Here is a 57,289-nt window from a genome sequence, read left to right on the forward strand (position 1 = left end):
CACCTGCGCGGCTATGTTTCATTCCGGCTGGGCCAGGCGGAGCACGCGGCGGGCAACAGGCCCGGGGCCGTGGCGGCGTTGCTGGCCGCACGGGATGGCGCGGACAAGCTGGGCGCCGGGCTTGTTGTGGCGCTGGTGCGGGACTTCGCGGGCAGGACCGGGCTGAGCCTCACTGGCCCCAGCCTCCGCCCCAACACCATGGAGCTGACGGCACGCGAGTCGCAGGTTCTGGGCCTGGTCGCCGATGGCCTGAGCAACAAGGAGATTGGCACGCAACTGTTCATCAGCGCCAAGACCGTCAGCGTCCACGTCTCGGCCATCATGCGCAAGCTCGACGCCGGAAGCCGCACCGAGGCCGCCAAGCACGCCAGGGCCACCAGCGGGCTGTAGCCGCCTCAGCCCGGCGCGTTTGGACAACAAAAAGCGGGCCCCAACAAAAGTTGGGGCCCGCTTCCCTTGTGCCTAGTCCAGGTAGTCGCGCAGGACCTGTGAGCGCGAGGGGTGGCGCAGCTTGGACATGGTCTTGGATTCGATCTGGCGGATGCGCTCACGCGTAACGCCGTAGACCTTGCCAATTTCGTCTAAAGTCTTCGGCTGGCCGTCGGTCAGGCCGAAGCGCATGGCAACCACGCCTGCTTCACGCTCGGACAGCGTGTCCAGGACGGAGTGGAGCTGCTCCTGCAGCAGGGTGAAGGAGACGGCGTCGGCGGGGACAACTGCCTCGGAGTCCTCGATCAGGTCACCGAATTCGGAGTCGCCGTCCTCACCCAGGGGGGTGTGGAGCGAGATGGGCTCGCGGCCGTACTTCTGGACCTCAACGACCTTTTCCGGGGTCATGTCCAATTCCTTGGCCAGTTCTTCCGGTGTTGGTTCGCGGCCCAGGTCCTGGAGCATCTGGCGCTGGACGCGGGCCAGCTTGTTGATGACTTCCACCATGTGCACGGGGATGCGGATGGTGCGGGCCTGGTCTGCCATGGCGCGGGTGATGGCCTGGCGGATCCACCACGTTGCGTAGGTGGAGAACTTGAAGCCCTTGGTGTAGTCGAACTTCTCGACGGCGCGGATCAGGCCCAGGTTGCCTTCCTGGATGAGGTCCAGGAACAGCATGCCGCGGCCGGTGTAGCGCTTGGCCAGTGAGACCACAAGGCGCAGGTTGGCCTCGAGCAGGTGGTTCTTGGCGATCTTGCCGTCGTGGACAATGCGCTCGAGGTCGCGCTTGAGCTGCGGTTCCATGGAGGCAGCCGAGGTTTCAAGCTTCTCGTGGGCGAACAGGCCGGCCTCGATGCGGAGCGCCAGGTCGACTTCCTGCTCGGCGTTGAGCAGGGCGACCTTGCCGATCTGCTTCAGGTAGTCCTTGACGGGGTCGGCGGTGGCACCGGCGGACATGACCTGCTGGACGGGGGCGTCGTCGTCGTCGGAGTCCGAGTAGACAAATCCGGTGCCGGTGGCCACGGGGACCTCGGCGGCGGGCTCCTCGTGGTCTTCTTCCACGACGGCGTTCTCACCGGTGGGCTCGTCCTCGGCGGGGGCAGCCTTGCCGCGCTTGGCGGCGGGCTTCTTGGCAACGGGTGCAACCTCGCCGGCTGCTGCGGCAGCCTTCTTCGCGGCTATTGTCGCGGCACGCTTCTGTGCGGTCGTCAGAGGCACGGTGGCATCCAATGCGGGATCCTCAATCTCCTTGGACGTGGAGACTTTGCTCTTGGCAGTAGCAGACACAGAAAACCTTTCTTACGGCGGTCTGTGGAGTTACCTTCGGGCAACACCACTATGACCCTGTCAAGTCCATGTTGCTTGGCGCATCACATCCGCTTGGAGGGTCACAGGGTACAACTCCCTGCGCGGCGGCGTTGTTCCCGCCACCCTGGAAACTTTTGCTTCCAGCCGCTCTTGCCCAAACATTGTCAATGCATCAACACGGACCCAACCGGGTCTCGGCTTTAAGTGTCTCACGATTTGCCGCAGCACATTGCCTTTCTGGCCGCAAGGGTGCGTCCGTGTGCAGTATGTCTCATTGTGCCCCGCCGGGGCCCCTATGCCGCCTGGCCGGGAGCCTTCCCCCGGCCTTCCCCTCCTTCTGCGTTGCCGTGTCCATGCCACGCGGTGCGGGGATCCTTGGCGCATTCGGCAATGTAGCCCACGGCCAGCAATTGGTCCAGCAGGCCGGCGAGCTTGTACCCGGGCTGGCTGGCCTGGCAGGCCTGGAAGTAGTGCCCGGCCCAGGTGCCCCGGCCCTTGCACCACTGGATCCAGCCTAGGATGCACAGCACCGGCGCCCTGTCCCGCCCCTCCGTGGAGCGGGCCAAGAATTGCAGCAGCGGTTCGGCGCGGTCCAGCCTGCCCCAGTCCGGTCCGGCAGTGGCCGTGCGCCTTTTCCTGCCGGAGAGGTCGCCAACCAGGATGTTGGTGAAGTCATGCACGGCCGCCAACACAGTCTTCTCCCCCGCCCCTTCCAGGGTGACGGGGCAACAGGCCGCCTGGTTGCCGCCGTACCAGTTGGCCGGCACCAGCACATCCAGCGGGTCAGGCTGCAGCAGCCCCAGTCCGGCGGCACCCATGAGCGCGTGCTGGGGCGTGGTGGCCAGCGCCACCATGACGGCGTCGCGCACGTTCACGTCCCCGAGGCTGGCCAGCAGGTATGCGGCCATCGACTTGTCGGGCGTCTTGGGCCACCCGGACAGGCTGTGCTCCCAGGCCGAGAGCGTGGCGGACATTTGGTTCAGGCCCGAACCAAATGCGGCGAGTTCATCCCGCAGCCCGTCGCCGGCCGCCCGCACGGCCCCGGCGAATTCGAGGTCCACGGGGGTGGTCAGCTCCCTGATTTGTTGCCGGGGCGGCTCGCGAACCATGCTTCCGCGGTAGATGAATTCGGCGTTGACAAAGCTTTCCCTGATGCTGGCTATGTCCTTGCCGGGCCAGGGGCAGCATTCGGCCGCCGTGCATTGGATGCTGCGCCAGTGGCCGGGCCCCACATACCAGGCGTCACGAACCGGCAGCCCGTGCAGGGCCAGTGCCTCGCCCAGCTCCCGAAACAGCCCGGCATGGGGCAGCGCTCCGGGATCCGTCCAGTCTTCCCTGCCGAAGATGGCCACGAGGCAGCCGTCGGAGCCAGGGTCGCTGGCCAGCTGGGAGGATGCCACCTCGGCCAGGCGGGCAGCTTCGCCGCCGTCCTCCGGCAGGTCCAGGCGCATGGTGGCCCGCAGCATTTTGCCCGCCATCCCAATGCAGACAACGCTGGCCTCGGGCCAGTACCCCATGGTGTGGGGTATGAATGCCAGCAGGTCCTCGCCGGCACTGACTCTGATCTTGTCTATTTGCTCCTTCATGCCTCAAGGCTGGCGCGGCCAAGGCGCCCGGGAAAGGGCAATTGCCGGCAATGGGCAAATCTGTGGATATCAGGGTCCCGCATCGGCATGAATGGCGGGGGAAATTTTCTGTCCACAGGCGGCGGGAGGCCGCGTGTCAGTCCTTGCGGGGCCTGCGGCGGTCCCGCTCCTCTGCCTTGAACTGCAGCCGCCGGCGGCGGTTGTCGGCCAGCACCGAACGCAGCGGCGGCACAATTTCGCCGCGTTCGGCCATGGTGCGCCGCACCTTCCGCCGGGTGGCAACGACGGCAACAATGCCGATCCCCAGGACTAGGAATTGGAAGGAGAAGGCAACGCGGAAGGCATCCAGGGAGTAGAGGCCGTCCTGCGAAAAGCCAATGTTGTTCAGCAGGTCCAGCAGGAGCCCCACGATGTACATGGTCACGAGCGCCGCCGCGAAACCGCCCACGTTGACGATTCCGGTGGCCGTGCCGATCCGGTGCGAGGGGTTGAACGTCCTGGCGAAGTCAAAGCCGATCATTGACGCGGGCCCGCCAATGGCCAGGACCAGGATGAGCACCACGAGCAGCCAGACGGGCGACGGTCCGGAGTGCAGGATCACGGCCAGCCACGCGGCGGCAATGGAAAGGGAAACTGCCAGCACCATGGTGGAGCGGCGCAGCGGATGGCGCCCCACCCAACTGCCCAGGAACGGGCCGCAGACAATGCCGACCACCACAAAAAGGCTCAGGAGAACGCTTGCGGTGCCCGTGTCCAGGCCCTGTCCGGACACCAGGAACGGATAGCCCCACGTGAGCACAAAAACGGTGCCGGAAAATTGGGTGGCAAAGTGGCTCCACATGCCCAGCCGGGTTCCGGGCTGCCGCCAGGCGGTGGTGAGGTTGGCCGCCGTCTCCTTCATGCCCGGGTGCCGCACCGGCGGCGTGGTCCCGGCCGGGGCGTTGCGGACCAGGGCGGCCGAGAGCACACAGGCCAGGACGCCCAATCCGGCCAGACCCACAAAGGCCTGGCTCCAGCCGGCGGTGTGCAGCACCCAGGCGAACGGTGCGAGGCTGATGAGCTGGCCGAACTGGCCCAGCTGGCCCGTGAGCTGGGTCAGCACGGGTACGCGGCGGGCGGGGAACCACAAGGGTATGAGGCGGATGACGGCGATAAAGGTCATGGCGTCACCGGCGCCCACAAATATCCGCCCGGTGACCCCGGCCGGCACGGACTCGGCAGCGGCCAGTTGCAGCTGGCCCACAGCCATGAGCGCGGCCCCCGTGGCGATCATGATCCGCGGGCCGAAGCGGTCCACCAGCACGCCCACGGGGATTTGCAGGGCCGCATAGACCACAAGCTGGATGACTGTGAAGGCGGACAGTGCCGAGGCGGTGGCGTCAAAGCGTTCGGTGGCAACCAGGCCGGCCACCCCGAAGGAGGTCCTGTGCGTGATGGCCGTCAGGTAGGCGAAAACACCGATTCCCCAGACAAGCCATGCGCGTTTGCTATCCACCCAACCAGCCTATGCCAGAGGCGCTGCGCCCAAGCCGCAATCCGACATGAACCCCGTCACGGAAGGATCTCGGGGTCCCCCGGGCCCCTGCTGGCCAGGTACGCCTCCACGGCGGCACCGAGCTCGTCGGCACCGGGCAGTTCGTCGTTCTCACCTGCCAGCAGGGAGCGGCGGGCGGTGCCGTCCGTGTGCTCGTCATATTGCTTTTCCAGGTTGGTCACCACGGTGGCCACCTCCGCGGAACCCTCAACCTGTTCGGTGATCTGGCGTTCCACGGCCCGGCCGGTTTCGCGGAGCCTTTCACTGGGCAGCATGAGTGAGGCTGCCGCGCCCAGGAACTCAAGGCCGGCGACGGCGGCAGGCGGGTACTCGGCGTCGGACAGGTAGTGCGGCACGTGGATGGCGTAGCCCACCACATTGCGGCCCGCGGCGTCGAGCTTGTATTCGAGCAGGTGCCCCACGGCGGAGGGAATCTCCAAGGTGGTCTTCCAGGCCGAGATGCCCTCGATGAGGTCGGGCCGGTTGCCGTGGACGGTGGCGCCAATGGGGCGCGTGTGCGGCACCGGCATGGGCACCGAATGCACCCAGGCAACCAGGTTCACGTCAAAGCGCTCCACGAGTCCCAGCACGGCAAGGCTGAAGCGCTCCCACTGCAGGTCAGGCTCGCTGCCGCGCAAGTACAGGAACGGGGTGCCGAGCGCATCGACCATGCGGTAGAGCACGAGCGAGGGGGCCTTGTAGTCGCTGAGGCGGTCCTCGGAGAAGGTGATGCGGGGCCGGCGGGAGCGGTAGTCAATGAGCTGGTCAATGTCGAAAATGGCCAGCGGCTCCCCCTCCAGCTCGTCAACGAGTTCGGCGGAAATCTGCGAGACCACGTGGCCGGCGTCGGAAAATCCGGTGAAGGACATCAGCAGGTTGCTGCCGGAAAGGTCTTCCGCGGCGATCAGCTCTTCATTGAGGACGTACAGGGACTCGGGGTCTTGGAACGGGGTGTACTCGGTGAATGTCATCGTTTTCCTCAGCAGCTTGTTTCTCTGCACAGCACAACACCGCAGGCACCTCGAACATTCCGGCGCCCGGCGATGGCGCGGCCGGCGTGTCCGATCCGCCTGCGGTGTTGAAAGTTGGTGTTGTTGCGGCGCCCGTCGGGCTAGCCCTTGACGTTGACCTGCACGAACGGGGGCTTGACCACCGTGACGCCAAGGCGGCGGCCCCGGATGTCCAGGGCCAGGTCCTGGCCCAGCTGCACGGCCGGATCCACGAGGGCAAGGGCGACGCCGTTGCCCAGGGTGGGCGAGAACGTCCCGGACGTGGTCCGGCCAACCTCGTTGCCCTCGGCATCCAGCACGGCGACGTCGGCACGCGGCACGCCGCGCCCCGTGGCCAGCAGGCCCACGGACTTGCGGGGTGCACCCGCGGCCTTCTGCGCCGTGAGCGCCTCCTTGCCCCAGAAGGCTTCCTTCTTCCAGCCCACGGCCCAGCCCACGCCCGCCTCGACGGGGGTGATGTCGGTGGACAGCTCGTGGCCGTGCAGGGCGTAGCCCATTTCGGTGCGCAGGGTGTCGCGGGCGCCCAGGCCGGCTGCGCGTCCACCGGTTTCCTCGACCGCAGCGGCGAGTGCCTCCCAGACGGTCGCTGAGTCCGCCCAGGTGGGCACAACCTCGTAGCCAAGCTCGCCCGTGTAGCCGGTGCGGCACACGGTCAGGGCAATCTCGGAACCGCCCAGGGAGACGGTGGCATCCACGAAGGACATGTAGTCGGCCGGCTGCGGCAGGCCAACTGCCTCCATGACGGCGTTGGCCAGCGGGCCCTGGACGGCAAAGACGGCAAAGTCGCGGTGCAGGTTTTCAATCTCGACGCCGGACCCTTCCGCCTCGCGTGCGGCCTCCAAGGCTGCAACGACGGCCGCGGTGTTGGCGGCGTTGGGGATGAGGAACAGCTCGGTTTCGGAGCGCAGGTAGGCAATGAGGTCATCTGTGACAGTGCCCGTCTCGGTCAGGGCCAGGGTGTACTGGGCGCTGCCGGGGGCGATCCGGCCGAGGTCGTTGGAGAGGCAGCGGTTGGCGAAGTCCAGGGCGCCTTCGCCGCGGATTGCCGCCTTGCCCAGGTGGGAAACGTCAAAAAGGCCAACCGCGGTGCGCACTGCCGTGTGCTCGGCAACCACGCCGCCGCCGTCGTACTGCAGCGGCATCAGCCAGCCGCCGAATTCTGCCATCTTCGCGCCGCGGCCAACGTGCCACTCGTGAAGCGGCCCTTGCAGGAGGTCTTCGGTGTTTTCACTCATGGCTCATACGGTACCGCAGCAGGGGCGGGCGGCAGGATGAAAGGGGATACGATCGAAACGCGGCAATACCCGTTCACCAACACCAAAAGTGAGGACAGTATTTCAGTGAGTGCAAAAGATAACGTCAGTTTCCACGTCGTCAGCGGCGAGCTGTCGAAAGTTTCCGCGGACGCCCTCGTGGTGGCCGTCAGCAAGGGCACGGACGGTCCGGCAATCCTGGACGCGCCGCTGGCCCCGGCAGCCCTCGCCTCGCTCAAGGCATCCCTTTCCGCCCTCGGCGTCACCGGTGCCGCCGACCAGGTGGTGCGCCTCCCCGGCCTGCCCGAAACCGGCGCCAAGACCCTGGTCCTGGCCGGTGTGGGTGCCGCAGCAAACGGCGCACCCAGCGATGAGGCACTGCGCCGTGCCGCAGGTGCCGCCGTGCGCCAGCTCGCAGGGCTCAAGCACGTGGTCTTTGCCTTCCCCACGACGGCGGTGGGCCAGGTTGCCGCCATCGCCGAAGGTGCCGCGCTGGGCGCCTACCAGTACGCCAGCCTGCACTCCTCCACCAAGGGCAAGCTGGAGTCCGTGTCCAAGGTCACAATCCACTCAACCCTGGCCAAGGACCCCGAGCTCGCGGCCGCGCTGGAACGCGCCTCCGTGGTGGCCAAGGCCGTCAACGCCACCCGCACGCTCGTCAACGAGCCGCCGAGCCGCCTGTACCCCTCCACCTTTGCCGACGCCGCGAAGGAACTGGCCAAGGGCCTGCCCGTGAAGGTCACCATCCTGGACGAGAAGCGCCTGCTCAAGGACGGCTACGGCGGCATCATGGGCGTGGGCCAGGGCTCCGCCCGCCCGCCGCGCATGGTCAAGCTGGAATACAAATCCGAGCGCGCAGTGGCCACCCTGGCCTTCGTGGGCAAGGGCATCACCTTTGACTCGGGCGGAATCTCCATCAAGCCCGGCGCCGGCATGGTGACCATGAAATGCGACATGGCAGGTGCCGCTGCCGTCCTGAACGCCGTGCTGGCCGTGGCCGCACTGGGCCTGCCCGTGAACGTGACCGGCTGGCTGTGCATCGCCGAGAACATGCCCTCGGGCACCGCGATCCGCCCCTCCGACGTGCTGACCATCTTCGGCGGCAAGACCGTCGAGGTGCTCAACACCGACGCCGAGGGCCGCCTGGTCATGGCCGACGGCCTGGTTGCCGCCTCGCAGGAATTCCCCGACGTGATCATCGACGTCGCCACCCTGACCGGCGCACAGATGGTGGCACTGGGCAACCGCACCGCGGGCGTCATGGGCGACGAAGGCGTCAGCGCAGCCCTGAAGGCCGCCGCCGACCGTGCCGGGGAGCTTGTCTGGCCCATGCCGCTGCCGGAGGAACTGCGCGCCTCGCTGGACTCCCCCGTGGCAGACATGGCCAACATTGGCGAACGCATGGGCGGGATGATGACCGCAGCCGTGTTCCTGCAGGAATTCATTGGCAAGGGCAAGGACGGCAACGTGATCCCGTGGGCGCACCTGGACATTGCCGGACCGGCATTCAACGAGGGTTCCCCCTACGGCTACACCCCCAAGCAGGGCACCGGCATGTCGGTGCGCACGCTCGTGGCCTACGTGGAAGACGTTGTGGCCCGCAGCGCATAGCCGCCAGCCCTGCATCACACCGTCTGCAACGCCACAGTGAGTATGACCACATTCACCTTTACTGTGACAGCCCCACGGGTGTTGCATGGAACAACTGACGTAAGGTAAATGCTGAAAGTATTTGTCTTTGACTAAGGAGTTGCGGGCCGCCGCCACACGGCCCGGCCCGCAACTCTCAACAATTGATGAGATGGCGCGCCGTATGGTGTGCGCCACCCGAACGCGAGGGAGCGTCTAAGTGGCCGAACAGGCAGCTGGGCAAGAATTCGATATTTTGGTTCTCGGCGGTGGCAGCGGCGGATACGCAACTGCCCTGCGCGCAGTCCAATTGGGCATGACCGTTGGTCTGGTGGAGAAGGGCAAGCTGGGCGGCACGTGCCTGCACAACGGCTGCATCCCCACCAAGGCGCTGCTGCACGCAGCAGAGGTCGCTGACCTCTCCCGCGAGGGCGCCTCGATCGGTGTGAACAGCCAGCTCAACAGCATCGACCTGGTGGGTGTGAACAAGTACAAGGACGGCATCATCGCCGGCAAGTACAAGGGCCTGCAGGGCCTCATCAAGGGCAAGGGCGTCACCGTCATCGAGGGTGAAGGCCGCCTGACCGCCGCCAACACCATCACCGTGAACGGCGTGAACTACACGGGCAAGAACATTGTCCTGGCCACGGGCTCCTACTCCCGCAGCCTGCCCGGACTGGAAATCGGCGGCAAGGTCATCACCTCCGACGAAGCCCTCTCCATGGAGACCCTGCCCAAGAGCGCCATCGTGCTCGGCGGCGGCGTCATCGGCGTCGAATTTGCTTCCGTCTGGAAGTCCTTCGGCGTTGACGTGACCATCATCGAAGGCATGGCCTCACTGGTCCCCAACGAAGATGCCTCGATCATCAAGGTCCTGGAGCGGACCTTCCGCAAGCGCGGCATCAAGTTCAACACCGGCACCTTCTTCCAGGGCGTGGAGCAGAACGCCGACGGCGTCAAGGCCACCCTGGTTGACGGCAAGACCTTCGAAGCCGACATCATGCTCGTGGCAGTGGGCCGTGGCCCGTCCACCGCAGGCATGGGCTTCGAGGAAGCCGGCGTCACCATTGACCGCGGCTTCGTCATCACCAACGATCGCCTGCACACCGGCGTCGGCAACGTCTACGCAGTGGGCGACATCGTCCCCGGCGTGCAGCTGGCCCACCGCGGCTTCCAGCAGGGCATCTTCGTCGCCGAGGAAATCGCCGGCATGAACCCGGTCATCGTTGAGGACATCAACATCCCCAAGGTCACCTTCTGCGACCCGGAGATTGCCTCCGTTGGCTTGAACGAGAAGCAGGCCAAGGAAAAGTTCGGCGACGACAACGTTGAATCCACCGAGTACAACCTGGCCGGCAACGGCAAGAGCGCCATCCTGGGCACCGGCGGCATCATCAAGTTCGTCCGCGAAAAGGACGGCCCCGTGGTTGGCGTGCACATGATCGGCAGCCACATTGGTGAGCAGATCGGTGAAGCCCAGCTCATTGTGAACTGGGAAGCCTACCCCGAGGACATTGCCGGCCTCATCCACGCACACCCCACGCAGAACGAAGCACTCGGCGAGGCCGCCATGGCCCTGGCCGGACGCCCGCTCCACGGCTAGCGGCCAAAAACAGTGCACCCGGCGTCCGCGCCGGTTGCACTAAGCTACACAACAACCTCAAATTTCAAGAATTTCCCGGGTTTTGCAGTTTATCGAGCGATCCCGGACAAATGCAGCACACAAGAAGGAGAACGGGGACGAAATGTCTGAATCCGTGAACTTGCCCGCCTTGGGTGAAAGCGTCACCGAAGGTACCGTCACGCGATGGCTGAAGCAGGTCGGGGAGCGCGTTGAAGTAGACGAGCCCCTGCTGGAAGTTTCCACCGACAAGGTTGACACCGAAATCCCGTCACCCTTCGCCGGCATCCTCGAGGAAATCCTCGTGCCCGAAGACGAAACCGCTGAAGTTGGCGCCACCTTGGCCCGCATCGGCACGGGCGCAGCCGCACCGGTGGCTGAAGCACCGGCAGCACCGGTTGAGGCACCTGCCGCACCGGCAGCCGAGCCTGTTGCAGCCCCGGCCGCCGCAGCCGCCCCCGCCGGCGACGCACACGAGCTGGTTCTGCCGGCCCTGGGCGAGTCTGTCACCGAAGGCACCGTCACCCGCTGGCTCAAGGCCGTTGGCGACACCATTGAAATCGACGAGCCGCTGCTCGAGGTCTCCACCGACAAGGTCGACACCGAGATCCCCTCCCCCGTGGCCGGCGTGCTGCTGGAGATCCGGGTTCCCGAGGACGAGACCGCCGAGGTTGGCGGAGTGCTGGCACTCATCGGTGCAGCAGGCGCAGCGGCCCCGGCCGCTCCCGCACCGGTTGCCGCTCCGGCTCCCGTTGCAGCCCCGGCCCCGGTTGCCGCTCCGGCCCCCGTAGCCGCACCCGCCCCGGTTGCAGCCCCGGCTGCACCTGTTGCTGCTCCCGCAGCGCCCGCAGCTGCACCCGCAGCCGGCGCCGAGTCCAACTACGTGACCCCGTTGGTGCGCAAGCTTGCCAACCAGCACGGCGTTGACATCACCACCGTCACCGGCACCGGTGTTGGCGGACGCATCCGCAAGCAGGATGTTGTCGCAGCAGCAGAGGCCGCCAAGGCCGCTGCCGCCCCGGCTCCCGCCGCAGCCCCGGCCGCGAAGGCCGCCCCCGCCGTCGTGCCGTCCTCATTGCGCGGCACCACCGTCAAGGCTCCCCGCATCCGCCAGGTCATCGCCCGCCGCATGCGCGAGTCGCTGGACGCCTCCACGCAGCTCACGCAGGTGCACGAGATCGACATGACGCGCATCGTCAAGCTGCGCAACTCGGCCAAGAACCAGTTCGCTGCCACCAACGGCACCAAGCTGACGTTCCTGCCGTTCATTGCCAAGGCTGTGACCGAGGCGCTCAAGCAGCACCCGGCCGTCAACGGTGAATACAACGAGGAAACTCAGCAGATCACCTACCACAACGCCGAGCACCTGGCGATTGCCGTGGACACCGACAAGGGCCTGCTGGTTCCTGTCATCTCCAACGCGGGCGACTTGAACCTGGCCGGCCTGGCCGGCAAGATCGCCGATGTTGCCTCACGCACCCGCAGCGGCAAGATCGGTCCGGACGAGCTCTCCGGCGGCACATTCTCCATCACGAACATCGGCTCCGTTGGCGCCCTGTTCGACACCCCCATCATCAACCAGCCCAACGTTGCCATCCTGGGCACCGGCGCGATCGTCAAGCGCGCAGTGGTTGTTGCCGACGCAGACGGCGATGACACCATCGCCATCCGCCACATGATGTACCTGTGCCTGACGTACGACCACCGCCTGGTGGACGGCGCGGACGCCGGCCGCTTCCTGCAGACCTTGAAGGCCCGCCTGGAAGATGGCGCGTTCGAGGCTGATTTGGGCCTGTAAGGCCCTGAAGCACGACGGCGGCCGGTGACTTGAGCAATCAAGTCACCGGCCGCCGTCGTTGTGTCAGCTGTTGTTGCACCCAGTTGTCATGTTTGCCACATAAGGCGGGCCTTGATAGACACTGTGTCAGCAAGTTGCATAAGCTGGAGGCATGGACTTCCTACACTCATTGCTCGTGTTCTTGCACATCCTCGGCGCAGCCGCGATCGTCGGCGGCTGGCTCGCCGCCTTCAAGACGCCCACCGTCACCAAATGGCAGTGGATTGGTGCGCTGACCCAGCTCATCACCGGTCTGCTGCTGGTTGGCCTGGCCCAGATGGGTGATGGCGACGGCCCCAACAACGCCAAGGTTGCCGTGAAGCTCCTCATCGCCCTCGTGGTGGTTGTGGCAGCGTTCATTGGCCGCCGCAAGGCCAAGAACAACGAAGACGTTTCCAAGGGCCTGGCCCACGCCGTGGGCGGCATGGCCTTCATCAACGTCGCCGTGGCCGTTTTCTGGCAGTAACAGCGCCGAAGCACACAACCGCACCTTTCCCGCTTATCGGGGGTATATATCCCCCGGTCAAGCGCCAAAGGTGCGGTTTTGGCGTTAAGGCTTAACTGTGGCCGGGCGCAATGCAGAATTCATTGCCGTCGGGGTCGGCAAGCACCACCCAGTTGAAGCTGCCAATGGCGTGCTCGGCAACGCGGGAGGCCCCGAGGCCCAGGGCACGTTCCACCTCGAGGGCGACGTCGTCGGCCGCAAAGTCCAGGTGCAGCCGCCGCGTCCCCTCGGTGGGGCTCCCAACCTCCTGGAGGGCGATCCGCGGCGCACCCGGCAGCGCCTTGAGCCAGGTGAAGCCCTCGGCACTGCTTTCCACTTCCGTGCCCAGGAACGCTGTCCAGAACTCTGCCAGCGGCGCAGGGGCCTGTGTGTTGATGACAATGGTTGCAAGCTTGATCATGAGGCCAGTGTAATGGTGCCGCACACAAGGGCCCCAGGGCATAAGGTGGAGAGGCAAGCCCGGATGAAGAGGTCCGGGCCCATGGATTTTGCACCAATCTCAAGGAGTCATCATGGCAACAGTACGCAACGCCCACACCGCCTGGGTCGGAGACCTTCCCACCGGAGCCGGCCAGGTCACCCTGGACAGCTCAGGCCTGGGCACCTTTGACGTCACCTGGAAGGCCCGCTCCGAAGCGGCCGAAGGAAAGACCAGCCCCGAAGAGCTCATCGCAGCAGCACACTCATCCTGCTTCGCCATGGCCTTCTCCAACGAGCTCTCCACAGCCGGCCACGCAGCCGAATACGTGAACACCAGCGCTGCTGTCACGTTCGTGCCCGGCACCGGCATCACCACCAGCCACCTGACGCTGGCCGCCAAGATCCCCGGCATCAGCCAGGAAGAGTTCGACACCATCGCCAACGGCGCCAAGGCCGGCTGCCCCGTCTCGGCCGCACTGGGCGGCGTCGAGATCACGCTCGAGGCAACCCTGGAGGCATAACTCCACGGCGTTTCAACAACTGGCGGCAGCTGCCTTCGCGGCTGCCGCCTTTTTTGTGCCCGGCCAACTCACCCCGCCGGCGCCCGGACTTCCCTGACCAGCCACCTCCCGTCCACGCGGAGAAGGACAATGGCCAGTTCCTGCAGCTGCCCCTGCGCTGTGCGGTGGACAAGGTTGCCGGCAGCGTCCTGCTCGGCAAAGGGGCCCGTGGCCACGGTGGCCAGCACGGTGGCCGTGTCCGCCGAATCTGCCTCCGGCGCTGTTCGCGCCTTGGAAATGCTGCTCTCAAATCCCGTCAGGGTGTGTCCGTTCTCCAGAAGTCTCCGCAGGATCGCACTGTCCGCGGCAGCGGCCGGCGACCCCTGTGCGTTGACGTGCGCCAGCAGCCCCGCGTCGGTGGTGGCCAGGGCGTAGCTGCGCGTCCAGGCCAATGCCGCCAACGCAGCGACCGGGTCCTCATCCGCAAGCCCCGACTGGATCGCGGGCGGCAGGGCCCGCGCCCACGCCATGTCCTCCCCGCCCGGGCTGGCGGCCGGGGAAGGCGCCCGCTGTTGCACACCCCCGGCGCGCAACAGGCCCCAGCCGCCCGTCAGCGAAGCAAGCAGCACGGCCGCGGACATTGCCGCGAGGGCGGCGATGGCCGCCGTGGCCGCCCAACGCCGTGCGCCTCGCGTTCGCGGTGCACGGCGCCCGCCGCCGTCCCACATCCCGGCGAGCCGCCTGGGCCTGCGCCCGCGAATCCGGGGCGGGAGCACCCGCCTGCAGAGGCCAACCACGGCCCGGACGGGACCGGCAAGCTTCAGCCGCCCTGCACTTCGGCGCTTCCCCGCCCCACGGCCGCGGATCCGCACATCCCTGCGGGTGGGCAGCTCGGGAAGCACGCTCGGGTGGACTGCGTTGCCGAGCACCACCGCCTCGGCCCGGGCACTGCGGAAGACGGCTTGGGCAAACGCCGCCGCCGTCGGCCGGTGGGCAGGGTTCTCGTCGAGTCCGGCCTCGAGTGCCGCCACGAGCTCTGGTGGGACCTCCGGCACGAGTGCCACGAGCGGTGTCCGTTCCCGCGTGGGCGGGGCCGGGCGGCCCGTGAGCGCAAACCAGCCCACAGATGCCAGGGCGTAGACGTCCGCGGCCCCGTCACGCCCGGTGTCGCCCGGGCAGTGGTATCCGGGGGTGCCGGCCGGCGGCCCGGCGGCCTGGCCCAGCAGGCGGCCAAATCCGAAGTCGGCCAGCAGGGGCTTCCCGGCGGCCGTGAGCAGGACATTTCCGGGCGAGACGTCCCCGTGCACGGCGCCCCGCCCGTGCAGGAACGCCAGGACCTGTCCCATGGGCGTCAGCACCGTGACGGCCTCCCCCACAGTCAGCGGCCCGCGGGCCTGGACAATCTGGTGCAGGGAGCCGCCCTCGGCGAAGTCCATCAGGAGCACCGGGGCGCCGCCAGCATCCCGGGCCAGGCGCTGGGCCTGGACCAGGTGCTCGTGCCGGAACTGCGCCAGGACCCGCCACTCATGTGTGATCCGGCTTTCATTGTGACGCGCTGCCCCGTCATCGCACAGCTCCGTTTCGCCGTCCCCGGCGACCGGCCCGAGGAATTTTGCGGCCAGCGGCGCGGAGCCGTCGCGCGGGGCCACGAGCCAGACATGGCCCTGAGATCCACGGCCCAGGCTCCGCACCGGGTCAAAGTCGGGGATGTCCGGAGCGGCCCCGTCCCGGCCCGCCAGGGGAAAAGTATCCATGTACCAGTAGTAGTCCGGTTTCGCCTTTTGTGCTTGAAGTTGTCCACAGGCTATGTGTCGGGCCGGTTTTTCTGATTTAGGCGAAGTTCCTTCGTCCTCTAAAGTGTCCGGTATGAGTGTTCAGTTCACCGAAGTAGGATTTTCCCCGAATTTCATCGACTACAACGGCGCATGGGACCAGCAGAAGGCAATCCACGACGCCGTGGTTGCCGGCAGCTCGCCCAATACAGCAATGTTGCTGGAACATGCGGCCGTCTACACCGCCGGCAAACGCACGGAAGACCACGAACGGCCTTTCGACGGAACTCCCGTGGTCAACGTTGACCGCGGGGGCAAGTTGACGTGGCACGGTCCCGGCCAGCTGGTCATGTACCCGATCGTCAAGCTCGCCGATGCCCACAGCATCCGGGCCTACGTCCACGCCCTGGAAGACATCATCATCGAGGTCCTGGCCCATTTTGGGGTCGACGGCGTACGTGTGGACCGGCGTGCCGGCATCTGGCTCACCGCGGATGAGAAGGGCGGGGACCGCAAGATCGCCGCCATTGGCATCCGCGTCCACGACGGCGTGACCATGCACGGCATTGCCATCAACGCCAACAACAGCCTGGCCCCCTACGCCCAGATCATCGCCTGCGGGATCCAGGACGCCGGCACCACAACCCTGGCGGCCGAGACTGGCCGCGACATCACCGCAGCCGAACTCGTCCCGGTGCTCAAGGAAGCCACGGCCAGGCTGCTGGCTCCCCTCATCACCGACCCGCAGGCCGTGCAGGCCGCAACCGCCGAATCCGCAGACGCGGCCCGGACTGAAGGAGCAATGCTGTGACGTTGGCACCAGAAGGTCGCAAGTTGCTGCGCATTGAGCAGCGGAACGCCGCGGTTCCGGTGGAGCGCAAGCCGGAGTGGATGAAGGCCAAGGTCGAGATGGGCCCGGAATTCATTGCGATGAAGAACCTGGTCAAGGGCCAGGGCCTGCACACCGTCTGCGAGGAAGCGGGCTGTCCGAACATTTTCGAGTGCTGGGAGGACCGTGAGGCGACCTTCCTCATTGGTGGTTCCGAATGCACGCGCCGCTGTGATTTCTGCCAGATCGACACCGGCAAGCCGTCCCCGATCGACATGTTCGAGCCCACCAAGGTGGCCCGCTCGGTGGTGAAGATGAACCTGCGCTACGCCACCGTGACCGGGGTGGCCCGCGATGACCTGGCCGATGAGGGCGTGTGGCTGTACGCCGAGACGGTGCGCAAGATCCACGAGCTGAACCCGAACACCGGGGTGGAGCTGCTCATCCCGGACTTCTCCGGCAAGCCCGAGCACATCACGGCGATCTGCGAGTCCAAGCCCGAGGTGTTCGCGCACAATGTGGAGACGGTGCCGCGGATCTTCAAGCGCATCCGCCCCGCCTTCCGCTACGACCGCTCCCTGGATGTCATCACCCAGGGCCGCAACCACGGCATGGTGACCAAGTCCAACCTGATCCTGGGCATGGGCGAAACCCGGGAAGAAATCAGCCAGGCCCTGCAGGATTTGCACGACGCCGGGACGGACCTGATCACGATCACCCAGTACCTGCGTCCCTCCGAACGCCACCTGCCCGTGGACCGCTGGGTCAAGCCGCAGGAATTCCTGGAACTGAACCAGGAAGCCGAGGAAATCGGCTTCCTGGGCGTCATGTCCGGCCCGCTGGTGCGCTCCTCCTACCGGGCCGGGCGCCTGTGGGCCACGGCCATGCGCAAGAAGGGCCTGGACATCCCCGAACACCTGGCCCACATCGCCGACGGCATCGAGGACTCCGGCCACACCCGCCAGGAAGCCGCCTCCCTCATCCCCGCACCGTAAGTTGCAGGCATTTGCCGTGCCGCCACGTGCGGCCCGGCAAATGCCATGCCGGGCGGCGAGTGCCGCGCGCGGCATTCCCGCCCAACACCCGCTAGAATTGACTCACTATGGCCAAAACCACTGACTCCGCAAACAGCAACGCTGACGAACCCAAGCGTTCCCTCTTTTCCCGTGCACCGAAGGCCGACAAGCCGAAAAAGGACAAGAAGCCCGGGCGCATGAAGCAAATGGTGGACATCTTCAAGATGACCCGCCGCCACGACCCCATGGTCACGTGGATCATGCTGGGCGCCTTCCTGGGCCTGATCCTGGTCTCCATGCTGGTGGTATTGCTGATCTCCCCCGGCAACTGGATCACGGGCCTTTTGGTCGGCATTCCCTTGGGCCTGCTGGGCGCACTGCTGCTGATGTCGCGCCGTGCCGAGCGTGCCGCCTACGCACAGATTGAAGGCAAGCCCGGCGCAGCCGGTGCCGCACTCAGCTCGCTGAAGAAGGGCTGGATCTTTGACGAGCAGCCCGCCTCGGTCAACCCGCGCACACAGGACGTCGTGTTCCGTGCCATCGGCCGACCCGGCATCGTGCTGGTCACCGAGGGTCCCTCCACCCGGGTCAAGGGCCTGGTGGACGCCGAGCGCCGCCGCCTGAACCGCATCCTGCCCAACGTCACCATCACCGTCATCGAGACCGGCCGCGGCGAAGGCCAGGTTCCGGTTGCCAAGGTCACCAAGGCCATGGGCAAGCTGAAGAACGAGCTGACCAAGATTGAGGTCAGTGCCGTCAACAAGCGCATCGCCTCGATGGGCAACAAGCTGCCCATCCCCAAGGGCATCGACCCCTACAAGGCGCGCCCGGACCGCAAGGCATCACGCGGACGCTAAAGCAATCTGATGCAAGAGGCCCGATGGGATTTTCCCATCGGGCCTCTTTTGTTTTTGCACCGCTTGCAGCATCAGCGGGGTTGTTGGCTAACGGCGGACCAGAATGGTTTTCATGGCCTTGTCGTGAAGTCCGCGGTGGTCGGCGTCGATGATGATTGCCGGAATCACCAGGCACACGAGCACGGCGCGGACCACACCCGCCAGCAGGCCTGGAGGGCCGCCGTCGAGCGTTGTCACCTTGATGCCCATGATCCTGTGGCCCACGCTGTAGCCGAGGGTGCCCACAAGCACCATTTGCTCGGCCGCGAAAATCGCCAGGATGGCGTTGGGGTGGGAATTGAAAAACGCGGCGGCGATCAGGTACGACAGCCCCCAGTCAATGCAGATGGCCAGGATGCGCCGGCCGGCGCGGGCCATGGAACGGGGTCCGGATTCCGGAAGGCCCAACCGTTCGCCGGGGAATTTGGATATATTGGACGTGTCCGGGCCGCTGAGCCAGGAACCTAAGTCTTTGCGATCTACCACCCCTCCAGCCTACCGTTGCCGCACAGAACCGGGCACCGGGGCCATGGCCGGAGGGTTTGTAACGTGCCGGAAACATTTCCGACACCGTTGAGTAATGGCGTCGCCCTAGGCTTGTCTCAGTTGCACAGGCACACAGGCCGCACCCAGCCGGCCAAAATCCCCAGCGCCAAGGAGCGTAGATGTTCAAGAACGCCGAAGAAGTACTTCAGTTCATCAAGGACGAAGATGTAAAATTCGTCGATATTCGGTTCACCGACCTGCCCGGCGTCCAGCAGCACTTCAATGTGCCCGCCAAGACTGTAGACCTTGACTTCTTCGTCAACGGCCAGCTCTTCGATGGTTCCTCCATCCGCGGCTTCCAGGGCATCGCCGAATCAGACATGCAGCTGATCCCGGACCCCAAGACCGCTTTTGTTGACACGTTCCGCAAGGAAAAGACCCTCGCGCTGAACTTCTCGATCGTGAACCCGCGCACGGGCGATCCCTACCACCGCGACCCGCGCGGCGTGGCCGAAAAGGCCGAGGCGTACCTGGCCTCCACCGGCATTGCCGACACCGCATTCTTCGGTGCCGAGGCCGAGTTCTTCGTCTTCGACAACGTCCAGTACGAGTCCACGCCGCAGGGCTCCTTCTACAAGATCGACTCCGAAGAGGCCAACTGGAACACGGGCCGCGAAGAAGTTGGCGGAAACCTGGGCTACAAGACCCCCGTCAAGGGCGGTTACTTCCCGGTTGCCCCGATTGACCACCAGGCAGACCTGCGCGATGCCATGTGCATCGAGCTTGATGCCGCCGGCCTTGAGGTCGAGCGCTCACACCACGAAGTTGGCGCAGCCGGCCAGGCTGAAATCAACTACAAGTTCAACACCCTTGTCCACTCGGCCGATGACCTGCAAAAGTTCAAGTACGTCATCAAGAACACCGCCTGGGCCGCAGGCAAGTCCGTGACCTTCATGCCGAAGCCCGTCTTCGGCGACAACGGCTCGGGCATGCACTGCCACCAGTCGCTGTGGAGCAACGGCGAGCCGCTGTTCTACGACGAGAAGGGCTACGCCGGCCTGTCCGACATGGCACGCTGGTACATCGGCGGCCTGCTCAAGCACTCCTCCGCTGTTTTGGCCTTCACCAACCCGACGGTGAACTCCTACCGCCGCCTGGTCAAGGGCTTCGAAGCCCCCGTGAACATGGTTTACTCGCAGGGCAACCGCTCCGCCGGCATCCGCATCCCGATCACGGGTTCCAACCCGAAGGCCAAGCGCCTGGAGTTCCGTGCGCCGGACCCCTCCTCCAACCCGTACCTGGCCTTCTCAGCCCAGCTGATGGCCGGCCTTGACGGCATCAAGAACCGGATCGAACCCCCGGCTCCCATCGACAAGGACCTCTACGAGCTGCCCCCCGAGGAAGCCAAGGACATCCCCAAGGCTCCCGAGTCGCTCGAAGAGGCCCTGATTGCCCTGGAGAACGACAACGAGTTCCTGCAGGCCGGTGGCGTGTTCACCCAGGACCTGATTGACACCTGGATTGAATACAAGCGCGAATACGAGATCAAGCCGCTCTCACTGCGCCCGAACCCCTACGAGTTCGAGCTCTACTACGGCTGCTAAGCACCATAAAAAGCGGGGCCGGAACACAAGGTGTTCCGGCCCCGCTTTTTTCGTGCCCCCAATCCCCGTGGAACTCAGCGCTTGCCGAACTTCCTGTGCACCGCCTGCTTGCTCACTCCCAGGCACAGCGCGATGGCTTCCCAGGACAGTCCGGCCGCACGGGCCCTGGCCACCATTTCGGATTCGGTGCGGGCAAGTTCCCTGCGGGCCTCCGCCACGGCGTACAAGGCCTCGGCCGGCCCCATTCCCTCAGTGTTTCCAAGCAGCGTTTTCACGGCCACCACCTCCTGCCGTCAACTTTAGTTGACAGCAGGAGGTCAGTCAACGTTTGTTGACGCTTTCGGCGCTAGAACGTCTTGTGCATGATGCGCTGCGGCCCCGAGCGCCCGCCCAGGTAGCGCCCGCTGTCGGCGAATCCGGCCTTGAGGTAGGCCGCCTGCCCGGCCGCGTTCCGCTCATTCACGCCCAGCACGACGCCCGTGGCCGGCAGCCGCAGCTGGGCCGCCAGCCCGCTCGCAAGTTCGACGGCGGCCAGGGTCGCCGCGGTGCCGTAGCCGCGCCCCTGGGTGCGGTGGTCAACGAGGAAGCCGCGGAGCAGGATGGCGCTGTCGTCATCGTGCCAGCCAGTGTCGGTGGCAGCGCCCGTGTGCAAGGTGCCCATGCCCACCACTGCGGACTCCGGGCCGGGCGTGGTGATGACAAAGGGGTGGCGCTGCGCATCGGCCAGTCCGGCCTCTGCCATCTCCACAGGATCCCCCACAAAGGCGGCCTGCCCGGGCGCGAGCTGCAGCTCGGCGATGCCCGCCAACAGCCGGCCACGCTCCCCTTCAGCAACGGATTTCAGGGGCACAAGCGCTACTGTGGCGGCGGAGTTCAGCATCGAAAAATCATAACCCGACCGCAGGACCCGGCCGAGCTGGAACCCCGCTGCACTAGAAGATGGACCAGCCCGTGCGGGTGGTGAATTCATCCAAGGCGGCAATGCCGGCCACGGAGTTTCCGTTGGGCCCCAGTGCCGGGCCCCACACGGTGATGGCGCAGCGTCCTGGCACAATGGCCACGATGCCGCCGCCCACGCCGCTCTTGCCCGGCAGCCCCACCCGGTAGGCGAACTCCCCCGCGGCGTCATAGGTGCCGCAGGTGAGCATGACGGCATTGACGCGCTTGCTTTGGTTGGGTGCCAGGAACGGGGTGCCGCCGGCCGCGACGCCGTGCCTGGCCAGGAACAGCGAGGCCTTGGCCAGGTCTTCACAGCACATTTCCAGGGCGCACTGCTTGAAGTAGTTGTCCAGGACCTCATCCACGGGATTTTCGAGGTTGCCATAGCTGGCCAGCAGGTGGGCCATGGAGGCGTTGCGGTGGCCGTGGTCTGCCTCGGAGGCGGCCACCACCGCGTCCACGTCAACGGCGGGGTTGCCCGACTCCTGGCGCAGCAGCCCGCGCACGGAGGCCGCGGCGTCCCCTGTCAAGGTCAGCAGCCTGTCGGTCACCACCAGGGCGCCGGCATTGATGAACGGGTTGCGGGGAATGCCGTGGTCGGCCTCCAGCTGCACCATGGAATTGAAGGGCGTGCCGGAGGGTTCACGGAAAACGCGCTTCCAGATGGAGTCGTAGTCGTAAGACATGACAAGAGCCAGGGAGAAGACCTTGGAGATGCTCTGGATGGAGAATGGCACCTGCCAGTCCCCCGCACCGTACACGCCGCCGTCGGCCATGGCCACGCAGATGCCAAAATTGTCCGGCGACACCCCGCCCAGGCTGGGAATGTAGGAGGCCACCTGGCCCTGCCGGCACAGCGGCGCAACGTGCGCGGCAATGCCGTCCACAATCCCCTGCATGTCCTCCACGGGAGCTCCCCTCGGTTGTCGTCTCGCCCGGCGTGGTGCCGGCATTAAAAGAGTGCGGGGCGGCAGGCCCCTTGGCCCGCCGCCCCGCCAGCATTCAAGCTACAGGACCTTCGCGAGGAATTCCTGCAGGCGGGGCTGCTGGGCATTGCTGAAGATGGCCTCGGGCGTGCCCTCCTCGCAAATGTACCCGGCATCCATGAAGATGACCCGGTCGGCCACTTCGCGGGCAAAGCCCATCTCGTGCGTGACCACCACCATTGTCATGCCCTCGGCGGCCAGGTCGCGGATGACCTGCAGGACCTCGCCCACCATTTCGGGGTCGAGGGCGCTGGTGGCCTCATCGAAGAGCATGATGCCGGGGTTCATGGCCAGTGCGCGGGCAATGGCCACGCGCTGCTTCTGCCCACCGGACAGGGAGGCGGGGCGGGCATCGGCCTTGTCGGCCAGGCCAACGCGCGTGAGCAGTTCCATGCCCTTGGCACGGGCGGCGGCCTTGTCCAGCTTCTTCAGCTCCACCGGCGCCAGCATGATGTTCTGCAGGACGCTCATGTGCGGGAACAAGTTGAAGTGCTGGAAAACCATGCCAATGTTCTGGCGCACCGCGTTCAGGTCCACCTTGGGGTCGGTCAGGTCGTGCCCGTTGACTGTGACGGTGCCGCCGGTGATGTCCTCAAGCTTGTTCAGGCAGCGCAGGAACGTGGACTTTCCCGAACCGGAGGGGCCGATGACACAGACCACCTCGCCCTCGGCAATGTTGACGTCCAGGCCCTTGAGCACCTCGTTGTGGCCGTAGGACTTCTTCAGCCCTGCGACGGCAATCTTCACGTTTTCTGCGCTCATTTGTTGAACTTCCTGTCCAGGACGTTGGAAAGCTGGGTCAAGATGGTGATCACGATGAAGTACAGCGCGGCCACGATCAGCAGTGTTTCACCCGTGCGGAAGTTGGACGCGTAGATCTGCTGGCCCTGGTAAGTCAGTTCCGCGAAGCCAATGACGGCCAACAGGGACGTGTCCTTCAGGGTGATGACGAACTGGTTGATGAACGACGGCGTCATGATCTTGATTGCCTGCGGAACCACCACGCGGCGCATGGAGGTGACGTAGCCCAGCCCCAGGCTGCGGCTGGCCTCAAGCTGGCCCGGGTCAACGGACTGGATGCCGCCGCGCACAATCTCGGTCATGTAGGCACCGGCGTTAAGGCTCAGGGTGAGCACGCCCGCGGTCAGGACGTCGATGGGCTGCCCGGTCATCTGCGGCAGGCCAAAGTAGAAGAAGAACGCCTGGACCAGCAGCGGGGTGCCGCGGAAGATGGCCACATAGGTGGTGGCAATGCCGCGCAGGATCTTGCTCTCGGAAACCTTGAAGAAGCCGAACAGGATGCCCAAAACCAGGGCGATGGCCAGCGACAGCACGGTGGCCACAATGGTCAGCCACAGGCCCTTCATGAGGGCCGGGAAGCTGTCCTTGACGAGCTGGAAGAAGCCGCCCTGCTCGGTCACCTCGGACTTGGCCAGGTACTTGTCCAGGATCTTGTCGTACTCGCCGTTGGCCTTCAGGGTGGCCAGGCCGTCGTTGAAGGCTGCCAGGAGGTCCTGGTTCTGGCCCTTGTTGACGGCGAAGCCGTAGGAGCTGCCCTGTTCCTTTTCGGTGACAATCTTCAGCCCGTTGTTCTGGCTGACGCCATAGGCAAGGACGGGGTAGTCGTCGAACACGGCCACGGAGTTGCCGGCCTTGACGTCGTCGTACATCGTGGCGGAGTCCGCCAGGGCCTTGACGGTGAATCCGTACTGGTCCTTGATGGAGTTGGCGAACGTTTCGCCCTCGCTGCCGCGCTTGGCGGTGACGGTCTTGCCCTTCAGGTCCGCGTAGGACTTGATGTCGGAATCGTTCTTGCCCACGGCCATCTGCACGCCGGAGTCGAAGTACGGCTCGGAGAAGTCAAAGATCTTCTTGCGCTCGTCCGTGATGGACATGCCGGCGATGACGCCCGCAACCTGGTTGGACTGCAGGGCCTGCAGGGCGGCGTCGAAGCCGAGCGACTTGATGTCGACCTCGAAGCCCTCCTGCTTGGCAATGGCGCGCAGCAGGTCCATGTCGATGCCGACCAGTTCGCCGCTGCCGTCGCGGAACTCAAACGGGGCGAAGGTGGTGTCGGTGGCGACGGCAAACTTCTTGCCGGATGCGTCAGTGACCTGGATGCCGGCCTGCGTGGCTGCCTGTGCGGCGGCTGCCGGGGCGGACGGCATGCTCAGCGCCGAGGCGCCGCCAATCCCCAGGAACATGGTCGCAACAGTAAAGAAGGCGGCGAGGGCGGCAAATGTGCCACCCCTGCGCCGCCTCATGGGTGGAAGCTTGTGCATAAGATTTCCCTTGAACAACGGTTGTTGGCCCCTCCTGGGGCGAATGAAGTACCCCTCGACGTTACAGCCTTGCGCGGATTCCCGCGAGGCAGGAGCCGCTTTCACGCGGATTTTCACCTGTTTGTAACCAAATCCGGGCACGGGATCCGGCTGTGGCGTGGACTACGCTGGTGTGGTCCCGGTTACCCGCCGCCGTGCGGCCGTCCTGAGAGAAGCCATGACCAAGCCCAACGTGATCCTCATCTGCGTCGACGAGTGGCGCGGCGACTGCCTCGGCGCCGAAGGCCACCCCCACCTCCAAACACCGAACCTGGACGAGCTGGCCGGGCGGGGTGCCCGATTCCGGCACGCCTACTCCGCCACCCCCACCTGCGTCCCCGCCCGGGTCGCCTTGTTCACGGGCCAGTCGCAGGAGCGGCACGGCCGGGTGGGCTATGAGGAGGGCGTGCCGTTCGACGCCGTCCATCCCGTCACGCTGCAGGGCGAGTTCCGCAAGGCCGGCTACCAGACACAGGCCATCGGCAAGCTGCACGTGTATCCGGAGCGCTCCCGGGTGGGCTTTGACGAGGTGCTGCTCCATGACGGCTTCCTCCACCACGCCCGGCGCGGGCACCGCCGCGACTTCAAGTTCTTTGACGACTACGTGCCCTGGCTGCGCCGCCAACCCGGTGTCAGCGCCGATGAGGAGTACCTGGACAACGGCGTTGGCTGCAATTCAACCGTGGCCAGGCCCTGGGACAAGGCCGAGCGGCTGCACCCCACGGCGTGGGCCGGCAGCCAGGCCGTGGAGTGGCTGTACCGCCGCGACCCCACCCGGCCCTTCTTCCTGTACCTGTCCTTCCACCGCCCGCACGCGCCCTACGATCCGCCAGCGTGGGCCATGGACATGTACCTGGACCTGCCGGCGTTCCGGCGGCGGGTGGGCGACTGGGAGCACCACTTCGAGTCGGTGCGCCGGGACGGCTACCACCAGCTCTCCTTCGGCACGCTGCCTGAGGCAGTGACGCACCGGGCCAGGGCCGGCTACTACGGGCTCATGACGCAGATTGACCACCAGCTCATGCGCGTCTTTGAGGCGCTGGCCGAGTTTGGCCTGTCCGATGACACGATCATTGCGTTCACCTCAGACCACGGGGAGATGATGGGCGACCACGACTTCTACCGCAAGGCTGTGGGCTACGAGGGCTCGGCGCGCGTGCCGCTGATTGTGGCCCCAGCAGCGAGTGATGCAGCCGCTGCGCACGGGGCCGTGGTGGATGAGGTGGTGGAGCTGCGCGACATCATGCCCACCCTCCTCGACCTTGCCGGGGTTCCCGTGCCGGAGAGCTGCGACGGGAAGTCGCTGCTCCGTTTTGTGCGCGACTCCCCCGCCGATGCCCCCGAGCCTGGGCCGTGGCGGGAGTGGCTGCACGGTGAGCACGTCTACTTCGGCCAGTCGCTGCAGTGGGTCACCGACGGCCACGTCAAGTACCTGTGGGCCTCGGGCTGGGGCACGGAGGAACTCTTTGACCTGGACAGCGACCCCGGCGAACTGCGCAACCTGGCTCCGCTGCCCGAACATGCACCGTTGCTTGCCCTGTGGAAAGGCCGGCTCATTGAAGCGCTCACGGGCCGCGAGGAGGGCTTTGTGCACGACGGCGAACTGGTCACCGGCGCGCCGGTGGTCACCATGCTCGCGCACGCCCGGGCCCTGGCGAATCCCTAGCCACGGCCCAACGCGAAGGAGCCCGGCTCCCCACCCTTTTGGGGCGGGAGCCGGGCTCTTCTTGTGGCTGGAACCCGCTAGCGGTGGCTGGCGCGGTTGCGGCGGCGCACCTCGGACGTTGCCGTCAGTGCCAGTCCGCCGAACACCAGCAGCCCGGCCACGGCAAGGAGCGGCGCGCTGGAGCTTCCTGTCTCGGACAGCCCGGCTCCCGTTGAGGGTCCCTGGCTGGCAGGCGTTGTGCCGCCAGTTGACGACGAGGCGGTTGTTGTGCTGCCGGGCGCGGCTGCCTTCGTGGTTGCCGGCACGGTGGGAGCCCCTGTGCCGGGGGCATCCGTGGTGGGAACGGTCGTCACCGGCGGGATGGTGGGCGCCTGGGTGGACGGCACAGTGGTGGGGCTGGGCTCCGCCGTCGTTGGTTCAGCCGACGGAGCCACGGAAGGGTCCACGGTGGCCGGCGCTGACGTTGCGGGGGCCGTGGTGGCGGGCGCTGACGTTGCGGGGGCCGTCGTGGCAGGCGCCGTAGTGGCAGGTGCTGTCGTTGCAGGCGCCGTCGCTGCAGGGGCCGTGGTCGGCGGAACCTCGGCTGCCGGAACAAACGCCATGGCGAAGATGTGGATGCCGCTGTTGTTGGGCAGCGTCACCATGCTGACGGTCTTGGCCTGGTCAATGCCGATGGTGTTCGAGAACATCCGGTAGTCATACTCGGCATTTGCATAGCCGGCCGGCGTGTTGCGTCCCTTGGTGGTCACCTCGAGCTTGGCTCCATGTGCCGTCGCAGGATCAAAGCCCCAGTTGGGGAAGCCAAACGTGCCCTTGGAGCTGGACCCATCTGTGTAATGCACAGTGGCTTCGCCCACGGCGCCCTGCGCCACGCCGGAACCCAGGAAGGCGATCTTGCTGCCCTTTCCGCTGAACGTAAACGTCTGGCCCTTGGCCGAGACATTGTCGGGCTCGCCGGCTGCTGCCGCAGGCCAGGTGAATTCCGTGCCGGCGGCAGTGACCTTGGCGCCGGGGGTGATGCCCTTTTCGGCGAGGCGTTCGCGGGAGAAGCTGTTCTTTTCACCGTCGTAGTTGCCCTGGGGAATGGCTGCCACGGTGGTGGTGCCGACGTTGTCGAACAGCTCGGCCAGTGATGCCGGAACGGCGCCGGTGAACTGGTTCCGCTCGGTGAAGGAGGTCTTGACGCCGTCGCCGCCCGCGTAGGTGGCGGTGGCCGTGAAGTTGCGCGTCAAGGACCCCTCGGGGTTGTTGGGCACATGGATTTCCGCTTTGACAGTGGCGGTGGCTCCTGCTGCGAGGGCGGCGGGCAGCGTCTGGGTTTCAGGGTACAGCGTCCAGTTGATGGGGCCCGTGACCTTGACAGAGACATCGCTCATGGCCGTGGCCGAGGTGTTCTTCAGGGTGACCACAATGTCCGAGATGGCCGGACCCTCAAGGTCCACCGCCGCGATGCTCATGGTGAGTGCCGAATTGGAGCCCTCCGCGCCTGCCGGTGCGGTGATGACTGTCATGGCCCCGCCAAAGACGAGTGCGGTGGCCAGCATGGCAATGATTGCCTTCATTTTTTTCATTGTTGTTGCTTCTCCTTTCCAGGAAGGTTCTTAGGCCACCGGGGGCATGTCGAGTTCAACAGAATCAAGGCCAACGCGGGGCCGCACCCATCCGCCGCGGGTGAAGTCGGGGATGTCCACGGCGCGGCCGCCGTCGGCCAGGGACATCACGCTCAGCGGGACCGGCGCACACCACGCTGCCGAATCGTAGACGTCAATGTCCGGGATGATGCCGGTGCGCATCGACTGGATGGTGCGCCACTGCAGGATGTAGTCCATGCCGCCGTGGCCGCCGTTGGCTGCGGCGTCGTCGCCCACCTTCCGCCACAGCCAGTGGTCAAATTTCCCGCGCGAGGGCGCAAAATCGGCCCAGTTGTGGCCGCCGTGCTCCGGTTCCAGGTAGACACGCGCACCCGTGCTGCCGCCCCCGGCGTAGTCCTCGAAGAGGCCGCGGCTGCCGGCCAGGCTGTTGATCCGGCTGTAGGGGCGCGGGGTTGAAACGTCGTGCTCGGCGCGGATGATCCTGCCCTTTTCGGTGCCGATCATGCACGTGACAAGGTCGCCGTTGATGTACTCCTCGTTCCAGGAGCGGTGGCCCTTGGGGACCTTGCGGGCGCGGTAGTCAGCCAGGCCCTTGGGCGGGGTGGCCGTGGCCGAGAGGGTCTTCATGCGGTCGCCACGGTTGATGTCCATGGCGGCGGCAATGGGGGCCAGGCCGTGCATGGCGTAGAAGCTTGCGGTGCTCCGGGTGTGCCATTTGCGGCGCCAGTCGTCGGTGTAGTAGCCGTCAGCAAACAAGAGGTCGCGCAGGTCGTGGAGGTAGCCGCCATGGCCGTTGGTGACGTCGCCGAACACACCCTCGTGGGCCATCTTCAGCATGGCCAGCTCATTGCGGCCGTAGCTGCAGTTCTCGGCCAGCATGAGGTGCTTGCGGGTGCGCTCGGAGGTGTCCACCAGGTCCCACAGCTCGGCGAGCTCGGTGGCGACGGGCAGTTCCACCATGACGTGGGCCCCTGCTTCCATGGCTGCCTTGCCCTGGGCGTGGTGAAACTCCCAGGGCGTGGCAATGAAGACAAGGTCGAGGTCCATGGTGTTCAGCATTGTCTTGTACGCATCTGCCGTGCCGCCAAAGTCGGCCGGGCGGGGCCGGCCCCGGTTTTGCAGGTTTGCCGCCATGTTGGTGGCACGGTCCTTGCGGATGTCGCACACGGCCACGACAGTGGCCCCGGGGACGGCCGACCACCCAATGGTCATACTGTTTCCGCGGTTGCCCACGCCAATCACGCCCACGCGCACGGTCTCGTGGCGTTCAAAGGGAACGCCGATCATGGTTTCCTGGCCGGCGGGCCGGGCCTGGGCGTTCCTGGCAGCCAGGGAGCCGGGCGCCATGGCGGCCAGCAGGCCGGTGGCCAGGGCCCCTCCCAACACGGTTCGCCGGGAAGCTGTGGATAGGTGTGGCATGTGCAATCCTCCTGCAAGAATTTGAACCCCGGGGCACTGCGGCCGGAGCCGGGGGAAATTGGTGTAGTGATGCATAACAAAGTGACGTGCATCATGCTTGCAAGCTGATTGTGAACTAGTCAACTCATGACGAATATGGCATGGAATCCATCATGTTTAGTCATGGGAGCGGTAACATTCCCACACAGGCCACCGGGACGCCGCACACCCCGGCAGCGCGTGCAGAATGGCCCGGCGGACAGTCGCGCGCGGCGCGTCTTTGTGTCAACTATTGTTCGAACCCGTGATTGGATGTGCGATTATTCATCCGATGTTTTTTGAATATGACATGGGATGACACGCGCACTGTTGCAGGCCTTAGCCGTAAAACAGGCGTTCAAAAACCGCCCGGGCGCGCCGGGTGAGGCCCAGGTACTCCTCTTCAAAGGCCGCGGCGCTGCCTGGCTCGTGCCCGCAGGAGCGCGCAACGGCCTCCAGATCGCGCCTGGCCGACGGCAGGAGGTCGGAGGTCTTGCCCGTCCACAACACATTGGCGTTGCGAATCCGCCCGGCCAGCCGCCACGCCGCCTCGAGCTGTTCGGCGTCCTCGGCGGCCAGCAGGCCCAGGTCCAGGGCCGCGTGCAGCGCCTGGAGCGTCTGGGTGGTGCGCAGCTCCGGGTGGGCGTGGGCGTGCTGGAGCTGCAGCAACTGGACAAGCCATTCAACGTCGCTCAGCCCGCCCCGGCCGAGCTTTACGTGCCGGGCGGGGTCGGCACCGCGCGGGAGCCGCTCGGATTCCATGCGCGCCTTGATCCGCTTGATCTCGAGCACGTCCTCCGCGGAGATGGCGGCCGGGTAGCGGACGGGGTCGGCCATGGCAGTGAACGCCGCAGCCAGATCGTCGGAGCCCGCCATGGGCCGGGCCCGCAGCAGCGCCTGGGCCTCCCATGCCGAGGACCAGCGTGCGTAATACTCAGCGTAGGCATCAAGGGAGCGCACCAGCGGGCCGCTGCGCCCCTCGGGGCGCAGGTCCGCATCGATCGCCAGCACCCGCTCGGCCTGGATGGCGGGGCGGACGGGGGCCGTCAAGAGCGCCGTGAGCCTTTGCACCAGGGCCTTGGCCTGCTGGTTTGCGGCCTCCGCTTGGCCATCGCCAAGCCCGGCCAGGGGCCTGTGCACAAACAAGACGTCGGCATCGGAGCCGTAGCCGATCTCCCGCCCGCCCTGGCGGCCCATGGCCACCACGAGCACGTCCGTGAGTTTTTCCCCGGCCGGCTGGACCTCGCTTTCGGCAACATGCAGGGCACCAAGAACGGCCGCCCTGTCGGCATCGCTGAGGGCCGCCGAGACCTGGTCCGGCTCCAGCAGCCCGCAGCTGTCGGCGATGGCGATGCGCAGGATCTCGCGCTGCCGAAGGAGCCGGACCAGCCGGATGGCGTCCATGGGATCGGAATGGCGGGAGAGCTTGGCCTGGATTTCCGTCCACTGCGCCTCAAAACTCAGCGGCACGAGTTCCTTGGAGTTGCCCAGCCACGCCGTCGCCTCGGGTGAGACCTCCAGCAGGTCGCTGACCAGCCGGGAGCTGGAGAGCAGGTGGCACAGCCGCTCGGCGGCGGCCTGGTGGTCGCGCAGCATGCCCAGGTACCAGTGCGAGGTGCCCAGCGCGTCGCTGACGCGGCGGAAGGCGAGAAGTCCGGCGTCGGGGTCCACTCCGTCGGCCAGCCAGCCAAGGAGCACGGGAAGCAGCTGGCGCTGCAGGGCCGCACGCCGGCTCACCCCGGCCGTCAGGGCCTCGATGTGGCGGGTGGCGCCGGCCGCGTCCCGGTAGCCCAGGGCTGCGAGCCGGGCCCGCGCCGCATCCGTGCTGAGGGCTGCGTCCTCGGCGCTCAGGTGTGCGGCCGTGGCCAGGATGGGGCGGTAGAAGATGCGCTCATGCAGGGAGCGCACGGAGCGCTTCACCTTGGCCCAGTCGGCCTCCAGGGACTCGGCGCTGGGGCGTTTGCTGCCGTTGGGGCCCTGCAGCGCCCGGGCCAGGGCACGCAGCTGGGCCGGGGCCGTGGGCATTGCGTGGGTGCGCCGCATGTGGACCAGCTGGATGCGGTGCTCGAGCACGCGCAGGTACGTGTAGTGGTTGAACAGCAGGGCCGCATCCGTGCGGCCAATGAAGCCTGCCTTGGTGAGGGCCTCGATCGCGGCCGTCGTGGCGCGCGGGCGGATGCGCGGATCGCTCTTGCCGTGCACCAACTGGAGCAACTGCACGGTGAATTCCACGTCGCGCAGCCCGCCCTTGCCCAGCTTGATCTGGCGGTCGGCGTCCGCGTCGGGGATGTTGGCGGTGACACGCCGGCGCATGGCCTGGACAGATTCCACGAAGCCGTCCCGTTCGGAGGAGGCCCAGATGAGCGGCGACACGGCCGCCTCGAATTCCTGGCCAAGCTCCGGGTCGCCGGCCACAGTGCGGGCCTTGAGCAGCGCCTGGAATTCCCAGCTCTGCGCCCATCGCTGGTAGTAGGCCAGGTAGGAGTCAAGGGTGCGCACCAGTTGCCCGTCCTTGCCCTCGGGGCGCAGGTTCGCGTCAACCTCCCACAGGCCCGGCTCACGATCCGGGGCGTAGATGGCCCGTGACAGGGCGGAGGCCAGGGCGTTGCCGATGCGGACGGCGCCAGACTCATCGAGGCCGCCGGCTGCCGGGGCATCGGTGTCCAGGGCCACCACGTACATGACATCGACGTCGGAAATGTAGTTCAGTTCCCGTGCCCCGCACTTGCCCATGCCAATCACGGCCAGGCGGACGGCGGCGACGTTTTCGGCACCGGCCGTGGCCCCCACCTCGGCGCGGGCCACGGCCAGGGCGCCATCCAGTGCCGCCCCGGCCAGGTCGGCCAGTTCGGCGCCAACCAGCGGCATGGCGTCCTGGGGCGAGGGCGCGGCCAGGTCGCGCAGCGCCAACTCGCACAGGTGCCGGCGGTACTGGCTGCGCAGCGCCATGCGTGCCTCGGCGCCTGTCAGCTGGGCCACGGGGCGCCCCGACGAGGGGTCCGCTCCGACGGCGCGCAGCAGCGAATCCCGCAGTTCCCCGGCGGTGGCCCAGGCACCGGGTCCCGCGGCCGGGTCCACCACGTCAAGGTTGTGCGGGTGGCGCATGAGGAAGTCCGCCAGGGCCTCGGAGGCGCCCAGCAGGCGGAACAGCGGCGTGTTGGGCACGCGGTCCTCCGTGTCGGGGTCCACGTGGCCCAGCAGGCGCCGGCCCTGGGGGGCGGCGCTGAGCAGCCGGACCAGGGACTGCAGGGCCATGTCCGGGTTGTCGGCCACGGACAGGGCATCCAGCAGTTCAACTGTGTCGAGCCCGGCCAGCTCGGGGAAGCCCAGGAACCTCTCACACATTTCCAGGTCGGAGAATCCGCGGGAGATCAGGGTGCGGGTCAAGGAGCTCATGGCAGGGCTTAGAGCACTCCCAGGTAGCGGTTGATCTCGTAGGGGGTGACCTGGAGCCGGTATTCCTGCCATTCGTCGCGCTTGTTGCGCAGGAAGTTTTCAAACACCTGCTCGCCCAGGACCTGGGCCATGAACTCGGATTCCTCCATCTGGCGGACGGCGTCGTGCAGGCTCGAGGGCAGGGGGTCGTGACCCATGAGCCGGCGCTCTGCGCTGGTCAGCAGGCTGACGTCTTCCACGGCCGCCGGCGGCAGCTCGTAGCCTTCCTCAATGCCCTTCAGCCCGGCCCCGAGAAGCACCGCGTAGGCCAGGTAGGGGTTGGCGGCGGAGTCGATGCCGCGGTATTCCAGGCGGGCGGCCTGGCCCTTGCCGGGCTTGTATAGGGGAACGCGCATGAGGGCCGAGCGGTTGTTGTGCCCCCAGGAGACGTAGCTGGGCGCCTCTCCCCCGCCCCACAGGCGCTTGTAGGAGTTGACGAATTGGTTGGTGACGGCCGTGAATTCGGGGGCGTGCTTGAGAATGCCGGCCATGAACTGGCGGGCGGTCTTGGAGAGCTGGTATTCGGCGCCGGGCTCGTGGAACGCGTTGCTGTCGCCCTCAAACAGGGAGAAGTGGGTGTGCATGCCGGAGCCGGGGTGGTCCGAGAACGGCTTGGGCATGAACGTGGCGTAGGTGCCTTGTTGGATGGCAACCTCGCGGATCACGGTGCGGAACGTCATGATGTTGTCGGCCGTCTGCAGCGCATCGGCGTAGCGCAGGTCAATTTCGTTCTGCCCCGGGCCGCCCTCGTGGTGGCTGAACTCCACGGAGATGCCCACATCCTCGAGCATGGTGACGGCGGTGCGGCGGAAGTCCTGGGCCACGCCGCCGGGCACGTGGTCAAAGTAGCCGGCCTGGTCCACGGGGACGGGGACGCCGTCGGGCCCGGGCTTGTCGGACTTGAGCAGGTAGAACTCAATCTCGGGGTGCGTGTAGCAGGTGAAGCCCATGTCGGCTGCCTTGGCCAGGGTGCGCTTGAGGACGTTGCGGGGGTCCGCTGCGGAGGGTTCGCCGTCGGGCGTCAGGACGTCGCAGAACATGCGCGAGGTCTGCTCTGACTTGCCGTTGCCGCGCCAGGGCAGGATCTGGAAGGTGGACGGGTCGGGCTGGGCCAGCATGTCGGATTCAAAGACCCGTGCCAGGCCCTCAATGGCCGAGCCGTCGAATCCCAGGCCCTCCTCGAAGGCGCCCTCAACCTCGGCGGGGGCCAGCGCAACGGACTTCAGGCTGCCCACCACGTCAGTGAACCAGAGCCGCACAAACCGCACGTCCCGCTCTTCAATGGTGCGCAACACAAATTCCTGCTGACGGTTCATGGACGGCCCTCTTCCTTGTGACATCCCGCTGCTGGCAGCCGGCAGCGGCGGGTTTGCTGGCAGGAGTGTTCCCTGCAGTGATTACTCTACTAACAGCGGGGGCGCGGATGTGCCCCGTTCGCCACATTGCGCCCGCGGGGTCCGGAAAGATCTGTGAACAGTAATAAGCTGGAGCCATGGCACCCATGAGCACCCCAGAGTCCGCTGCGTCCGAACCCGCCGAGGTGGCGGCCCCCTACGGAACGGGAGCGGCCCCGGCCCGAACGGGCGGCGTCCCGGCCACGGCCGCCAAGGTCCGCACCCACCACCTGCAGGCCGCCAAGGCCGCCGGGCAGAAATTCGCCATGCTGACCGCCTACGACCAGTACACGGCGCAGATCTTTGACGAGGCCGGCATTGAGGTGCTCCTGGTGGGCGACTCCGCCTCCAACAACGTGCTGGGCAACGAGACGTCCCTGCCCATCACCCTCGATGAAATGATCATCTTCTCCCGCGCCGTGACGGCCGGCTCCAAGCGCGCCCTCGTCGTGGCTGACCTGCCCTTCGGCAGCTACGAGCAGTCCCCCGCGCAGGCCATCGCCTCCTCGGTGCGCCTCATGAAGGAGGGGCTCGTGCACGCGGTCAAGATGGAGGGCGGCGCCTACTACGCCCCCACCGTCCGCGCCCTGACCCAGGCCGGCATCCCCGTCATGGCACACATCGGCTTCACCCCGCAAAGCGAGCACATGCTCGGCGGCTACCGTGTCCAGGGCCGCGGCGAAATGGCCCAGGCCATGGTTGACGACGCCGTTGCCCTGACGGAGGCCGGCGCGTTCTGCGTGCTGATGGAGATGGTCCCGGCCGAAACAGCCGCTTTGGTGGACGCCGCCATTTCAGTACCCACCGTGGGCATCGGCGCCGGCAACACCACCACGGGCCAGGTCCTGGTGTGGCAGGACATGGCAGGGCTGCGGACCGGCAAGATGGCCAAGTTCGTCAAGCAGTACGCCCAGATGCGCACCATCCTGGCCGACGCCGCCACCGAGTTTGGCGCCGAAGTCCGCTCCGGCGTGTTCCCGGGCCCCGAGCATACGTTCTAGCCAAGGACCCCGGCCCCTGGGCCGGGGTCAGTCTTCGTTGTCCTCTTCGTCCAGGGCGTCGGCGGCCTCGTTGCGCTCGCGCACCCGCGCCAGCGCCTGTTCGGCTTCCTCCCGGGATTCATAGGGGCCGATGAGGGACTTCCAGCCGGACTGGGCATCCTTCTCCACCTCATGGGTTTCCACGTTGTACCAGTACTGCGCCATGTCGGCCTCCAGATGTGAGCGGGCGGATCTAACGGACTCCTGCCATCATAGGCCGCGGCCAAAAACTTATAGGATGGTGCCATGTCTTCCACAGCCACCACTGCCCCGATCGGCAAGCTCGTCCCCGGAACCATCAGCGGCGAGCTGCCGGTTCCGTTCTCCATCCCCCGCCCCGAATACGTGGGCAAGGCCGGCCCCGCGCCGTTCAAGGGTTCCGAGGTCAAGGACGCAGAGACGCTGGAAAAGATCCGCATCTCCGCCAAAATCGCCGCCCAGGCGATTGTCGAAGTGGGCAGGCACATTGTTCCCGGCGTCACCACCGACGCACTGGACCGGATCGGCCACGAGTTCCTGCTGGACCACAAGGCCTACCCCTCAACGCTGGGCTACCGCGGCTTCCCGAAGTCCCTGTGCTCCTCGATCAATGAGGTCATCTGCCACGGCATCCCGGACACCACAGTGGTTGAAGACGGCGACATCATCAACATCGACATCACGGCGTTCAAAAACGGTGTGCACGGCGACACGAACTGGACGTTCACCGTGGGCGACGTCGACGAGGAATCCCGCCTGCTGGTGGAGCGCACCCAGGAATCGCTGAACCGTGCCATCCGGGCCGTGGCCCCGGGCCGGGAAATCAACATCATCGGCCGGGCCATCGAGTCCTACGCCAAGCGTTTTGGCTACGGCGTGGTGCGCGACTTCACCGGCCATGGCGTGGGCGAAGCGTTCCACACCGGGCTGATTATTCCGCATTATGACGCCGCGCCGGCCTACAACACTGTGTTGGAGGAGGGGATGGTGTTTACCATTGAACCCATGCTCACGCTGGGCACGATTGACTGGGACATGTGGGCCGATGACTGGACGGTTGTCACCCGCGACCGCAAGCGCACGGCGCAGTTCGAACACACCATGGTGGTCACCGCCACGGGCGCCGAAGTCCTCACGCTTCCGTAACTTTCCCCGCGCGAAGGCCCGCCAGGGCAGCCGCGTGCCGCGACACCCCTGCACCTGACAGTTCCCTACCCCTGGAGTACGCATGTCCAAGAAGCACTCACCCAAGACGACCGTCATCGGCATCGACATTGGCGGCACCGGCATCAAGGGCGGCATCGTCGACCTCGAGAGCGGCCAGGTCGTGGGCGAACGCTTCCGGATCCCCACCCCCACCCCCTCCACGCCGCAAAACGTGGCCAAGGTGGTCAAGGAGATCGTGGACGAGCTCTCCGGCCGCGAGCATGCGCCGGCCAAGGACGCCCCCGTGGGCATCACCTTCCCGGCCATCATCGCCCACGGCGTCTCCCTCTCGGCTGCCAACGTGGACCAGTCCTGGATCAACGCCGACGTGGACCACATCTTCTCCAGGGAACTGGGCCGCGATGTCCAGGTCATGAACGACGCCGACGCCGCCGGCCTCGCCGAGGCCCGCTACGGCGCCGGCAAGGACGTCAAGGGCACCGTCCTGGTCATCACTTTGGGCACCGGCATCGGTTCGGCCTTCATCTTCAACGGCAAGCTCATCCCCAACGTGGAACTGGGCCACCTGGAACTCGACGGCCACGACGCCGAAACGAAGGCCTCCGCCAGCGCACGCGAACGCGACGACATCAGCTGGGACGAGTACGCCGTGCGCCTGCAGCGCTACTTCTCCCACGTGGAATTCCTGTTCTCCCCCGAACTGTTCATCATCGGCGGCGGCATCTCCAAGCGCAGCGAAGACTACCTGCCGCAGCTGGACCTGCGCACCAAGATCATCCCGGCCGAACTGGCCAACAACGCCGGCATCGTCGGCGGCGCCCTCCAGGCAGCCGTCCACTTCAAGATCACCAAGTAGCCCACCATGGACGGCCGGCACGACGTTGCCATTGTGACCGGGGCAAGCCGGGGCATAGGTGCCGCGACGGCCGTCCTGGCCGCCCGGGCAGGGCGTGCCGTGGTGGTCAACTACTCGCAGGACGCCGACGGCGCCGCCGCCGTTGTCCAGGAGATTGAGGGCCTGGGCGGCAGGGCACTGGCCGTGCAGGCCGATGTGTCCGACCCCAACGCCGTGCGGGCGCTTTTCGACGCCGCCGCCACGCTGGGGCCCGTGCGCGCCGTCGTCAACAATGCCGGCATCACGGGTGACTTGATCGGGCCGCTCGTGGACGTCCCGGCCGAAACTGTCAGGCGCGTGCTGGACGTCAACGTGGCCGGCGCCATCTACATGTGCCAGGAGGCACAGCGGCGCATGTCCACGGCAACGGGCGGGGACGGCGGCAGCATCGTCAACATCTCCTCAACCGCCGTCAAGGCCGGCTCCCCCGGCACCTGGGTGCACTATGCCGCATCCAAGGGCGCACTCGACGTGCTGACCATTGGCTTTGCCACCGAGGCGGCGGCACACGGCATCCGCGTCAACGCAGTATCCCCCGGCAGCACCAACACGGGTTTGCACGCCGCGGCAGGCATGCCGGACCGGGTGGAGCGCCTGAACCACCTGATCCCCATGGGACGCGGCGGCGAGCCGGAGGAGGTTGCCGCGGCGGTGCTGTGGCTCCTCGGCCCGGAGGCCTCCTATGTCACGGGCGCCATCCTGCCCGTTGCCGGCGGCCGCTAAGGGCAGCCAACAGCGGCAAACATCACGCCCGGCGCCCCCTGCATGGCCCTTTTGTCAGCTGCCTGCGGCCGCGCTTCGGCCGGCCGGCTGCTGCTGGGCCTCGCTGCGCAACTGCGCAATGGAAGCCTCAAAGTCCTCCAGCGATTCAAAGGCCTGGTACACGCTGGCAAAGCGCAGGTACGCCACGAGGTCCAGTCGGCGCAGCGGCGCAAGGATGGCCAGGCCGACGTCGTTCGCGTCAATTTCCGCAGCCCCGCTGGCGCGGATGGATTCCTCGACTTCCTGCGCCAGCATGGCGAGGTCGTCGTCGGTGACGGGGCGGCCCTGGCAGGCCTTGCGCACGCCGCTGATGACCTTGCTGCGGCTGAACGGCTCGGCCACCCCTGAGCGCTTGGTCACGGAGAGGCTGGCGGTTTCCATGGTGCTGAAGCGGCGGCCGCACTCGGTGCATTGCCGGCGGCGCCGGATGGAGGATCCGTCGTCGGAGAGACGGGAGTCCACCACCCTGGAGTCAGGATTGCGGCAAAACGGGCAGTACATGCGTTTTCCTTCGGCTCATGGTGTGTCCCAGTCTAGGTCCGGGCCCAGGCTAATGACAATCGTGTAAGTATCGTGCGCGCAGGGCGCCGCGCCTGGCCGGCGACTAGGCGAAACGGACGGCGACGGCGTCACCGTGCGCCGGCAGGCCCTCGGCCTTGGACAGCGTGATGACGTGCCCGGCAACTTCCGCAAGTGCATCCTTGGAGTAGTTGATGACCTGCACGGCACGCAGGAACGTTGTGACGTTCAGTCCCGAGGAGAATGCCGCGGTGCCGCTCGTGGGGAGCACGTGGTTTGAACCTGCGCAGTAGTCGCCCAGGCTGACGGGGCTGTAGTCCCCCACAAAGATGGCGCCGGCGCTCGTGATGCGCGCAGCCACCCCGGCGGCGTCCTCGGTCACGACCTCCAGGTGTTCGGCCGCGTAGGCGTTGCACACCTGGACGCCCTGGTCCATGCCGTCCACCAGCACGATGCCGGACTGGGGCCCGGCCAGAGCCGTCTCCACCCGTTCGCGGTGCCGGGTCAGGGCCACCTGGCGCAGCAGTTCACGGTCGACGGCGTCAGCCAGTGCCGGTGAATCCGTCACCAGCACGGAGGCGGCGTTGGGGTCGTGCTCGGCCTGGCTGATGAGGTCGGCTGCCACGAACACGGGGTTGGCGGTGTGGTCTGCCAGCACGGCAATTTCGGTGGCGCCGGCCTCCGAGTCGATGCCCACCACGCCCTTGACCAGGCGCTTGGCGGTGGCGACAAAGATGTTGCCGGGGCCGGTGACAACGTCGACGGGCTCAATGGCCCCGCCTTCGCCGTTGGCGCTGCTGCCTGCGGCAACACCGTGTGCAAAGGCCGCGATGGCCTGCGCCCCGCCCATGGCGTAGACCTCATCAATGCCCAGCAGCGCGGCGGCGGCCAGGACGGTCAGGTCCGGCAGACCGCCGTTTTCCTTCTGCGGCGGGGAGGCCAGGGCCACGGAGCCAACGCCGGCGGCCAGGGCGGGCACCACGTTCATGACAACGGACGAAGGGTAGGCGGCAAGGCCACCGGGCACATACAGTCCCACACGGCGCACGGGCAGCCAGTGTGAGGAGACCACGGCGCCGCTGGCCACGGGGAAGTCAACATTGGCGGGCTTTTGTGCCTGGGCGAAGGCAGAGGCGCGTGCGATGGATTCCTCGAGGGCGGCCCGCACGGCCGGGTCAAGGTTTTCCAGGGCCTCGGCGAGTGCTGCGGCGGGGATCCGAGGGTGTTCCTGGGCGACGCCGTCGAACTTTTCGGCGAGCTCGGACAGGGCCGCGTGGCCGCGGAGCCTGACGTCGGCAATGATGGCGTGCACGGCGTCCTCGGCCGTGGTGACCGTCGAGTGGGCAGTGCGCGGCACGGCCACCTTCAGCTCGGCAAGGCTGAGTGCCTGCCCGCGCAGGTCCGTGCGGCGCAACATGGCCGGGGCTGTGCCGGTTCCGGCGGGGCTGCTGGACGTGGGGATCTCTTCGTAGCTCACAGAACTTGAGTTTACCCGTTGCACAGCACCATGGCGTTCAGTGCGGCGGCTCAGTCGGCCGCAGGCTCCTGTGCCACGCGGGGCGCTGTCGCCGCCGGCACAAACGAGTACGAGATGAGAGACCAGGCGAAGACCACTACTGAGCTCGCCAGCGGCCAGAGCAGCAAGATGGAGCCGGAGCGCAGCGAGAAGACCATGCTGGGGCTGGCCATGTCGGCAGGCGGCTTGTGGAAGAGGTCGCCTGCGAAGACGCCTGTGCGCCACGCAATCACGGCCCCCGCCGCGCCTGCCACCGCCAGGACAACCGCAATGAGGGGCGACTGTGCCGAGCCACCCATGCGGGTGCGGCGGCGGCCGCCCATGGCCAGGACAGCGGAAATGATGCCGCCGGCCACGAGCAGGATGGCCAGCACGGCGTCACGGGCGAACCAGGTGGCATGGTCGGTGCTGTCCCCGTGGAAGGCGCCGCCCGGGGCGATGAGCCACCACAGCACGCCGGCCGCGGCCCCCGCCGCTGCGCAGAAGCCAAGCCAGCGGCGCCACAGGGCCGCCGTGCCCTGGGCCAGGGCTGCGGCCCGGCCGCGGCGGGGACCGCGGGCGTCGCGGCGCGCCAACACGGCAGGCACCGGGCTTGCGGGCACCGGGGCAGGCAGTGCGGCAGTTGCTGCCTGGGGTTCTTCAGTCATGGTTCAACCGTATCCTGCCCGGGGGCCCGCTCAGCCCTCAAGGCATGTGGGTCCGAGGAGAACCTTCAGGTCGCCAAACAATGCCGGGGTGGGGTTGACCCTGTGGTGCAGCGGCAGTTTCATGACCTTCACGGCCCGGCTGCCGGCCAGGTGCATCTTGACCTCGGTGTTGCCGCGGTGGTCGCCCAGGACCTGCTTGAGCGCAGTCAGCACGGCCTCGTTGGCCTTGTGCTCGGGCATGGAGATGACAAGGGGTCCGGACATGCCTTCGCTGAGGTCGGGGACGGAGAGCTCCATGGCGTTGAGGGTGATGGCGCCGTCGTCCCGCTTTTGCAGCCTGCCCTTGACCACCACGATCAGGTCCTCGGCCAGCACGTTGGCGATGGGGCCGTAGGTCTGGCCGAAGAACATGACCTCGATGGAGCCGCCCAGGTCCTCGACCTCGCAGCGGGCGTAGGGGTTGCCGCTGCTCTTGGCGATGCGGCGCTGCAGGTTGGTGATCATGCCGGAAATCGTGATGATGTGCCCGTCCTGCGGGCCGTCGTCGCCCAGCACCTGCGTGATGGACAGGTCGGCGTTCTGGCTCAGGATGCCTTCCAGGCCGCGCAGCGGGTGGTCGGAGACGTACAGGCCCAGCATGTCGCGCTCAAACGCGAGCTTGTCCTTCTTCTCCCACTCGGGCAGGTCGGGGATTTCGGTGGTCAGCGCCGATTCCGGCTCGGCATCCCCGCCCAGGCCGGCAAAGAGGTCAAACTGGCCCACCGCCTCATTGCGCTTGATGGTGATGACGGAGTCCACGGCCTCTTCGTGGATCATGGCCAGGGCGCGCCGGGCGTGGCCCAGCGAGTCAAAGGCGCCTGCCTTGATGAGCGATTCAATGGTGCGCTTGTTGCACACCACGGCCGGGACCTTCATGAGGAAGTCGGAGAAGTTCTCGAAGTTGCCGCGCTCCACGCGCGATTCCACCAAGCCGTTGACAACGTTGGCGCCCACGTTGCGGATGGCGCCCATGCCGAAGCGGATGTCGTTGCCCACGGGGGTGAAGTTGAGGGCAGATTCGTTGACGTCGGGGGCCAGGACCGTGATGCCCATGCGGCGGCATTCGTTCAGGTACAGGGCCAGCTTGTCCTTGTCGTCGCCCACGCTGGTGAGCAGCGCGGCCATGTATTCGGCCGGGTGGTGGGCCTTGAGGTAGGCGGTCCAGTAGCTGATGACGCCGTAGGCGGCCGAGTGGGCCTTGTTGAAGGCGTAGTCGGAGAACGGCAGCAGGATGGCCCACAGGGTCTTGACGGCCTCGTCGGTGTAGCCGTTGTCCAGCATGCCCTGGTGGAAGCCCTCATACTGCTTGTCCAGCTCGGACTTCTTCTTCTTGCCCATGGCACGGCGCAGGATGTCGGCGCGGCCCAGCGAGTAGCCGGCCAGCTTCTGCGCGATGGACATGACCTGCTCCTGGTACACGATCAGCCCGTAGGTGCCGCCCAGGATTTCCGCGAGTGGTTCCTCCAGCGTGGGGTGGATGGGGGTGATGGGCTGGAGCCCGTTCTTGCGCAGAGCGTAGTTGGTGTGCGAATCGGCACCCATGGGGCCCGGGCGGTAAAGCGCCAGGACGGCGGAAATGTCCTCGAAGTTGTCGGGGCGCATGAGCTTCAGGAGCGAGCGCATGGGCCCGCCGTCGAGCTGGAACACGCCCAGCGTGTCGCCGCGGGCCATGAGCTCGTAGGAGGCGACGTCGTCGTACTCCAAACCTTCAAGGTCAAGGTCAAAGCCCTTGTTGGCCTTGATGTTCTCCAGGGCATCGGTGATGATCGTGAGGTTTCGCAACCCCAAAAAGTCCATCTTGATCAGGCCAAGGCCCTCGGAGGTGGGGTAGTCGAACTGGGTGATGACCTGCCCGTCCTGGATGCGGCGCATGATCGGGATGACGTCGATGATGGGGTCCGAGGACATGATGACGCCGGCCGCGTGCACGCCCCACTGGCGCTTGAGCCCCTCCAGGCCCTTGGACAGTTCAAAGACCTTGGCCGCTTCGGGATCCGTGTTGATCAGGTTGCGGAAATCCCCGGCCTCGCCGTAACGCTTGGCCTCGGGGTTTTCAATGTCATTGAGCGCAATGTCCTTGGCCATGACGGCAGGCGGCAGCGCCTTGGTCAACATTTCGCCCATGCTGAAGGGGTGCCCCAGCACGCGGGAGGAGTCCTTCAACGCCTGCTTGGTCTTGATGCTGCCGTAGGTCACGATCATGGCGACTCGCTCGTCACCGTACTTCTCGGTCACATACTTGATCACCTCATGGCGGCGGCGATCATCGAAGTCCACGTCAAAGTCAGGCATGGATACACGTTCCGGGTTCAGGAACCGCTCAAAGATCAGGCCGTGGCGCAACGGGTCAAGGTCGGTGATGCGCATGGCGTAGGCCACCATGGAGCCGGCACCTGAACCACGGCCCGGGCCCACGCGGATGCCGTTGTCCTTGGACCAGTTGATGAAGTCGGCCACCACCAGGAAGTAGCCGGGGAAGCCCATCTTGATGATGACATCAAGCTCGTAGTCGGCCTGCTTGCGGACCGCGTCCGGGATGCCGCCCGCGTAGCGGTACTTGAGTCCTGCGTCGACCTCCTTGACCAGCCAGGAGGTCTCGTCCTCCCCTGGCGGGCAAGGGAACTTGGGCATGTAGTTGGCGTTGGTGTTGAAGGAGACGTCGCAGCGCTCGGCGATGAGCAGCGTGTTGTCGCAGGCCTCGGGCAGTTCGGAGAAGAGCTGGCGCATCTCGGCCGGGGACTTCAGGTAGTAGCCGCTGCCACTGAAGGCAAAGCGCTTGCCGCCCTCGTCGTAGGTGGGCTCGGTCAGGGTGGAGGCTGACTGCAGGGCCAGCAGGGCCTCGTGCGCTTTCGCATCGTGCTCGTGCGTGTAGTGGAGGTCGTTCGTGGCCACGAGCGGGATCTGCAGGTCCTTGGCCAGGCGCAGCAGGTCCTTCGTGACGCGGCGTTCAATGTCGAGCCCGTGGTCCATGAGCTCGCAGAAGTAATTCTCTTTGCCGAAGATGTCCTGGAACTCGGCGGCGGCAGCCCTGGCCTCGTTGTACTGGCCCAGGCGGAGCCTTGTCTGCACCTCGCCGGAGGGGCAGCCGGTGGTGGCGATGAGGCCCGTGTGGTACTCGTTGAGCAGCTCGCGGTCCAGGCGCGGGTACTTGCCCATGGGCGAATCCAGGGAGCCCAGCGAGGATGCCCTGAACAAGTTGCGCATGCCCTGGTTGTTGTAGCTCAGCAGGGTCATGTGCGTGTAGAAACCACCGCCGGAGACGTCGTCCTTCTTCTGCGACTCGTCCGTGCGCCACTTGACCCTGGACTTGTCGGTGCGGGCCGTGCCGGGGGTGACGTATGCCTCGACGCCGATGATGGGCTTGATGCCGGCGTCGGTGGCCTTCTTCCAGAAGTCAAAGGCGCCGAACAGGTAGCCGTGGTCGGTGGTGGCCAGGGCCGGCATTTCAAGGCGCTTGGCCTCGTCAAACAGTTCGGTCAGGCGCGCCGCACCGTCCAGCATGGAGTATTCGGTGTGCGTATGGAGATGGACAAAACTGTCAGTCGATGAGCTAGCCACCGAACCATTCTAGTGCCATAGACCGAGCCCCGCCCGGCCACCCAAAGCCACCGCATACGTTCCCGCTTTGCGCACATGTCCGGACATGCGCGCAAAGCGGGAACGTACGCGACGGACCGCTGTCGGCAGACGCGTGGGGCTGCTAGTGCTCGCCGCGGAGGTGGTCCAGGGCGTAGTTCAGGTCCTGCGGGTACGGGCTGGTGACCATGACCGGCTCGCCCGAGGACGGGTGCGTGAAGCCGAGCTTGTGCGCATGCAGCCACTGCCGGGTCAGGCCCAGCTCCGCGGCCAGGGCCGGGTCGGCACCGTAGGTCAGGTCTCCGGCGCAGGGGTGGCGGAGGGCGGAGAAATGGACGCGGATCTGGTGGGTGCGCCCGGTTTCCAGGTGCACCTCCACGAGGGCGGCCTTGCCGAACGCCTCAAGCACCTCGTAGTGCGTGATGGATGGCCGGCCGCCTTCGAGCACGGCGAAGCGCCAGTCGTGGCCGGGGTGGCGGCCGATCGGCGCGTCAATGGTTCCCTGCAGGGGGTCAGGCAGTCCCTGGACCACGGCGTGGTAGATCTTTTCCACCGTGCGGTCGCGGAAGGCCTGTTTCAGCACCGTGTAGGCGTGCTCGGTCTTGGCCACGACCATGGCACCGGAGGTGCCCACGTCCAGGCGGTGCACAATGCCCACACGTTCCTGTGCGCCGGATGTGGAGATGCGGAAGCCTGCGGCGGCGAGCCCGCCCACCACGGTGGGGCCCACCCAGCCGGGTGAGGGGTGTGCGGCCACGCCCACGGGCTTGTCCACCACCACAAAGTCGTCGTCGTCCAGCAGGATCTCCAGGCCTTCAACCGGCTCCACAACCACCTGGAGGGGGTCGCGGCGTTCGGGGATGGTCACCTGGATGCTGGCGCCGGCACGGAACTTCTCGCTCTTGCCCAGCACGGAACCGTCCTGAAGCACATTGCCTTCGCTGCACAAAAGGGCCGCGGCGGAACGGGAGATGCCCAGCAGGGCCGCCAGCCCGGCGTCGGCCCGGCTTCCGGCCACATCTTCGGGAACGTTGAAGGTCTCAGTCATTGCCGGCACCCTTTTCCTTACCGGCCGGGGTGTCCACGGCCTCGGTTTCCTTGCCGGTGGAGCGCTTTCCGTCCATGCCGATGCCCAGCAGCGTCAGGATGCAGATGGTGATGACCCCGCCCACCACGGCCATGTCGGCCATGTTGAAGATGGCGAAGTTGGGGAAGGAGATGAAGTCCACCACGTGGCCCATGCCGAACGACGGCGGCCGGAACAGCCTGTCGGTCAGGTTGCCCAGGGCGCCGCCCAGGACCAGGCCGAGGCCGATGGCCCACCAGGCCGAGCCAATCTTGCGGGCCATGGCCACAATGGCCACCGCCACGGCGGCCATGATGATGGTGAAGACCCAGGTGAAGTTCTCGCCAATGGAGAACGCCGCGCCGGAGTTCAGGATGTGGTACCACTGCAGCACGCCGGGGATGACCGGGGTTTGTTGGCCCAGTTCCATGGTGGAGGTGACCCACCACTTGGTGAGCTGGTCGCAGGTGTAGGCAAAGGCGGCCAGGCCAAGCAGCAGCCAAATGAAGGCGCGGCGGCGGGTTGCGGGTGCCGCCGCCGGGGACGGCATGGAGTTTTCGCTCATGGTGCTTTCGTTTGTTCTGGGCATTGGTTTCCCTCAATCATAGGCGTCGGCGGAACGGCGCCCATGCAAAAAGCCGGCGGCACAAGTTTCCTTGTGCCGCCGGCTTTCATGCGAAAAGTGACTTAGGAGTCTGCGTTGCTCTCCGTGAAGTCCGGTGCCGCCACTGAACCGCGGGCATCCAGGTCGCGCAGCTGGCCTTCAATGTAGGCCTTCAGGCGTGAGCGGTAGTCGCGCTCGAAGCCGCGCAGCTGCTCCACCTTGCGCTCCAGCACGGACCGCTGCTGCTCCAGGGCACCGAGCGTCTTGCGGCTCTTCTCCTGGGCGTCGTTGACCAGCGTGCTGGCCTCGATCTGTGCTTCGGCAATGATCTTGTCGCGCTGCTCAACACCTGCATTGACGTACTCGTCGTGCAGGCGCTGGGCCAGGGCGATGACGCCGGTGGCCGATTCTGCCGAGTTGGCTGCCGGGGCAGGTGCCGCAACGGCGGCCGGGGCCACGGGAGCGGGAGCTTCCACAACAACGGGCTCGGGCGCCTTGACGGCTTCCTTGACCTTGGGCTCGGGCTCCTTGACGGGCTCCTCGACCTTTGCTTCCTTGACGGGCAGCGGTGCTGCCTGAACGGGAACAGCAGCGGTTCCGGAGGAGGCATCGGCGAGCTGCTTGCGCAGGTCATCGTTCTCCTGGTGGAGCCGGCGGAGTTCTACGACGATCTCGTCAAGAAAATCGTCGACTTCGTCCTGGTCATAGCCTTCGCGGAACTTGGTCGGCTGGAACCGCTTGTTGACAACGTCTTCTGGCGTAAGCGCCATCTAGTCACCTCATTGGTTTGAGTGAGTCTGAAACCGGCCCAATGCCAATCCGACTTCGGTACCGAATACAAATCAGGAGATCTGCACTGGGGGTCTATCGTTTTTTACAATATAACTTTTCGCCGTTGAAAACGAACGACGCGGCGCTAAAGCGCAAAACTTTTTGTGAGGCTCATCCCAATGCCCACGGCAACTATCAACAACAGAAAGCCAATGTCAAGGGCCATGGAGCCGATCCGCAGCGGGGGGATCATGGCACGCAGCTTGCGCAACGGCGGGTCGGTGAGCCGGTAGACCAGGGAGGCCCCCAGCAATGCGGCACCCTTGGGCCGCCAGTCGCGGGCAAACACCTGGATCCAGTCAAAGACCATCCGCAGCAGGAGCGCCAAAAAGTACAGCAGGAGCAGAAGGTACAGGAGGGCAAAAACTATTTTCACGCGGGCGCACACATTCCTGGGTTCGGGAAAGAAAAAAAGCTTGACTCAACAATAGACCAGCACGGCGCGAGCCGCCCTGCGCCGGATTTTCCCCGGCACCCCGTACAACGCACTGCCCGGGCACTTTGTGCCCGGGCAGTGGAAAAAGTTGGGGATGGTTGCGGCAATCTCAGCTCTGGTTGAAGAAGGCTGCCTGCGTGTCGGAGATCTTCTTGTCGTCGCCCAGCACCTCGATGTAGGACGGGGAGAGCAGGAACACCTTGTTGGTGACGCGCTCAATCGAGCCGCGCAGCCCAAAGACCAGGCCGGCAGAGAAGTCCACCAGGCGCTTGGCGTCGGCTTCACCCATGTCCGTGACGTTCATGATGACGGGGATGCCGTCGCGGAAGCTCTCACCAATGATCTTGGCATCGTTGTAGGAGCGGGGGTGGACGGTGGTGATCTGACGCAAACTTTCAGCCTCTTCCCTTTTTTGAGCGGCACGCTTGATGGGGGTCACGGGAGCGCGGTATTCCTCGTCGCCGGCCTTGGGCGCGGCTGCCTCGGGAGCCGGGGCCGGTGCGGGGGCGCTTTCGCGCTCGAGGGGCTCGGCGTACTCCTCGTCCCTCGGCAATGACGGAGCATGCTCTGCGTCATAGTGCTCGTCACCGTCGGCGAGCCCAAGAAAGATCATTGTCTTGCGCATTGCGCCAGCCATGGTTGCTCCTCATTAGTCTGCAAAGCACAGATCTCGTTGTCCGGTACGTTTTGCGTAACAATTGCGTTGTTTCCAACACTCAAAACGCTACAGCACGCCAGGACGCGGGCCGAGTATATCGGAACCGACACGCAGGTGTGTCGCCCCGGCGGCGATTGCCGCCTCCAAATCGTGGCTCATGCCGGCCGAAATTGCCCGTGCGCCGGGGTGTGTGAGCGCCAGGGCGGCCGATTGGGCCGCGAGCATCTCGAAGGCAGGTTCGGGCGCGGCGCCCAGGGGTGCCACGGCCATGAGCCCGGCCAGTTCGAGCCCTGCCGTGCCGGCAACGAGGTCCGCAAGCCTGGCAATGCCCGACGGCGCGACCCCTCCCCTGCCGCCTGGGGCCGCAGCCGGGGCGTCGCCGGGGACGGCGCTGCTCAGGTCCACCTGGATGTAGCACAACAGATCCGCACGGCCGGTTTCCTGCTGCCGGGCTTCCATGGCACGGCCCAGGGCCGTGGCCAGGGAGGCACGGTCGATCGAGTGGACGGAGTGGGCGTAGGCAGCCACGGACTTGGCCTTGTTGCTCTGCAGCTGGCCGATGAAGTGCCAGCGCAGGGCCTGGTCCGCGACCTCTGCAGCCTTGGCGGCCGCCTCCTGGTCCCGGTTCTCGCCGACGTCGGCAACGCCCAGGCTGCGCAGCCGCAGGACGTCGGCGGCGGGGTGGAACTTGCTGACCACAATGAGGGTGGGCGCCGGGCCGGGGCGCCCGGCAGCGGCGGCGCCGATCCGGCGCTGGACGGCGGCCAGGCGGTGCGCGAGCTGGGCGGTGCGGGGATCCTCAAGCAGGGTCATGGAGTGGGTGCTTTCCGTGGGTTGGTGCTGGTGCGGGAGGCGGCAACGAAACCAATGAAGCGGCCCTCCGCCTCGGCGTCGCGCATGGAGCGGCGGTGCGAGAAGAAGCGCGGGTCCTCCAGTGTGCAGATCCCTGACGGGATTGCCGTGGCCCCGGCGGCCCGCAGCTGGGCCAGCACGGCGGCCGGCAGGTCCAGGGCGGGCGTGCCCCAGGACGTTGTGGCGAAGGACTCAGGGACGCGTGCGGCCACGGCGGCACGCATGGGCTCGGGCACCTCGTAGCAGCGACCGCACACGCTCGGTCCCAGCACGGCCGAGATGTTCCCGGCCCCGGCCGCCTGCATGCGGGCGACAACGGCGGCAATGACACCCTTCTCAACCCCGGGGCGCCCGGCGTGGGCCACGGCCAGGACGGGCTCGCCGGAGGCGGTTTCCCCGGCCAGGACCACGGGCACGCAGTCGGCCACCATGACGGCCAGGCCGGCCGAGGTGCGCGTCTCCCCCACGGCGACCATGGCATCTGCCACCGGGTGGGGGCCGGCCGTTGGCACGCCGTCAACCGTGAAGCCGCCGTCAGTCAGCTCGGCCACAGCGTTGCCGTGGACCTGCTCCATGTAGGCGAGCCGCACGCCGTCGCCGGCATGTCGGGAAATTTCCGCGTCAACGCCGGCCCGGCGGCCCGTGACGGCTGCGGGGTCGTCACCAACGTGAAAGGCCAGGTTGCCTGCTGCGGCGTCGGTGAAGCCCGCCCAGATTCCGGGGCGGAGCTGTTCGGTGGACCACATGCAAAAAACCTGACCATTCATGGTGCCGCCGGCTGTTGCCGGCGGCGGGTGTTGGTGCTTACTTCAGGAAGTCGGGGACGTCCAGGTCATCGGCACGGTGGCCGGTGAGGTCGGGCTCCACGATGGCCGGAAGCTCAACGTCGAAGCCGCCGTCCGCCGGAACCTGGGAGCCGGAGTTCTGGCCCCACTGGTTCAGGTTGGTGACGGATGCCCCTGCGGGGACGGCTGCCGGTGCCGGGGGCACGGAGGCGGCTGCTGCCGGTTCAGGCGCGGACTGCTCGGACTCGGGGGCGTCGAAGCCTGCTGCAATGACCGTGACGCGGACCTCGTCGCCCAGGGCGTCGTCAATGACGGCACCGAAGATGATGTTGGCCTCGGGGTGGGCCACTTCCTGGACCAGGCGGGCAGCCTCGTTGATCTCGAACAGGCCCAGGTCGGAACCACCCTGAACGGACAGGAGGACGCCGTGGGCGCCGTCGATCGAGGCTTCCAGCAGCGGTGAGGCAATGGCCAGCTCGGCAGCCTTCACGGCACGGTCCTCGCCGCGGGCCGAACCGATGCCCATGAGTGCCGAGCCGGCACCCTGCATGACCGACTTGACGTCGGCAAAGTCCAGGTTGATCAGGCCGGGGGTGGTGATGAGGTCCGTGATGCCCTGGACGCCGGACAGCAGCACCTGGTCGGCGGAGCGGAAGGCATCCATGACAGAGACGTTGCGGTCGCTGATGGAGAGCAGGCGGTCGTTGGGGATGACGATGAGCGTGTCAACCTCGTCGCGCAACGCCTCGATGCCGGTGTCGGCGCTTGTGGCGCGGCGGCGGCCCTCGAAGGTGAAGGGGCGGGTGACCACGCCAATGGTCAGGGCGCCCAGGGTGCGGGCAATGCGGGCCACGACGGGCGCGCCGCCGGTGCCGGTGCCGCCACCCTCGCCGGCGGTAACGAAGACCATGTCGGCCCCGCGCAGGACCTCCTCGATCTCCTCTGCGTGGTCCTCGGCAGCCTGGCGTCCCACGTCGGGGTTGGCGCCGGCGCCGAGCCCGCGCGTCAATTCGCGGCCCACGTCGAGCTTGACGTCGGCGTCGCTCATCAACAGCGCCTGGGCGTCTGTGTTGATGGCGATGAATTCGACGCCGCGCAGACCCACGTCAATCATGCGGTTCACTGCATTTACGCCGCCGCCGCCGATGCCGACGACTTTGATGACTGCCAAGTAATTCTGGGGTGCTGCCACGTTACGTGTCCCTTGCTCGTGTGTTGCTTCCAAGATCAAAAACTTTTTCCAGCTGTGCTGCCAAAATGACCGCCCCGCTTCATGGTGCCGGCGTCGATCCTGGAACAACCCTGAAGTGGTGCTTGAAACTTTGTAGCTTAACCTTCAACTTGAAGGTTATAGTTATGTCAACCAACTCTTGTCAGTGACGCTATGGTGCATCGGTGCCGCATGCAATTACCGCTGCCGCGTGTCGCGGCAATCCCGTAATAAATATCGCTGTTTTCCCCAGTGTGCCACCGTATCACCGAGTGACGGGGTGCCGCGGCGCACTGACGTCGAACACCTGTGCGGGGACCGGTACCGGCTTGCCGGGCTCGGGCGTGGGCGGCGGCGCATTGAGCAGGGCCTGGAGCACCTGGGCCTTGAGCTCCATGTCGCTGGCATTGCCCCAGATGACGCTCCGGCCGTCTTCCAGCTTGAGTTCGACGGCGTCGGGAGACTTGGCCGTGGCATTCGCCAGCTGCGCCAGGATGGCCTGCGGCAGGTTGGCCAACACGGCTGTCATGGCCACGAAGGTGTCCTGCCCAATGGCAGCCTTGCCACCGTCGATCAGCGGCAGCGCAACAGAGGCCGGATCCGCCGTGGATCCCAGTTGAACCCCGTCAGGGTCCACCAGCAGGTATTCCCCGCCGTTCTTGAGCAGGGCCACCGGGACGCGCTCCACAAGGTGGACCACAAGGGTCGACGGCGGCCGCGCCTCGATGCGCGCACCCTTGACCTGGATGACAGGTTCCAGCAGCGAGCTGACCTGCGCGCCTGTCACCTGCGGCAGCGGCTTGCCCATGACGGGGGCCAGCGCCTTGTTCAGGGTCTCAGGTGCCACGAGCTTGTTGCCCTCAAACACCACCGTCTTGACGGCCAGGGCCGGGGAAAAGAGAGCCACCGCCATGACAATCGCCAGCACGGCGGCCACGCCGGCCGCCGCCAGCAGCACGGTGCGCCTGCGGCGCTTGAATTCGGGCATGGGGAAGGCCAGCACCTGGGCGCCGACATCGGGACTGTTTTTTGCCGCCCCGGATTCCGGAACGCCTGCCTTCTTGCCGGCCGGCAACTTCCAGCGCGGCGCCTTGGACTCCTTGGGCTCCTTGGACTTGGCTTCCTTGGGCGCCTTGGCTTCCTTGGCCTTGGGCACGGCCGGGCCGGGGTCGCCGACGGGGACCACTGACACCTTTGAGCTGGTGGCAAGCACGGCGCCCGCCGGCTCCCCGGCCGGCACTGCCCCGGGTTCCACGGCGTCGGGCTCCGCCTTTGTCCCGGCGGGCGCGGCCGTGCCCGGCCGTGTCCTGATGACGCGCGGCCGGCGCGGCTCAGCCATGGGTGCCGCCTGTCGCGGGGGCGCCTGTCTGCAGCGCGGCGACAAGTGCCGGCCCGAAGTCGGTGACGTCCCCTGCACCGACGGTGAGCACGATGTCGCCCCGCTGGGCGAGGGCGGCCAGGCGCTGCACGGCGGCGGCGCTGTCCGGGGCGTAGCCGAACGGCTTGTTCAGGGCCCTGGTGATGAGTTCGCTCGTGACGCCGGGGACCGGGTCTTCGCGGGCCGGGTAGATGTCCAGCACGGCGACGGTGTCCGCGAGGTCCAGGGCCTGGGCAAATTCGTCGGCAAACTCGGCCGTGCGGGAAAACAGGTGCGGCTGGAACAAGACGTGGACCTTGTGAGTCCCGGCCACGGTGCGCGCAGCCTTTAGCGCTGCGGTGACTTCTGTGGGGTGGTGCGCGTAGTCGTCGTAGACGGCAACGCCCCTGCCCTCCCCCTTGGCCTCGAAGCGGCGGGCGGCGCCGCTGAAGGTGCCAAGGCCGGCCAGGGCGGCGTCGACGTCCACGCCCAGCGCCACGGCAACTCCGATGGCGGCGGCGGCATTGCTGAGGTTGTGGTTGCCGGGGACCGCCAGCTTCAGTTCACGCTGCACGTCCACCTCCCCCGGGACCAGGCCGGCCCGCAGCACAAGGCCTGCGGTGGTGTGCAGCCCGTCGTTGGTGCCGGGCAGGAGCCGGATGTCGGCCCCTTCCGCAAAACCGTACAGCAGGCACCGGGTGCCTGCCGCGGCGGCCTGGGCTGCCAGGGCGGCCGATCCGGCGTCGTCGGCGCAGGCCACGAGCGTGCCGTCCGCCGGCAGCAGCGCGGCAAACTTTTCAAAGGCGGCGAACACGGCCTCTGCTGTGCCGTAGTGGTCCAGGTGGTCGGCCTCGAGGTTGGTCACCACGGCCACCCCGGGCCGGTAGTTCAGGAAGGAGGCGTCAGATTCGTCGGCCTCGGCCACGAAGACGCCGGCCGATCCGTGGCCGGCATTGACGCCCAGGCCCTGGACGGTGCCGCCCACGGCGAAGGAGGCATCCACGCCGGCCGCCTTGAGCATCACCGTGACCATGGAGGTGGTGGTGGTCTTGCCGTGCGTTCCGGCCACGGCAACCACGGTGTCCGTGGACATGGCCGCGGCCAGTGCCTGGGAGCGGTGCAGCACGCGCAGGCCCGCCGCGCGGGCGGCGGCAAGCTCGGGGTTGCTTTCGCGGATTGCGGTGGAGACAACCACTGTGTTGGCGCCGGCCACATTGGCGGCCTGTTGGCCGATGTGCACCGTGGCGCCGAGTGCGCCCAGCTGGGCCAGCTCGGCGGAGTCCCTGGCGTCCGAGCCGCTCACGGGAACCCCCTGCCCCAGCATGATGCGGGCAATGGCCGACATCCCGGCGCCGCCCATGCCGATGAAGTGCACGTGCCCCAGTTCGGCCAGGGTGGGTGGCAGGTACGGTTCGGGGCGCTGGGTGTCCATGGCGTTCACTTGCTTCCTGCTTCCAAAACCATCTCGGCCATGCTCTCGGCGGCGTCACGGATGCCGTGGTCTGCGGCCGCTGCGCCCATCCGGGCCAGGCGGGGTGCGTCCTGGCACAGCGGCACCAGGTTTTGCTCTATCCAGGCGGAGTCGAGCGAGGCGTCAGGCACGAGCAGTGCGGCGTCGGCGGCAACGAGCTCGGCGGCATTGCGGGCTTGCTCGCCATTGCCGACCGGCAGCGGCACAAACACGGCGGGAAGTCCCACTGCGGCCACCTCCGACACCGTTCCGGCGCCCGAGCGGCACAACAGCAGGTCGGCGGCGGCGTAGACGTCCTCCATGGCGTCCACATACTCCACCTGCCGGTACAGGGGCCCGGCCAGTGGCTGCCCGCCGGGGCCTTCGACGGTTTTGCCCTTGCCGGTGATGTGCAGGGTCTGGATGCCGGCGGCGGCCAGCGCTGCAACGGCCCCGGCCACGGCCTTGTTCAGGCGCAGTGCGCCGAGTGAGCCGCCTGTGACGATCAGGGTGGGGCGCTCCGCCTCCAGCCCGAGCCGTTCCCGTGCACCGGCGCGTGCGGCAGCGCGGTCCAGGGTGGCAACGGCACGGCGCATGGGCATGCCGACCAGGCGGGCGTTGCGGATTTTCGTGGCGGCAAAGGCCGTGCCCACGTGGTGCGAGTAGCGGGCACCGACCTTGTTGGCCAGGCCGGCCTTGGTGTTGGCTTCGTGGATGACAATGGGCACGCCGAGTGACTTTGCGGCCAGGTACATGGGGGTGCAGACGTAGCCGCCCACGCCCACCAGGGCGTCGGCCTTGGCGTCGAGCAAGATGCCCTTGGCATCGGCCACTGCGCGGCGCATGCGGGAGGGCAGCTTGAGCAGGTCCGCAGATGGGCGCCGGGGCAGCGGGATGCGGTCGATCAGCACCAGCTTGTGGCCCGCGGCGGGGACCAGCGTGGTTTCCAGCCCGTCCTTGGTGCCAATGGCGGTGATGGCGGCTTCCGGGACGCGGTCCAGGACGGCCGCGGCTATGGCCAGCAGGGGGCTCACGTGCCCGGCCGAGCCGCCGCCGGCAAGGACCACCGAGAGGGGCTTGTTTTGGTTCTGCGTCATGAAGTCTTCAGGGCTTTCTCTGGCTCAGTGCGGGAAAAGGAAAGGACAACCCCCAAGGCGGCAAGCACCATGATCAACGAGGTTCCACCGTAGGAAATGAGGGGCAGCGGCACGCCAATGACCGGCAGGAGGCCCACCACCACGGCAATGTTCACCACTGCCTGGCCGATGATCCAGGTCAGGATCATGCCGCACACGATGCGGGAAAAGGGGTCGTTGCGCGAGTTGATGATGCGGAAGATCGCGTAGGCCAAAATGGCGTAGAGCCCCAGAATCACCACGGTGCCCATCAGGCCAAACTCCTCGCCGATGATGGCGAAGATAAAGTCGTTGTGCGCCTCGGGAATCCAGTTCCATTTCTGCCGGCTCTGCCCCAGGCCCACGCCAAACCAGCCGCCGGAGGCCAGCGCGTACATGCCGTTGAGGTACTGGTCGCAGGAGCCGGGGACGCTGCAGTCGCCCAGCCAGCTGGTGATGCGGCTGGTTCGGTTGTCGCTCATGGCCGAAAAAATGTAGGCGACAAGCACGCCGGCGCCCAGGGCCATGGCCAGGAAGCGCTTGGGGACGCTGGCAAAAACCAGGCCCGCCAGGACCATGATGCCCACAATGATGGCGGTGCCAAGGTCGTGTCCGAGAAGGATGAGTGCCAGGATGAGCGCCGCACCGATGCCGACGGGGACAACCACGTGCACGAGTTTGCGCACCAGCCTGCCCTTGGCGGCCAGCACGGCGCCCATCCACACGGCGAGGGCCAGCTTGGCGGTCTCCGAGGGCTGGAACTGGACGCCGCCCAGGGCCAGCCAGTTCTTGTTGCCCTGCACATCCACGCCGAGGGACGTGAGGGTCAGCGCAAGCAGCAGCACGGCGAGGCCGTAGAGGAACGGTGCAATCTTCTTCCAGAACGCCGGGGAGAAGCAGGAGAGCACAAACATCAGGACAAGCCCGATCCCGGCGAAGACTGATTCCTTCAGGAACAGCCCGTAGGGATCCTGTCCCTCGGAAATGGTCTCCGCCGTGGAGGCCGAAAGCACCGTCATGCGCCCGATCAGGGTCAGTGCCACGGCCGTGCCGATGATCCAGTAGTAGGAGGCCGTGGGGCGCCCCACCCTGGCGTAAAACCAGTCGCGCTGCTTCTGGAATGCGCGCCGGCGGCCGGGCGTGGCCGCTTCGGGCGCCGTCGTGGCAGCTTCCACACTTGACTTGGCGGGCGCCTTCCTGGCGGTGGCGCGTCCTGGCTGTGTGGGTGTCCTGGCCACTATGACTCCTTGTTGGCGCTTGCCCGCGATTGAAGCAATTCCCGGACCGCGTCAATGAATGCCTGGCCGCGGTGGGCGTAGGAGACGAATTGGTCCATGGAGGCCGACGCCGGTGCCATCAGCACGGTGTCGCCGTCGCCTGCCAGCGATGCCGCCACCGCGACGGCCTCGGCCATGACGGCGTCCCCGCGCAGTGCAGCTGCGTCCGTGTGCCGGCCACCCTGGGCCCGGGTGGCAACCACCTGGACGCCGGGTGCGTGCCGGGCCAGTGACCCTGCCAGCGCCGAGCTGTCGGCACCGATGAGCACCACTGCCTTGAGCCGGGCCGCATGCTCGCGGACCAGGTCGTCGTAGTCGACGCCCTTGGACAGGCCGCCGGCAATCCAAATGACTGGCTTGAAGGAGGCCAGGGAGGCGGAGGCGGCGTGCGGGTTGGTAGCCTTGGAGTCGTTGACCCAAAGCACGCCCTCGGAGGTGGCGACGGGCTGGATGCGGTGCTCGCCGTTGTTGAAGTCCTGCAGGCCTTTGCGGACATCTGCCGGGGTGAGGCCGCAGGCACGCACAAGTGCGGCTGCCGCGGCGGCGTTGGCCACGAGGTGCCGGGGCACCAGGTCGCCAATGTCGCTCAGGCTTGCCAGCTCGGCGGCGGAGTCCTTGCGGCCGGCAATGAAGGCGCGGTCCACCAGGAGGCCCTCGACCACGCCGACCATGCTGATGGCGGGCATGCCAGTGGTGAATCCAACGGCGCGGCAGCCCTCCTGCACATCCGCTTCTTCAACCATGCGCTCGGTCTCGATCTGCTCTGCGTTGTAGATGCAGGCAATTTCGGTGTTGGCGTAGATCTTGGCCTTGTCGGCGGCGTACGCCTCAAAGCTGCCGTGCCAGTCCACGTGGTCCTCGGCGAGGTTCAGGCAGACGCTGGCGGCGGGGGCCAGGGATTCGCTGAAGTGCAGCTGGAAGGTGGAGAGCTCGACGGCCAGGAAGTCCCAGCCCTCGGGGTCGCGCACGGCGTCCAGGATGGGGGTGCCAATGTTTCCGGCGGCGATGGCGCGCAGGCCGGCGGCCTGCAGCATTGACTCGACCATTGTGGTGGTTGTGGTCTTGCCGTTGGTGCCGGTGATGGTGATCCAGCGGGCCGTCTTGCGCCCTTCCCTGGTGCGCACGCGCCAGGCCAGCTCCACATCGCCCCAGATGGGGATGCCGGCTTCCGCGGCTGCTGCCAGCAGGGGGTGGCTTGGCTTCAGGCCCGGGCTGGTCACCACGAGTTCGGCGGCTTCGCCGTTGACCAGTGGCAGCACCGAGGAGGAATCCTGGCCGAGGATCACCTGGGCGACCCCCACGATCTTGAGGGTGTCGGCGTTGGCCCGGGCTTCATCGTCGTCCGAGGCGGCGACAACCACCACCTGGGCACCGAGCTCGGCCAGGGTGTCGGCCACGGAGAAGCCGGTGCGGCCGATCCCGGTGACCACAACACGCAGGCCCTTCCAGTCGGCGTCCCAGCTGGTGAGGGAGTCGAGGCGGTTTTCGGCTTGGCTCACAGTC

General features: G+C 66.7%; 51 protein-coding genes (3 of these 51 only partly in view). 15 read left to right on the forward strand and 36 right to left on the reverse strand.

Features of this window, described 5'->3' with window-relative positions; all coding sequences use genetic code 11:
- Positions 1-390: the 3' portion of a helix-turn-helix transcriptional regulator gene (locus PCK14_RS02125; RefSeq protein ID WP_269936800.1), read on the forward strand. The gene continues 2,478 nt to the left of window position 1, outside the view; the window shows 390 of its 2,868 coding nt (coding positions 2,479-2,868); the start codon falls outside the window, past its left edge; it ends in the stop codon at positions 388-390.
- A gap of 72 nt (positions 391-462) precedes the next feature.
- On the opposite strand, the gene PCK14_RS02130 is transcribed toward PCK14_RS02125, so the two are convergent.
- The 5 genes from PCK14_RS02130 to gcvT all read right to left on the reverse strand — a co-directional run bounded on the left by PCK14_RS02130 (position 463) and on the right by gcvT (position 7,102).
- Positions 463-1,674, reverse strand: coding sequence for an RNA polymerase sigma factor (locus PCK14_RS02130; RefSeq protein ID WP_269936978.1), 1,212 nt, complete (start codon positions 1,672-1,674; stop codon positions 463-465).
- Between the two features lie 356 nt (positions 1,675-2,030).
- Entirely contained in the window at positions 2,031-3,323 is a 1,293-nt protein-coding gene (locus PCK14_RS02135) for a DUF4192 domain-containing protein (RefSeq protein ID WP_269936801.1), read from the reverse strand.
- A 136-nt stretch (positions 3,324-3,459) separates the two neighbouring features.
- Complete coding sequence (locus PCK14_RS02140) at positions 3,460-4,818, reverse strand: MFS transporter (protein ID WP_269936802.1); 1,359 nt, start codon at positions 4,816-4,818, stop codon at positions 3,460-3,462.
- A gap of 56 nt (positions 4,819-4,874) precedes the next feature.
- Positions 4,875-5,828, reverse strand: a complete 954-nt coding sequence (locus PCK14_RS02145; RefSeq protein ID WP_269936803.1) for a proteasome assembly chaperone family protein — start codon at positions 5,826-5,828, stop codon at positions 4,875-4,877.
- Positions 5,829-5,968: 140 nt separating this feature from the next.
- Entirely contained in the window at positions 5,969-7,102 is a 1,134-nt protein-coding gene (gene gcvT / locus PCK14_RS02150) for a glycine cleavage system aminomethyltransferase GcvT (RefSeq protein ID WP_269936804.1), read from the reverse strand.
- 105 nt (positions 7,103-7,207) lie between these two features.
- Between gcvT and PCK14_RS02155 the strand changes: the two genes are divergently transcribed.
- From PCK14_RS02155 to PCK14_RS02170, 4 genes are all read left to right on the forward strand, one after another.
- A complete protein-coding gene (locus PCK14_RS02155; protein WP_269936805.1) occupies positions 7,208-8,731 on the forward strand; it encodes a leucyl aminopeptidase in 1,524 nt (507 codons plus the stop codon).
- A gap of 238 nt (positions 8,732-8,969) precedes the next feature.
- Positions 8,970-10,352 (forward strand): dihydrolipoyl dehydrogenase, encoded by a 1,383-nt coding sequence (gene lpdA / locus PCK14_RS02160; protein ID WP_269936806.1) that lies wholly within the window; start codon positions 8,970-8,972, stop codon positions 10,350-10,352.
- A gap of 142 nt (positions 10,353-10,494) precedes the next feature.
- On the forward strand, positions 10,495-12,168 hold the full coding sequence (gene sucB / locus PCK14_RS02165; RefSeq protein ID WP_269936807.1) for a 2-oxoglutarate dehydrogenase, E2 component, dihydrolipoamide succinyltransferase: 1,674 nt from the start codon (positions 10,495-10,497) through the stop codon (positions 12,166-12,168).
- A 151-nt stretch (positions 12,169-12,319) separates the two neighbouring features.
- Positions 12,320-12,673 carry a hypothetical protein gene (locus PCK14_RS02170; RefSeq protein WP_269936808.1) on the forward strand — a complete coding sequence of 118 codons (354 nt, stop codon included), beginning with the start codon at positions 12,320-12,322 and terminating at the stop codon, positions 12,671-12,673.
- A 91-nt stretch (positions 12,674-12,764) separates the two neighbouring features.
- Here the strand turns inward: PCK14_RS02170 and PCK14_RS02175 are convergent, their stop codons facing one another.
- Positions 12,765-13,112, reverse strand: a complete 348-nt coding sequence (locus PCK14_RS02175) for a VOC family protein (RefSeq protein WP_269936809.1) — start codon at positions 13,110-13,112, stop codon at positions 12,765-12,767.
- A gap of 112 nt (positions 13,113-13,224) precedes the next feature.
- Between PCK14_RS02175 and PCK14_RS02180 the strand changes: the two genes are divergently transcribed.
- The gene (locus tag PCK14_RS02180; protein ID WP_269936810.1) at positions 13,225-13,653 is read left to right on the forward strand and encodes an OsmC family peroxiredoxin; all 429 of its coding nucleotides are present in this window, start codon (positions 13,225-13,227) and stop codon (positions 13,651-13,653) included.
- 68 nt (positions 13,654-13,721) lie between these two features.
- Here the strand turns inward: PCK14_RS02180 and PCK14_RS02185 are convergent, their stop codons facing one another.
- Positions 13,722-15,386 carry a serine/threonine-protein kinase gene (locus PCK14_RS02185; RefSeq protein WP_269936811.1) on the reverse strand — a complete coding sequence of 555 codons (1,665 nt, stop codon included), beginning with the start codon at positions 15,384-15,386 and terminating at the stop codon, positions 13,722-13,724.
- A 52-nt stretch (positions 15,387-15,438) separates the two neighbouring features.
- Between PCK14_RS02185 and lipB the strand changes: the two genes are divergently transcribed.
- The 3 genes from lipB to PCK14_RS02200 all read left to right on the forward strand — a co-directional run bounded on the left by lipB (position 15,439) and on the right by PCK14_RS02200 (position 18,106).
- The gene (gene lipB, locus PCK14_RS02190) at positions 15,439-16,215 is read left to right on the forward strand and encodes a lipoyl(octanoyl) transferase LipB (RefSeq protein ID WP_269936812.1); all 777 of its coding nucleotides are present in this window, start codon (positions 15,439-15,441) and stop codon (positions 16,213-16,215) included.
- Positions 16,212-17,228, forward strand: coding sequence for a lipoyl synthase (gene lipA / locus PCK14_RS02195; protein WP_269936813.1), 1,017 nt, complete (start codon positions 16,212-16,214; stop codon positions 17,226-17,228). The genes lipB and lipA overlap by 4 nt, the downstream gene beginning before the upstream one ends.
- A 107-nt stretch (positions 17,229-17,335) precedes the next feature.
- Positions 17,336-18,106, forward strand: a complete 771-nt coding sequence (locus PCK14_RS02200) for a DUF4191 domain-containing protein (protein WP_269936814.1) — start codon at positions 17,336-17,338, stop codon at positions 18,104-18,106.
- An 87-nt stretch (positions 18,107-18,193) separates the two neighbouring features.
- Here the strand turns inward: PCK14_RS02200 and PCK14_RS02205 are convergent, their stop codons facing one another.
- Positions 18,194-18,631 (reverse strand): RDD family protein, encoded by a 438-nt coding sequence (locus PCK14_RS02205; RefSeq protein WP_269936815.1) that lies wholly within the window; start codon positions 18,629-18,631, stop codon positions 18,194-18,196.
- 179 nt (positions 18,632-18,810) lie between these two features.
- On the opposite strand from PCK14_RS02205, the gene glnA (PCK14_RS02210) reads away from it, so the two are divergent.
- The gene (gene glnA / locus PCK14_RS02210) at positions 18,811-20,235 is read left to right on the forward strand and encodes a type I glutamate--ammonia ligase (protein WP_269936816.1); all 1,425 of its coding nucleotides are present in this window, start codon (positions 18,811-18,813) and stop codon (positions 20,233-20,235) included.
- 74 nt (positions 20,236-20,309) lie between these two features.
- Here glnA (PCK14_RS02210) and PCK14_RS02215 read toward each other — a convergent pair whose 3' ends face one another.
- The 5 genes from PCK14_RS02215 to PCK14_RS02235 form a co-directional block, all read right to left on the reverse strand.
- Positions 20,310-20,510 carry an AsnC family protein gene (locus PCK14_RS02215; protein ID WP_269936817.1) on the reverse strand — a complete coding sequence of 67 codons (201 nt, stop codon included), beginning with the start codon at positions 20,508-20,510 and terminating at the stop codon, positions 20,310-20,312.
- A gap of 71 nt (positions 20,511-20,581) precedes the next feature.
- The gene (locus PCK14_RS02220; RefSeq protein ID WP_269936818.1) at positions 20,582-21,115 is read right to left on the reverse strand and encodes a GNAT family N-acetyltransferase; all 534 of its coding nucleotides are present in this window, start codon (positions 21,113-21,115) and stop codon (positions 20,582-20,584) included.
- A gap of 52 nt (positions 21,116-21,167) precedes the next feature.
- Positions 21,168-22,073, reverse strand: coding sequence for a glutaminase (locus PCK14_RS02225; protein ID WP_269936979.1), 906 nt, complete (start codon positions 22,071-22,073; stop codon positions 21,168-21,170).
- A gap of 108 nt (positions 22,074-22,181) precedes the next feature.
- On the reverse strand, positions 22,182-22,922 hold the full coding sequence (locus PCK14_RS02230) for an amino acid ABC transporter ATP-binding protein (protein ID WP_269936819.1): 741 nt from the start codon (positions 22,920-22,922) through the stop codon (positions 22,182-22,184).
- A complete protein-coding gene (locus PCK14_RS02235) occupies positions 22,919-24,442 on the reverse strand; it encodes an amino acid ABC transporter substrate-binding protein/permease (protein WP_269936820.1) in 1,524 nt (507 codons plus the stop codon). Before PCK14_RS02235 ends, PCK14_RS02230 begins: the two co-directional genes overlap by 4 nt.
- Positions 24,443-24,659: 217 nt before the next feature.
- Here PCK14_RS02235 and PCK14_RS02240 point away from each other — a divergent pair, with 217 nt between their 5' ends.
- Positions 24,660-26,147, forward strand: a complete 1,488-nt coding sequence (locus tag PCK14_RS02240) for an arylsulfatase (protein WP_269936821.1) — start codon at positions 24,660-24,662, stop codon at positions 26,145-26,147.
- A 77-nt stretch (positions 26,148-26,224) separates the two neighbouring features.
- Here the strand turns inward: PCK14_RS02240 and PCK14_RS02245 are convergent, their stop codons facing one another.
- The 4 genes from PCK14_RS02245 to glnA (PCK14_RS02260) all read right to left on the reverse strand — a co-directional run bounded on the left by PCK14_RS02245 (position 26,225) and on the right by glnA (PCK14_RS02260) (position 33,927).
- The gene (locus PCK14_RS02245; protein WP_269936822.1) at positions 26,225-27,709 is read right to left on the reverse strand and encodes an NEW3 domain-containing protein; all 1,485 of its coding nucleotides are present in this window, start codon (positions 27,707-27,709) and stop codon (positions 26,225-26,227) included.
- Positions 27,710-27,748: 39 nt separating this feature from the next.
- Positions 27,749-29,158, reverse strand: coding sequence for a Gfo/Idh/MocA family protein (locus PCK14_RS02250; RefSeq protein WP_269936823.1), 1,410 nt, complete (start codon positions 29,156-29,158; stop codon positions 27,749-27,751).
- A 357-nt stretch (positions 29,159-29,515) separates the two neighbouring features.
- A complete protein-coding gene (locus PCK14_RS02255) occupies positions 29,516-32,572 on the reverse strand; it encodes a bifunctional [glutamine synthetase] adenylyltransferase/[glutamine synthetase]-adenylyl-L-tyrosine phosphorylase (RefSeq protein ID WP_269936824.1) in 3,057 nt (1,018 codons plus the stop codon).
- Positions 32,573-32,580: 8 nt separating this feature from the next.
- On the reverse strand, positions 32,581-33,927 hold the full coding sequence (glnA, locus tag PCK14_RS02260) for a type I glutamate--ammonia ligase (RefSeq protein ID WP_269936825.1): 1,347 nt from the start codon (positions 33,925-33,927) through the stop codon (positions 32,581-32,583).
- A gap of 176 nt (positions 33,928-34,103) precedes the next feature.
- Here glnA (PCK14_RS02260) and panB point away from each other — a divergent pair, with 176 nt between their 5' ends.
- A complete protein-coding gene (panB, locus tag PCK14_RS02265; RefSeq protein ID WP_269936826.1) occupies positions 34,104-35,006 on the forward strand; it encodes a 3-methyl-2-oxobutanoate hydroxymethyltransferase in 903 nt (300 codons plus the stop codon).
- A gap of 27 nt (positions 35,007-35,033) precedes the next feature.
- Here the strand turns inward: panB and PCK14_RS02270 are convergent, their stop codons facing one another.
- The gene (locus tag PCK14_RS02270; RefSeq protein WP_269936827.1) at positions 35,034-35,210 is read right to left on the reverse strand and encodes an SPOR domain-containing protein; all 177 of its coding nucleotides are present in this window, start codon (positions 35,208-35,210) and stop codon (positions 35,034-35,036) included.
- Positions 35,211-35,291: 81 nt separating this feature from the next.
- Between PCK14_RS02270 and map the strand changes: the two genes are divergently transcribed.
- From map to PCK14_RS02285, 3 genes are all read left to right on the forward strand, one after another.
- The gene (gene map, locus PCK14_RS02275) at positions 35,292-36,170 is read left to right on the forward strand and encodes a type I methionyl aminopeptidase (RefSeq protein ID WP_269936828.1); all 879 of its coding nucleotides are present in this window, start codon (positions 35,292-35,294) and stop codon (positions 36,168-36,170) included.
- Between the two features lie 82 nt (positions 36,171-36,252).
- Entirely contained in the window at positions 36,253-37,047 is a 795-nt protein-coding gene (gene ppgK, locus PCK14_RS02280; protein WP_269936829.1) for a polyphosphate--glucose phosphotransferase, read from the forward strand.
- Between the two features lie 6 nt (positions 37,048-37,053).
- Positions 37,054-37,809: an SDR family oxidoreductase gene (locus PCK14_RS02285; RefSeq protein ID WP_269936830.1), complete on the forward strand. Its 756-nt coding sequence runs from the start codon at positions 37,054-37,056 to the stop codon at positions 37,807-37,809.
- 54 nt (positions 37,810-37,863) lie between these two features.
- Here PCK14_RS02285 and nrdR read toward each other — a convergent pair whose 3' ends face one another.
- A complete protein-coding gene (gene nrdR / locus PCK14_RS02290; RefSeq protein WP_269936831.1) occupies positions 37,864-38,349 on the reverse strand; it encodes a transcriptional regulator NrdR in 486 nt (161 codons plus the stop codon).
- Positions 38,350-38,452: 103 nt separating this feature from the next.
- The gene (gene hisD / locus PCK14_RS02295; RefSeq protein WP_269936980.1) at positions 38,453-39,784 is read right to left on the reverse strand and encodes a histidinol dehydrogenase; all 1,332 of its coding nucleotides are present in this window, start codon (positions 39,782-39,784) and stop codon (positions 38,453-38,455) included.
- Between the two features lie 110 nt (positions 39,785-39,894).
- Positions 39,895-40,530, reverse strand: coding sequence for a hypothetical protein (locus PCK14_RS02300; RefSeq protein WP_269936832.1), 636 nt, complete (start codon positions 40,528-40,530; stop codon positions 39,895-39,897).
- A gap of 30 nt (positions 40,531-40,560) precedes the next feature.
- Positions 40,561-44,127 carry a DNA polymerase III subunit alpha gene (dnaE, locus tag PCK14_RS02305; protein WP_269936833.1) on the reverse strand — a complete coding sequence of 1,189 codons (3,567 nt, stop codon included), beginning with the start codon at positions 44,125-44,127 and terminating at the stop codon, positions 40,561-40,563.
- Positions 44,128-44,269: 142 nt separating this feature from the next.
- Positions 44,270-45,193, reverse strand: coding sequence for an RluA family pseudouridine synthase (locus tag PCK14_RS02310; protein WP_269936834.1), 924 nt, complete (start codon positions 45,191-45,193; stop codon positions 44,270-44,272).
- Positions 45,186-45,776, reverse strand: coding sequence for a signal peptidase II (gene lspA / locus PCK14_RS02315; RefSeq protein WP_269936835.1), 591 nt, complete (start codon positions 45,774-45,776; stop codon positions 45,186-45,188). The genes PCK14_RS02310 and lspA overlap by 8 nt, the downstream gene beginning before the upstream one ends.
- Positions 45,777-45,898: 122 nt before the next feature.
- Complete coding sequence (locus tag PCK14_RS02320) at positions 45,899-46,585, reverse strand: DivIVA domain-containing protein (RefSeq protein WP_269936836.1); 687 nt, start codon at positions 46,583-46,585, stop codon at positions 45,899-45,901.
- Positions 46,586-46,731: 146 nt separating this feature from the next.
- Entirely contained in the window at positions 46,732-47,022 is a 291-nt protein-coding gene (locus PCK14_RS02325) for a YggT family protein (RefSeq protein WP_269936837.1), read from the reverse strand.
- A 169-nt stretch (positions 47,023-47,191) separates the two neighbouring features.
- Complete coding sequence (locus PCK14_RS02330) at positions 47,192-47,719, reverse strand: cell division protein SepF (protein WP_269936838.1); 528 nt, start codon at positions 47,717-47,719, stop codon at positions 47,192-47,194.
- 87 nt (positions 47,720-47,806) lie between these two features.
- A complete protein-coding gene (locus PCK14_RS02335; RefSeq protein WP_269936839.1) occupies positions 47,807-48,553 on the reverse strand; it encodes a YggS family pyridoxal phosphate-dependent enzyme in 747 nt (248 codons plus the stop codon).
- Positions 48,550-49,338, reverse strand: coding sequence for a polyphenol oxidase family protein (locus PCK14_RS02340; RefSeq protein ID WP_269936840.1), 789 nt, complete (start codon positions 49,336-49,338; stop codon positions 48,550-48,552). The genes PCK14_RS02335 and PCK14_RS02340 overlap by 4 nt, the downstream gene beginning before the upstream one ends.
- 58 nt (positions 49,339-49,396) lie before the next feature.
- Entirely contained in the window at positions 49,397-50,569 is a 1,173-nt protein-coding gene (ftsZ, locus tag PCK14_RS02345) for a cell division protein FtsZ (RefSeq protein WP_269936841.1), read from the reverse strand.
- 283 nt (positions 50,570-50,852) lie between these two features.
- On the reverse strand, positions 50,853-51,926 hold the full coding sequence (locus tag PCK14_RS02350; protein ID WP_269936842.1) for a cell division protein FtsQ/DivIB: 1,074 nt from the start codon (positions 51,924-51,926) through the stop codon (positions 50,853-50,855).
- The gene (gene murC, locus PCK14_RS02355) at positions 51,919-53,376 is read right to left on the reverse strand and encodes a UDP-N-acetylmuramate--L-alanine ligase (RefSeq protein WP_269936981.1); all 1,458 of its coding nucleotides are present in this window, start codon (positions 53,374-53,376) and stop codon (positions 51,919-51,921) included. The genes PCK14_RS02350 and murC overlap by 8 nt, the downstream gene beginning before the upstream one ends.
- 5 nt (positions 53,377-53,381) lie before the next feature.
- Positions 53,382-54,491, reverse strand: a complete 1,110-nt coding sequence (gene murG / locus PCK14_RS02360; RefSeq protein ID WP_269936843.1) for an undecaprenyldiphospho-muramoylpentapeptide beta-N-acetylglucosaminyltransferase — start codon at positions 54,489-54,491, stop codon at positions 53,382-53,384.
- A complete protein-coding gene (ftsW, locus tag PCK14_RS02365) occupies positions 54,488-55,747 on the reverse strand; it encodes a putative lipid II flippase FtsW (protein ID WP_269936844.1) in 1,260 nt (419 codons plus the stop codon). The genes murG and ftsW overlap by 4 nt, the downstream gene beginning before the upstream one ends.
- Positions 55,747-57,289: the 3' portion of a UDP-N-acetylmuramoyl-L-alanine--D-glutamate ligase gene (murD, locus tag PCK14_RS02370; protein WP_269936845.1), read on the reverse strand. Its footprint extends 11 nt past the window's final position; the window shows 1,543 of its 1,554 coding nt (coding positions 12-1,554); its start codon lies off the right edge, out of view — the gene reads right to left on this strand; the stop codon is at positions 55,747-55,749. Before murD ends, ftsW begins: the two co-directional genes overlap by 1 nt.
- Positions 57,282-57,289, reverse strand: the final stretch of a protein-coding gene (mraY, locus tag PCK14_RS02375) for a phospho-N-acetylmuramoyl-pentapeptide-transferase (RefSeq protein ID WP_269936846.1). 1,105 nt of this gene lie beyond the right edge of the window; only the last 8 of its 1,113 coding nucleotides appear in the window; its start codon lies off the right edge, out of view — the gene reads right to left on this strand; the stop codon is at positions 57,282-57,284. The genes murD and mraY overlap by 19 nt, the downstream gene beginning before the upstream one ends.

This window comes from Arthrobacter sp. HY1533 (genome assembly GCF_027568515.1).
Taxonomy (GTDB): domain Bacteria; phylum Actinomycetota; class Actinomycetes; order Actinomycetales; family Micrococcaceae; genus Specibacter.

Bases quoted from the DNA above. Each gene is read 5' to 3' on its own strand.
- PCK14_RS02135 (WP_269936801.1), bottom strand. From the start codon at position 3,323: ATGAAGGAGCAAATAGACAAGATCAGAGTCAGTGCCGGCGAGGACCTG.
- PCK14_RS02145 (WP_269936803.1), bottom strand. From the start codon at position 5,828: ATGACATTCACCGAGTACACCCCGTTCCAAGACCCCGAGTCCCTGTAC.
- gcvT (WP_269936804.1), bottom strand. From the start codon at position 7,102: ATGAGTGAAAACACCGAAGACCTCCTGCAAGGGCCGCTTCACGAGTGG.
- sucB (WP_269936807.1), top strand. From the start codon at position 10,495: ATGTCTGAATCCGTGAACTTGCCCGCCTTGGGTGAAAGCGTCACCGAA.
- PCK14_RS02170 (WP_269936808.1), top strand. From the start codon at position 12,320: ATGGACTTCCTACACTCATTGCTCGTGTTCTTGCACATCCTCGGCGCA.
- PCK14_RS02175 (WP_269936809.1), bottom strand. From the start codon at position 13,112: ATGATCAAGCTTGCAACCATTGTCATCAACACACAGGCCCCTGCGCCG.
- PCK14_RS02180 (WP_269936810.1), top strand. From the start codon at position 13,225: ATGGCAACAGTACGCAACGCCCACACCGCCTGGGTCGGAGACCTTCCC.
- PCK14_RS02185 (WP_269936811.1), bottom strand. From the start codon at position 15,386: ATGGATACTTTTCCCCTGGCGGGCCGGGACGGGGCCGCTCCGGACATC.
- lipB (WP_269936812.1), top strand. From the start codon at position 15,439: ATGTGTCGGGCCGGTTTTTCTGATTTAGGCGAAGTTCCTTCGTCCTCT.
- PCK14_RS02200 (WP_269936814.1), top strand. From the start codon at position 17,336: ATGGCCAAAACCACTGACTCCGCAAACAGCAACGCTGACGAACCCAAG.
- glnA (WP_269936816.1), top strand. From the start codon at position 18,811: ATGTTCAAGAACGCCGAAGAAGTACTTCAGTTCATCAAGGACGAAGAT.
- PCK14_RS02220 (WP_269936818.1), bottom strand. From the start codon at position 21,115: ATGCTGAACTCCGCCGCCACAGTAGCGCTTGTGCCCCTGAAATCCGTT.
- PCK14_RS02225 (WP_269936979.1), bottom strand. From the start codon at position 22,073: ATGCAGGGGATTGTGGACGGCATTGCCGCGCACGTTGCGCCGCTGTGC.
- PCK14_RS02230 (WP_269936819.1), bottom strand. From the start codon at position 22,922: ATGAGCGCAGAAAACGTGAAGATTGCCGTCGCAGGGCTGAAGAAGTCC.
- PCK14_RS02235 (WP_269936820.1), bottom strand. From the start codon at position 24,442: ATGCACAAGCTTCCACCCATGAGGCGGCGCAGGGGTGGCACATTTGCC.
- PCK14_RS02240 (WP_269936821.1), top strand. From the start codon at position 24,660: ATGACCAAGCCCAACGTGATCCTCATCTGCGTCGACGAGTGGCGCGGC.
- PCK14_RS02245 (WP_269936822.1), bottom strand. From the start codon at position 27,709: ATGAAGGCAATCATTGCCATGCTGGCCACCGCACTCGTCTTTGGCGGG.
- PCK14_RS02250 (WP_269936823.1), bottom strand. From the start codon at position 29,158: ATGCCACACCTATCCACAGCTTCCCGGCGAACCGTGTTGGGAGGGGCC.
- PCK14_RS02255 (WP_269936824.1), bottom strand. From the start codon at position 32,572: ATGAGCTCCTTGACCCGCACCCTGATCTCCCGCGGATTCTCCGACCTG.
- glnA (WP_269936825.1), bottom strand. From the start codon at position 33,927: ATGAACCGTCAGCAGGAATTTGTGTTGCGCACCATTGAAGAGCGGGAC.
- panB (WP_269936826.1), top strand. From the start codon at position 34,104: ATGGCACCCATGAGCACCCCAGAGTCCGCTGCGTCCGAACCCGCCGAG.
- PCK14_RS02270 (WP_269936827.1), bottom strand. From the start codon at position 35,210: ATGGCGCAGTACTGGTACAACGTGGAAACCCATGAGGTGGAGAAGGAT.
- map (WP_269936828.1), top strand. From the start codon at position 35,292: ATGTCTTCCACAGCCACCACTGCCCCGATCGGCAAGCTCGTCCCCGGA.
- ppgK (WP_269936829.1), top strand. From the start codon at position 36,253: ATGTCCAAGAAGCACTCACCCAAGACGACCGTCATCGGCATCGACATT.
- PCK14_RS02285 (WP_269936830.1), top strand. From the start codon at position 37,054: ATGGACGGCCGGCACGACGTTGCCATTGTGACCGGGGCAAGCCGGGGC.
- nrdR (WP_269936831.1), bottom strand. From the start codon at position 38,349: ATGTACTGCCCGTTTTGCCGCAATCCTGACTCCAGGGTGGTGGACTCC.
- hisD (WP_269936980.1), bottom strand. From the start codon at position 39,784: ATGTTGCGCCGCACGGACCTGCGCGGGCAGGCACTCAGCCTTGCCGAG.
- PCK14_RS02300 (WP_269936832.1), bottom strand. From the start codon at position 40,530: ATGACTGAAGAACCCCAGGCAGCAACTGCCGCACTGCCTGCCCCGGTG.
- PCK14_RS02310 (WP_269936834.1), bottom strand. From the start codon at position 45,193: ATGACTGAGACCTTCAACGTTCCCGAAGATGTGGCCGGAAGCCGGGCC.
- lspA (WP_269936835.1), bottom strand. From the start codon at position 45,776: ATGAGCGAAAACTCCATGCCGTCCCCGGCGGCGGCACCCGCAACCCGC.
- PCK14_RS02320 (WP_269936836.1), bottom strand. From the start codon at position 46,585: ATGGCGCTTACGCCAGAAGACGTTGTCAACAAGCGGTTCCAGCCGACC.
- PCK14_RS02330 (WP_269936838.1), bottom strand. From the start codon at position 47,719: ATGGCTGGCGCAATGCGCAAGACAATGATCTTTCTTGGGCTCGCCGAC.
- PCK14_RS02335 (WP_269936839.1), bottom strand. From the start codon at position 48,553: ATGACCCTGCTTGAGGATCCCCGCACCGCCCAGCTCGCGCACCGCCTG.
- PCK14_RS02340 (WP_269936840.1), bottom strand. From the start codon at position 49,338: ATGTGGTCCACCGAACAGCTCCGCCCCGGAATCTGGGCGGGCTTCACC.
- PCK14_RS02350 (WP_269936842.1), bottom strand. From the start codon at position 51,926: ATGGCTGAGCCGCGCCGGCCGCGCGTCATCAGGACACGGCCGGGCACG.
- murC (WP_269936981.1), bottom strand. From the start codon at position 53,376: ATGGACACCCAGCGCCCCGAACCGTACCTGCCACCCACCCTGGCCGAA.
- murG (WP_269936843.1), bottom strand. From the start codon at position 54,491: ATGACGCAGAACCAAAACAAGCCCCTCTCGGTGGTCCTTGCCGGCGGC.